We start from the raw sequence: 57,671 nt of genomic DNA on the forward strand, positions 1-57,671 counted from the left end.
GCGCTCGGCGAAATTCTCGTCTGGCATCCGGTGCGCCTTCAGATACGTCGCCGTATGAGCGCCTCATCGTCATGATCATGGAGCCTGTCATGCAGGAAAGCCTGCTCTCGATCCGTCATTGCCTTCAGGTCTATCAGAAGCAGAGCAGCACCGATCTTCCCGTTCTGGAAGACGTCAGCTTCGATCTTCATACAGGTGAAATCGTGGGGCTGGTCGGACGCTCCGGATCGGGCAAGAGCACGCTTCTGCGGATTGCCTCCGGCCTCGTGAAACCGAGCGCCGGGGAGGTTCTCTGGAAGGGACGTGCCCTGACCGGCCCGACGCCGGATATTGCGATGGTCTTCCAGTCCTTCGCCCTGTTCCCCTGGCTGACGGTCGCCCAGAACATCATGCTGGGCCTCGAGGCGAAGCGGTTGGCCAGGATCGAATGCGAGAAACGCGCCGATGAGATGATCGATCTGATCGGGCTGAGCGGCTATGAGAATGCCCTGCCGAAAGAACTCTCCGATTCGATGCAGCAGCGCGTCGGCCTTGCGCGCGCGCTCGTCATGCAGCCCGATCTCCTGCTGATGGACGAGCCGTTCTCGTCACTGGACGTGCTGACTGCCGAAAACCTGCGAACCGATCTGATCGAATTATGGTACGAAAACCGCCTCCCGACCCGGGCGATGATGATGGTCACCCATAATGTCGAGGAGGCCGTTCTGATGTGCGACAGGATCCTGCTCTTCTCCTCGAATCCCGGACGGGTTTCCCACGAGCTGACCGTCCCCTTCCCGCATCCGCGCAACCGCGACGATGCCGAATTCCGACGTTTCGTCGATCATATCTACACCCTCATGACACGACGCGCGCCGCTCGTCTCCGAAGCGAGTCTCGATGGTCCTGCGAGTGCGCCGCCGCCGAATCCGATGGCGCTCGTCCTGCCCCCGATCCCGATCAATGTCCTTGTCGGATTGCTCGAGACCATCGCCGCGGCGCCCTTGCTGGGACGCGCGGATCTGCCTCTTCTGACGGAGCGGCTACAGATGGCGCTCGACGATCTGTTTCCGCTCGGAGAGTCGTTGCAGCTTCTGGGACTCGCCGAACTGGAAGACGGCGATATCCTCATGACGGAAACCGGCACGCGGTTCGTTCTCGCGGATCAGGACGAGCGGCGCGAGATCATGCGAACGGCGCTTCTGCATCATATCCCGCTCATCCGGTCCATCCGCGCCGTGCTTGACGAGCGCTCGGGACACAGGACGGGCGCGGGCCGGTTCAGGCATGAACTCGAGGAGTCGATGTCACCCGATTATGCCGAACAGACACTCATGACCGCGATCAACTGGGCGCGCTATACAGAGCTGTTCGACTTCGACGAGGAAGCCGACCAGTTCATGCTCGACCGGGAAAACGCCGGATACTGAGCCCCGGGGGGATCAGGCTTTCAGCCTGTCCCGGTACATCTTGCGCGCCTTGGCGACCTTCGGCGCGACGACCGCGCTGCAATAGGCCGTTTCGGGGTTGCGGGCGAAGTAGTCGTGATGCTTCTCCTCCGCCTCCCAGAAAGGCGCTGGACCGGCTATCTCCGTGACCAGCGGGTCGGGCCAGATACCGGATCGTTCGATCTCCTGCGTCACCGCCTGCGCCGATTTCCCCTGTCCCTCGTCCAGCGCGAAAATCACCGAACGATACTGGGTACCGATATCGTTTCCCTGACGGTTTCGCTGCGTCGGGTCATGCGTGGTGTAGAAGATCCTGAGCAGATCCTCATAGCTGATCTGACCGGGATCGAAGACGATCTCGACGACTTCGGCATGGCCTGTCGCACCCGTGCATACCTGTTCGTAGCTCGGGTTTTCCCACCGTCCGCCTGCATAGCCGGGCCTGACGGACAGGACACCGCGAAGCCCCGAGAAAATGGCCTCGGTGCACCAGAAACAGCCGCCTCCCAGAAGGGCTTTGTCGAACTGCGCTTCACTCATACTGGCCTCACTCATATTGGCCTCATTGGGTCACGACAGGAAGATAGATGCTGCTCGCCTGGGCGCCGCCACGGTGAACCGACTGCGTGGCGATCCGGTAATCGGCGGGCTTCGCATCGAAGATGTTCGAGACATAGGTTTGAGGGTTGCGATCGTAAAGGGGGAACCACGAGGACTGGATCTGCACCATGATCCGGTGCCCGGGCAGGAAGACGTGGTTCACGGCAGGCAGGACGAAACGGTATTCCTCGACCTTGTTTGCCGGAATGGCCTCGGGGCGCTCGAAGCTGTGGCGGTATCGTCCCCGGAAGATATCCATCGAAATCGGGAGTTCGTAGCCGCCCATTTCCGGACGATCGGCCGTGATCCCGGGATAGACGTCGATGATCTTGACGACCCAGTCGGCATCCGTGCCCGAAGTGGCGGCAAAGAGGCTCGCGGAAGGAACCCCGGAAACCCGCACGGGATGATCGAGAGGCGCTGTCTCATAGGTCAGCACATCCGGACGGGCCTCGGCAAAACGCTGATCGCTGACGAGCCAGGGCTTCCAGCGCTTGCTGTCGTCGAAATTATAGGGTCGCGTCACGAAGGGCACGGGATGCGCAGGGTCGGACACGAAGCTGTCGACACCGGGTTTGGCCCGCGCGAATGCCAGTCCGCGATCGTCCTGCAGATACAGACGCTCGCCCGTCCCGAGACAGGTCTCCTGACAATCGGCAAGCCATCCCCTCAGCCTGTCCCAGTGGTTCTCACCCGTATTGTAGATGATCGCGTCCTCGAGATTGACCTTCGGGCTTCCCGGCTTGAGATACTGGTCGAAGAAGGGACGCATGATCGTCTTGCGATACCAGAGCGCCGTATCCCCGTCGAAATGGAGCGGCCCGAGGGTCGAGCCGTCGTAATTGACCCCGCTGTGACGCCAGGGTCCCATGACGAGGATATTGGGCACCTTCGGATGATCCTTCCGCAGGGCCATCCAGCTGTGGATGGCACCCCACATATCCTCCTGGTCCCATAATCCCTGCTCCCAGATCGTCGGGACGGAGAGGGGATGTTTCGCAAGCAGCCGGTCCAGCGCCTGATCCTGCCAGAACGCATCATAGGCCGGATGGGCCTTCAGACGTTGCCACCATGGAAACTGGTCGAGCCCCGCTGCGGTGGCGAACGCACCGGCCGAGCCGGCTTCGAGAAAATTGGTGTAATCGTCCGCGTTATGACGGGGGATCGCGTCTCCCTCGCCACGGGCGCTCATCTCCATCGTGAAATAGTCGAAGCTCCCCTGACGGAAGGCGCCGTAGTGGAACCAGTCATCTCCCATCCAGCCATCGACCATCGGGCTTTCCGGTGCGGCCACCTTGAGAGCGGGATGCGGGTGGAGAAGCGCCATGACGACGGTCCACCCCTCATAGGACGATCCGGTCATGCCGACGCGCCCGTTGCTCTCCCTGACGTTCTTGACCAGCCAGTCGATCGTGTCGAAGGCGTCGGTCGTATCGTCCGTCTTGCTTGTGTTGAGCGGGCCGATCGGCGGTCGTGTCATCACGTAGTCGCCCTCGGATCCGAACTTGCCGCGGACATCCTGGAAGACCCTGATATAGCCCGCATCGACGAATACGCCGTCGCCCTGGGGAAGAAGATTCCTCATGCGATACGCATCGGGCACGCGGTTCGCGCGCTCGGATGCGTGATACGGCGTACGAGTGAGAAGGATCGGCGCCTCATGCGGTTTCGCGCTCCGCGGAATGACGATGACCGTATGGAGCCTGACTCCGTCACGCATGGGGATCATCACCTCGTGCTTGACGTAGTCCCGCCCCGCCTCCGCCTTCCTGACCTCCGCCGGGATGTCCGAACCGCCCTGCACCATGTCGGGCGTGACCGACTGGGCATGGGCGACGGACAGACCGAACAGACAGGACGACATCATGAGGACGGATTTGATACGTGGGGACAAATGCACGCGCGGCGATCCTTTATGTTGCGACGATGACGGGTCTTGCGAAATCGCCCGGATGATCCGCCAGTCTTCCCCTTGCGGCAAGCGGGCGGCCACGTTATTTCAGTCCCGGCAATAAAAATACCCGCGCTGCCGTTTTTCCATTGCATATCGTGCGCGCTACCGCCTTCACCCAGCCTCGGTGCCCATGGCCCTGCCAAGCCCAGAACGACCGGATCCGATCTATGCCCGCCTATCGCTCCCGCACCACGACCCATGGCCGCAACATGGCCGGCGCACGCGCGCTCTGGCGCGCGACCGGCATGACGGACAGGGATTTCGGCAAACCCATCATCGCGGTTGCCAATTCCTTCACCCAGTTCGTGCCGGGCCATGTGCATCTCAAGGATATGGGGGCGCTGGTCGGAGGGGCGATCGCCGAGGCAGGCGGGATCGCGCGCGAGTTCAACACGATCGCGGTGGATGACGGAATCGCCATGGGGCATGGAGGAATGCTCTACAGCCTTCCCTCCCGTGAGCTGATCGCGGACTCGATCGAGTATATGGTGAACGCGCATTGTGCCGACGCGCTCGTCTGCATCAGCAATTGCGACAAGATCACCCCAGGGATGCTGATGGCGGCGCTCCGCCTCAATATTCCTGTCGTTTTCGTCTCGGGTGGGCCGATGGAGGCCGGGAAACTCGATGGACCGGGCATCAACCGCAAGCTCGATCTCGTCGATTCCATGGTCGCTGCGGCAAATCCGAAAGTGACGGATTCCGAGTCCGAGGCGATCGAACGCTCCGCCTGTCCGACCTGCGGATCCTGCTCGGGCATGTTCACGGCCAACTCGATGAACTGTCTGACCGAGGCCCTCGGTCTCTCGCTCCCGGGCAACGGAAGCCTTCTCGCGACCCATGCCGATCGCCGCGCCCTGTTCCTCGAGGCCGGGCGCCTCGTGGTGTCGCTCGCCCGACGCTGGTACGAGAACGACGACGTCTCGGCCCTGCCCCGCAGCATCGCCACCAAGGCCGCCTTCGAAAATGCGATGACGCTCGATATCGCCATGGGCGGATCGACCAATACGGTACTCCATCTTCTGGCAGCCGCGCGCGAGGCAGGGGTCGATTTCCACATGGCCGATATCGACCGGCTTTCGCGCAAGGTGCCCAATCTGTGCAAGGTCGCTCCTGCCAAGGCGGATGTGCACATGGAGGACGTCCATCGTGCCGGCGGAATTCCCGCCATCCTGGCCGAGCTCGCCCGATGCGACCTCATCGATCTGGATGTCCCGACCGTCCACGCTCCGACGATGGGAGCGGGACTGGCGAAATGGGACATTCTCGAAGGGGATGAGGAAGCGAGAACCCGGTTCCTCGCAGCGCCGGGCGGCGTCCGCACGACCGAGGCCTTTTCCCAGTCCAGCCGCTATCTCAGTCTCGACACCGATCGCGAGACCGGCGTTCTGCGCAGGAGAAGCCACGCTTTCTCGCAGGATGGAGGGCTTGCCGTCCTTTACGGCAATCTGGCCGAGGCGGGTGCGATCGTGAAAACGGCGGGGGTGGTCGACGCGCTTCTGACCTTCACGGGCCGCGCGCGCGTCTTCGAAAGCCAGGAAGATGCCGTCGCCGGAATTCTCGGCAACAAGATCACGGATGGCGATGTCGTGGTGATCCGGTACGAAGGGCCGAAGGGCGGGCCGGGTATGCAGGAAATGCTGTATCCGACCAGCTATCTCAAATCGAAGAATCTCGCCGAGACCTGCGCACTGATCACCGATGGTCGCTTCTCGGGGGGGAGTTCCGGCCTCTCGATCGGGCATATCTCCCCCGAGGCTGCCGAGGGTGGTCTCATCGGTCTCATCGAGGATGGCGACCGGATCGAGATCGACATACCGAACCGCGTGCTGCGCGCGCTCGTCGATGATGCCACCCTGGCGGAGCGGCGCGCCCGCATGGAGGCGCGCGGCGAACGGGCTTGGCTCCCGGACCGCGAACGCGTCGTTTCGCCCGCCTTGCGGGCTTACGGCCTTCTCACCACGAGTGCGGCCAATGGCGCAGTACGCGATCTTTCGCAGATCGCGCGCAAGGCCTGATCGACACGCAGTCCTGACCCGGGCCGGACATGGCTTCGGGCGCCATGTCCGGATGTGCGCGGGTTTGTCCCGCGATGTTCATGATCATGCGTTTGGTCCTGCCCCGTACTCTCCGGGCCGGTCTCCGATCGCCCCCCTTCCCGGCAGGTTTCGGCCCGGGTGCAGGGGGCAGCCCGGACCGAAAGGGGCCAAAGCGATGTGCCCTGGGGTATCGGCATTCCTCGTCTCGAATGACATATAGACCCGCCTGACCGACCGGGCGAAGAGACCGGCTTGCGACGCCGATCCCGTGCGATCCCCCGTCGCAGCGACGCGAAGACCCCGGAACCGGAGCAGGCCCGGAAAAAGACGGGGAGCGCGTCCCTCTCCTGCCGTTTCTGTATCGGTGTTTACGCCCCCCAAAATGCCGTATTTGTGACGTGTGCCGTGAGAGCGCGCGCATCTCCGTCAAAGACTCATCATATTCACAAAATGTTCGTTAGATGAAACATCGTGATAGCAAATATTCTTATTTCTATAATGACATGTTTCATCCGATAGCGCGTATCCGGATGCCACCTTTACCTGAATAGACGGTGGTACGATGTGTCATTCATTTCCCCTTCGGAGAAGTCTTGCCACGAGTTGCATTTTCGGCGCGCTCGTTGCCACTGACAGCTTCCGCGCCGCGCGGGCATCCGGAAAAACAGCCGGGAAAAGCGGAGACCGCATCGAGACCATTATCGTGACCTCGGAGCGCAAGACGCAGAACGTGCAGAAAATCGCGGGCTCGGTGAGTGTCATAAGCCGGAAGGTGCTGGAGAACCGCAATGTCAACACGGTCTTCGATCTTCAATACATGACGCCTTCCCTGCAGATACAGCCTTCCTACGGGGGCGGCCAGTTTACCTATACGATCCGCGGTGTCGGTTTCAGTGGCTATTCGTCCAATAACAGCCCGACCGTCGGTCTCTATATCGACGAAGTGGCAAATCCCGTGCCCTTCGGCACGAACGGTCTCATGTTCGACATGGCCCGGGTCGAGGTTCTCAGAGGGCCGCAGGGAACGCTTTACGGGCGCAATACGACAGGCGGCGCGATCAACTATATCACCAACCGGCCCGGCACATCCCGGGAGGCGGGGTTTTCCGTTCAGGATGGACGGTTCGGCGCTGCAACGGTCGATGGCTATCTCTCCGGCCCCGTATCGCGCAGCCTTTCGATGCGCCTGTCGGGTCAGACCCAGCAGGGAGGCGCGTGGCAGTACGAGCCGGTCCGTCGCAAGCGGCTTGGCGATCTCGATCGCGGCGGCGCGCGGCTCCTCGTCGATTTTCATCCCGATGAAACGACGAGCGTGCTGCTCAACCTTCACGGCAGCCGCGATCGGTCCGAAGCCAATGGCGTTCGTCCCTGGTCGCCCATCACGGCGCTCAGCAGCACGAACCCGATACCGGCGCCGACCGACCGCTACCGGACCTTCTGGGGGACTTCGTCCTCATTCGCGCGGCAGATCGGAATCGCGCCGGACAGCAAGCCCTTCAGTCATATCGATACGGGGGGCATCAATCTCAGAGCGCGAAAAACCCTCGGCGGCGTATCCATCGTCAATCTTGCGAGCTTCGATTCGATGCAGCGGGACGAATACGGCAATTACGACGGCTCCTCCCGCGCCATCGCCGATGTCTCTTTCAGAACCCGGGCGAATGTCGTCTCGGAGGAGCTTCGTTTTTCATCGTCGCGCAAGGATCGCCTGGAGTGGATAGGCGGCTTCTATTACGCCCATCAATGGCTCAATGACCGGTATCAATCGGGATTCTACGACCTGAACCGGACGAATGGCGACGTGCGCTATACGCAATACGTGAACACCTATAGCGGTTTCGGCCAGGCGACCTATCACCTCACACCCCGTATCGCCCTCATCGGCGGTATACGGCTCGAACATGAGAGACGATCGCTCGACAGGCTCTACGCCCATTACATCGTGAACGATCGCATCACCAATCCGGGGAACCGGGTCGATCACCGGGCCCTGTCCTATACCCTGCCCTCGGCGAGATTCAGTGCGGAATATACCCCCTTCCATCAGGACATGCTGTATTTCACCTTCAGCCGGGGCGTGAAATCCGGAGGGTTCACGGTCTATAATACGAATAACGCCGCCGACATGTCCCGGCCTTTCCGCCCGGAAAAGCTCTATGCCTTCGAAATCGGCAACAAGCTGGTCGTACCGCGCTACGATATGAGACTGAACGTCGATTTCTTCTATTACGACTATTTCGACCGTCAGGTTCAGTCCCAGACGGTAAGCCCCCTGAGCGGCGCGATCGGCATCTATGTCAATGCGCCGCGTTCTCACCAATATGGCGGGGAATACGAGTTCGAGTGGTCTCCGGTCGAGAGACTGCATATCCGTCAGTCGGGCGCTTACGTCACCGGCGCCTATGACGAGTTCACGACCGTAACCCGCGCCATCAAGGTCAACGGCCTGTGGCAGGGTGTCGTGACCGACGCTGCAGGGCAGCAGATTGCGGTGCCCCGGTTCACGGCGAACGGCTCGGCCGATTATTCCTGGCCTCTCGGACGCTACGCGCTCATGACGGGGATGGATTTCAGCCTGCGTACCACGCTGAATTTCCTGAACCCGCTCAATCGACTGGCTGGCTACACGCTTTGGGGCGGGTATGTCGCATTCGCGCCGCGCAAGGGGCACTGGAAGATCGAGGCCATCGGGCGGAATATCACCGACAAGCGTTACGATGTCACGCGCGGTCGATTCATCAGCGGTGACAATATAGCACTCGCCGGGATGCCCGCGACCTGGCTTTTGCGTTTCAGAGCCGATCTCTAGAGGCAGTCCCGATGCTGATCCCCTTCCCCCCCGACGGACCGGATCCGCGGTCCATTGCAGGACGCGCGCCATGATCACCCCCGCCAGACGATCGTTTCTCGTTCTCGGTGCCGCAGGCGGTCTTGCCGCCCTCGCCCGACCGGCGCTGGTGCGCGCGTCCAGCCTCGCCCATCCCGGGATCGACACATGCTTCCCCTTCGGCGTCGCGAGCGGCGATCCGGACGGGAACAGCGTCGTTATCTGGACGCGCCTCGGCACGTTGCCGCTTCGTTACCGCGTCTCTCCTGCCCTGCCCGCGACCGTGGACGTGCATTGGGAAGTCTCCCGCGATCCGCTCATGCGTTCGCCCATCCGTACCGGCCTCGTAACCGCCCGGCGCAGCGAGGGATATTGCGTGAGAGCGGTGGTGGCGCTGCCGCCGACAGGCGCGCCATACTGGTACCGTTTCAGTGCGGCGGGATGCGCCTCCGCCATCGGTCGGACGATTCTGCTCCCGGCTCCCGAGATCCGGACATCGCGCCTGCGTATCGCCGTGGCTTCCTGTGCGCATTACGAGTTCGGTCACTATGCAGCCTATGACCGCATTGCGGAGGACTCGCCCGATCTGATCGCATTCCTCGGCGATTACATCTACGAGCACAATGCCCCGCCCCGACGTGCAGGCGAAACGGTCCGGTCCTATGGCGGTCCGCTGGCCCATACGCTTGAGGATTACCGCTGGCGCTACGCGATCCAGAAAACGGACCCGGCCCTGCAACGCGCGCATGAAGCAGCGCCCTGGATCAGCATCTGGGACGATCATGAGGTTCTGGACGATTACTCCGGCATCTTTTCCTCTGCCCGGACCGAAACACGCACTGCCTTCCTGAGGCGACGGCAGGCCGCCTACCGGGCCTGGTATGAAAACATGCCGGTCAGGCCCGGGACACGGCTCTCCAACGGTCGGTACCGGATCTATCGCCGAATGTATTTCGGGGATCTCGCATCGATCGACTGTCTGGACGGCAGACAGTACCGCGCGCAACAGCCCTGCCCCGAAGGGCCGGATGCGGGCGAGGGACATATGGAACCGGATTCGTGCAGCGCCCTGTTCGATCCCGGGCGACAGTTTCTCGGAGCGAACCAGGAGCGATGGCTCGCACGGAACCTCGCCCGCAAGGGACAGATCTGGTCGATCATCGCGCAGGATCTGATGGTGGCATCGCTGCGCGCGCCGGATCGCGCGACAGGGCATTATCGCTACTGGACCGATAGCTGGGACGGCTTCCAGGCGGCGCGCAACAGGCTGACCGATCTTCTGCACGACCTGAAAACACCGAACCCGGTGATCTTCAGCGGCGACTATCATGCCCATTTCGCAAGCGAGATCAGGCAGCGCCCGCATGATCCTGCGAGCCCGGTCGTAGCGACGGAGTTTCTCGGCACGTCCATTACCTCTCCCGGTCCATCCTATGCAGCGATCCGCTCCGTCCTTCCGATCAACCCCGACATCCATTTCTACGACAGCCGCAAGCGTGGCTATATCCTTGCCGAGTTCACGCGAGACCGTGCCGATATCCGGATGAAGGGTCTGGACGACGTACGCGATCCGGACAGCGCGGCGCGCGACATGGCGCGTTTCATCGTCGAGCGCGACGCCCCGCGCCTCCTCCCCGGGTAGCGCGACGGAACGATCGCGGAAAATGTGACGGATTAATTCGAGTTGGTGACTTTCTATTTCATGACGCTCCTGTTAGGAAGCTGATGAGAATGATTATCACTAAAAGAAACTCGAGGCGGATCTGTGACTGCAAGAATGAGCTTTGCCTGGCATCCCGGGCTGGGGGGAATCGTGGGATGGTGTTTCCTCGCACTGGCCTCTCCGGTTCAGGCCGGGACGATGACGAAGGGAGCCGGCGCTTCTCCCGCGCAGGACGCCCCCGCCGCCCGGGGGCATGAGCCCGGGAAACGCAAACGCATCACGACACGGAACAGCCCCCGGAACAGCACCGGGGACCGCGTCGGAGACCGCACCGGGAACCACGAAGAATCGCGCGATCGGAGACATGAAACGATCGATGTGCGCGCGCGTGCCTGGGAGAAGGGAAGTTATACCCTTTCCGAGACGCGCAGCTCGACGGGGCTGCCGCTCAGCCTGCGCGAAACGCCGCAGACGGTCACGGTGATCTCGCGCCAGCTGATGGACGACCAGCAGGTCAACACACTCGATGACGTGCTGGGGCTGACACCCGGAGTGACGTCCTTTGCCAATGACAATGCCGGTCGCACCACCTACCGGGCACGCGGCTTCGACATCACCAATTACAAGATCGACGGGATGCTCATCAATGCGACGACCAGTTTCGGCGGCATAGGCAGCTCGATCAATACCGATCTGTACGAGAACGTACAGATCGTCAGGGGCGCGAACGGATTGCTCGGAGGAACGGGCGACCCATCCGCGACGATCTATCTCCAGCGCAAGGCGCCCATGAAGGATTTCACCGTCAATGGCCTTCTGCGTCTGGGCAACTGGAACGAGCGACGGGTCATGGCCGATGTCAACGCTCCCATCACGCGCTCGGGCTCCGTGCGCAGCCGCTATGTGTTCTCATGGGACGATACCGATACGTTCCGCGTGCGCGAGCACGTCAACAGGCTCGGCGCCCTCGCGAATTACGCCGTCGATTTCTCCCGGCGCGATACCCTGCATTACGGGTTCCAGTACGAACGCACCCGCAATGACGGCGCGTCCTGGGGCTCCAACGTGCCGATCTGGTTTGCGGATGGCACGCCGGCCAAACTCCCGCGCAGCACCAACCCGGTCGCGAACTGGAGCACGACAATGCGCGACCAGTACACCGCCTTCGGCAATTACGATCACAGCTTCGGTGGGGAATGGCATCTCAAGATCGGGTATATGCGCACGGAAGGCAACTCGATCAGCAGTCTGGGGGTCGCGAAGGTCAATAACGCAGCCAGGAAAACAGGCGGCTATGCCGGTTTCTGGAACGAGGATGGATCGGGTGCCTATCTGAACGCGCTCCACGCGGAATATCACGATTCCCGTGACAATGCCGATATCCGGATCGGCGGTCCGTTCCATGCGCTGGGCCACACGCACCAGCTCGTATTCGGCTTCAGCGGCTACAACGACACATTGACGACCTACAGTTTCAGCCATGCCAATGGCAATTGCAGCATCGCCGGGGTCGTGCCCTTCAATGCCTGTCAGTATCGTGCCACGGGGCTCCCGATTGCCGACTGGCGCAGCTGGAACGGCGATTATCCCGGCTTCAGGACCCATCGCACGCGGGCCCGTCAGGTGGATGTCACCCGCAATTACGGGGCCTATGCCTCGGGCCGCTTCGTCCTCGCCAAGGGATTATCGGTCATTCTCGGGGGGCGCGTCAGTACCTATGAGGCCTATAGCGGCAGCTATACCCTGGCAAATGTGTATTCCGGTCAGAGCGGAAACGGCCGTCAGAACGGCGTTCTGACACCTTATGCCGGAGCGGTGTACGATCTGACCCGCAATCTTTCGGTCTATGGCAGCTATACGGATGTCTATACGCCGCAATCCCAGCTGCGCGACGCCAACAACCAGCCGCTTTCTCCCGTCATGGGCAAGAGCTACGAGACGGGACTCAAGGGCGCCTTCTATGGGGGACGCCTCAACACCAGTCTCGCATTCTATCTGAACCGGCAGGACAACGTTGCACAGGCCACGGGTGCCTCGAACCTCCAGACAGGAGAGGCGATCTATCGATCGATGAACGGGGTCAAGACAGAGGGCGTGGATTTCGACGCGTCAGGAGAAATCCTGCCGGGCTGGAACGTCCTTTTCGGATACAGCTATCTCAGCGAAGCGGGACTGAGCTATCGTCAGGACCCGCGTCATCTGGTCAGGCTCACGACGACCTATCATTTCCATGGGCGTCTGAAGAATCTCGTCATCGGTGGCGGAGTATCGAGCCAGACCACGACACAATGGGCGACAAATCCCGGGAGACCGCTCGGAAACGGGAAATACGATTCCTCGAATCTCAACGTCAACGGATATACACTCGTCAATCTGATGGCCCGTTATCGTCTGATGAAATGGCTCGATCTCACGGGCAACATCACCAATCTTACGAACAAGGGCTATGTGCGCCAGGCCGGCTTCTATGACGGCATGATCTACGGGCAGCCGCGCAGCTTCACCTTCACCCTGCGCGGTCATTACTGATTACCTGTCCGGGCTGATGCCTGTCTGGACTTATGCCTGTCTGGACTTATGCCTGTCTGGCCGTGCGCAAAAATGCACGCGGCCAGACAGCGCGCCCGGGATCCTCAGGCTTCTGAAAGCCGCGACAGGGCCGCCTGCAGGCGCTGCATGTCGTGGCTGAAACTACCAAGCCTCTCGCGGTTTTCCTCCACAACCTCCGGCTTCGCGCGGGCCACGAAATCCGCATTGCCGAGTTTGCGTTCGACCTTGTCGATTTCCTTGCCGAGACGCTCGATCTCCTTGCCGAGACGCTGGATTTCCGCAGCGATATCGATCAGCCCCTCGAGCGGCAGAACGAGGGTTGCCTCGTCGATGACCGAAAGCGCTGCATTTCTCGGTGTCTCTCCCGCAAGCGCCGCCACGGAGTCAACGCGCGCCATGCGACCGATCACGCCCGCCCAGCGCCCGGCCCGGTCGAGCGTCTCGGCAGAAGCATCCCGGATCAGCACAGGCACCGTGCGCGCCGGAGGAATGTTCATTTCCGAGCGGATCGCACGGATCTCGCCGATCAGACGAATCAGCCAGTCGATCTCGCGCGACGCTTCGGCAGCATGAGAAAGCGGCGCCTCCTCCGGCCAGCGAGACTGCGCGACGCTGCCCCCGTAACCGAAAGCCTGCCACAATTCCTCTGTCACGAACGGGATGACTGGATGCATGACCTGCAGGATCAGCCCGAGGACATGAGCCGTAACCGCACGTATCTCCTCGCGCTCCGCTGAATCCGCCTCAGCCGAAAGGGCGGATTTCGCAAGCTCGAGATACCAGTCGCAAAAGACATTCCAGACGAACCGGTAACACGTCGCCGCATATTCGTCGAAGCGATAGGCGTCGAGCGCGTCCTTCGCAGCCTTCACTGCGCCGGCGGCCTCGTCGAGTATCCAGCGCCCCAGCACGCTGCGCACGCAGGCGGGATCGAACCCCTCGACCGGTCGCACGGCGTTCATCTCGCAGAACCGCGCGGCATTCCATATCTTGGTGATGAAGGTCCGATAATCCTCAACGCGCTTGCGTCCGAACTTGATGTCGCGACCGGGCCCGGTCAGGGCGCAGATCGCCATGCGGGTCGCGTCGGCACCGAATTCCGCAACCAGCTCGAGCGGATCGAGACCGTTCCCCTTGCTCTTGGACATCTTCTGCCCGCGCTCGTCCCGGACCAGCCCGTGGATGAGAACCGTCCTGAACGGGACATCGTCCATGAAGTGGAGCCCCATCATCATCATGCGGGCGACCCAGAAGAAGATGATGTCGAACCCGGTCACGAGAACGCTCGTGGGGTAGTATCGGGCAAGCTCGCTCGTCTTCTCGGGCCAGCCGAGCGTCGAGAACGGCCAGAGTGCGGAACTGAACCATGTGTCGAGCACATCTTCGTCCCGCGTGAGGGTCACATCGGCACCGAACCGGGCACGCGCCTCCTCAAGTGCCCCGGCCTCGTCATGAGCGACGAAAACACTGCCTTCCGGACCGTACCAGGCCGGAATGCGGTGCCCCCACCAGAGCTGACGGCTGATGCACCAGGGCTGGATGTCCCGCATCCAGGCAAAGAACGTGTTCTCCCACTGGCGCGGTTCGAATCGAATGCGCTCCGATTCGACCGCCTCGATCGCGGGTCCGGCGAGCGTGGCCGCGTCGCAATACCACTGCTCGGTCAGGCGCGGCTCCACGATGGCGCCCCCGCGCTCGGCATGAGGGACCTGGAGCGTATGAGGCTCGATCTTCTCGATGAGGTCGAGACGCTCGAGCTCCGCGACAATCGTCTTGCGTGCCTCGAGGCGATCCATGCCGCTCAGGGATTCGACGAAAGCCTTGCTGGCGAGACCCTCGATATCGCGCATTTCGCCCGAAATCTCGTCCAGACAGATGGCCGCACCGGCATCGAGGATCGAGGGCATCGGAAGATCGTGACGCTTGCCGACCTCGAAATCGTTGAAATCATGAGCCGGTGTGATCTTTACGGCACCGCTTCCCTTCTCGGGATCGGAATAGCTGTCGGCAACGATCGGGATCCGACGTCCCGTAAGCGGGAGGGTGACACTCAGACCCACAAGCCCCGTATAACGCTCATCCTCGGGGTGAACCGCAACGGCGGTGTCTCCGAGCATCGTTTCGGGCCGGGTCGTTCCGACAACGATCGTGCTTCCATCCTCGACGGGATAGCGGAGATACCACATCGAGCCCCTGGTCTCACGGTTCTCCACCTCGAGATCCGAGATTGCCGAGCGGAAGGCCGGATCCCAGTTCACGAGGCGCTTGGCCCGATAGATCAGCCCCTGACGATACAGCGTGACGAAGACCTCGCGCACGGCGCGCGAAAGGCCCTCATCCATCGTGAAACGCTCGCGCTCCCAGTCGGCCGAGGCTCCGAGACGTCTGAGCTGGGTGATGATCTGGCCGCCCGACTGTGCTTTCCAGTCCCATACCCTGTCGAGAAAGGCCTCGCGACCCATCGCCTTGCGGTCGAGCCCTTCGCGGTCCAGCACGCGCTCGACGACCATCTGAGTCGCGATTCCGGCATGATCCGTGCCGGGCTGCCAGAGCACATTGCGCCCCTCGAGGCGTTTCCAGCGGATCAGTATGTCCTGGAGCACGAAATCGAGCGCGTGACCGAAATGCAGGGTGCCCGTGACGTTCGGCGGAGGGAACATGATGGAGAACGGCGCGCCCGGAGCATCGGGATCGGCCCGGAAGAGACCTGCCGCCTCCCACTGTGCATAAAGGCGGGCCTCGCACGAAGCGGGATCGAAGGACTTCTCGAGCATTGTCTTCCTGTCACTCTGGCGGCCCTGCCCCGCAGGACGGGACGGGCACGCTCCATTTCCGTTATCGAACCATGCGTATGGCCAGAGGAAGACCAAGTTTCAAGACCGGAAAACCCGGCCCCTGCCCGTTCAGCGGCCCGGCTGTCCGACTGCGTAGTCGCTGATCCCCCACAGCCGGTCCTTGACCGCCTTGTAATAGGCCTTGTCGTCATAGATCGGCACGTTCAGCTTGAGATCTGCCGCGGTAAGACGCCCCATCGCCGCCGCCACCGCATAGGATGACTGGACGAGACCGCTGAGATTCTGGATCAGGGCGGTCTGGGCCGAAAGCAGGGTCTGTTGCTGCTGGAGCACCTCGAGCGTCGTGCTCGTGCCGACGATGGCCTGACGCTCCACGCCATCGAGAGCCACCACGTTGGCCGCGATCGCCATGCGGTTGCTCGAGATGGAGTCGTGATAGGAGTGGAATTGCTGCCAGTTCGACGCTGCCGCCTGCGTGGCGGTGCGCCGCGCGACATCGACCGCGCGACGGGCGGCAAGATATTGCTGACGTGCCTGACGGATTGCGGCATATTCCGAACCGCCCTGATAGATCGGAACGTCGAAATTGACCGTGCCGTATTTGTTGTCGGTCACCATGCGGCCATAGCCCTGGTTCTTGACATAGGAATAGCCGAGGGTCGCGGAGATCTTCGGCAGGATGGCCGCCATCTGGACCGAGAAATTGTCTTTCTGCGCTGACGCCTGGAACAGGGCGCTGATTACCGACGGATTGTTGCGTGATGCTTCCTCGACGGCGTGCTTGACATCCTTGACCGGCAGAACCAGCGGCTGCGGCGCCACCAGATTGGGCGCTGCCGGCACGCCCACGACCTGAAGATAGGTCGCCTGCGCAGCACGGAGCGTGCCCTCTCCCTGCTGCCGCGACGCTCTTGCCGTTGCAAGCGCCGCTTGCGCCTGAGCGACATCGGTCCGGGTGATCTCGCCTTGCTGGAAACGATCCTGCGTTGCCTTGAGCTGCTCTTCCAGAACATGTTCGTTGTTGATGTTGATCTGCAGGAGCTGCTCGGTCCGGACGACGCCGAGATAGGCGTTGACCACATCGGTGAAGACATCCTGCTCTGTCGCGATCAGCTGAGCACGTTCGGCCATGACCGTATTCACGGCCTGATGCGTCTGCGACGTCGTTCTCCCGCCCGAATAGAGCGGCTGGTTAATGGTGACACCGCCCTGATAGCCGGGAGTCGCATACTGGCGGCTATAGGCAGGCGTGCCGAAAGGGGAGCCGGGCTGCGCACTCTGGGCTCCGTAGGCATTGATGCCCTGATAATAACTCAGTCCGAACTGGCCGCGAATGGTGGGACGCCACCCGGCGAGGGCCGTGGGAACCTGTTCATCCGCCGCGCGCAGACGCGCCCTCTGCTGCTGCAGGCTCGGATTCGTCAGATAAGCCGTTGCGAGCGCTTCCTGAAGGGTATGGGGAATGAACTCGGGCGAGCCTTTCCCGTCATAGCTCTGGGCAAGCACAGTCGAACCATTGAGGAGCATGACGGCTCCGACGCTGAATGAAGTATAGATCTTCAGCTGATCCCGTTTCATGGAAGCCCTTTCGAATGTCGGCTGTGCTGCAGCGTGACGCACTACGTTCGATCTGCCTGTTTAAGGATATCCGTCTCCGTTTCTATGCCATATTCCGGCCGGTGCGGAAATTTCTTCTTATTTCCCTTTTTTCATCCCCCCACCCTCTTGACCGGAAAGCCTTGGAAAGGGATATAGCCGACAGCACCAGCCGGTCCGGTGGCAGAATGGTGATGCAGCGGACTGCAAATCCGCGTACGTGGGTTCGATTCCCGCCCGGACCTCCAGACTTCATGATCTGAGCCTGTCTCTGGCATGTGCGCCTTTCACCAGAACCCGACGGTTTTCTCTACGGATTTCGCGCGATTCCAGAACCCGACAGGCATGTCCTGCGCGCAAGGGAGGCAGGGGGTGTCCCACAGGCTCTGTCTCGCATCCCTGTCTAGGGATGGATGTCAGGTGGCGAATTTCATCAGCCCTATGCCGGTCAGGATGAGCAGGGCCGCGCCGAGCCGCCCCGGGCTGAGTTCCTCACCCAGCCATATGATGCCGACGAGGAACGCGCCGACAGCGCCTATACCCGTCCAGACCGTGTAGGCGGTTCCGAGCGGAAGGGTTTTCATGGACCAGGAGAGCAGGAACCCGCTCAGGATCATTGTGACGATCGAGATGAGCCCCGGCCAGAACCGCGTGAATCCCGCCGATTGTTTCATCGACGTCGCCCAGACGACCTCACAGAGACCAGCGATGAGTAAAACGATCCAGGGCATGGCCCTCTCCTCCCTCAGGACAGACACGGTCAGTCAAGACTGAATGCCGGGCCGTCCCGGTCTTGAAATCCCGATTGGGGCAGGAACGTCGTCATGCTGCGGGCCACCATAGACGCAACGTCCAGGGCCGTAAATTCCAGCTGGAAACTTATCGTCATTCTGTGCTAGAACTCTGGAACAATACAAGAACGACGGTCATGGGGCAGCATCCACTTTCTGGCGCTACGCGACGCCTTGCGGTCGGCCCGGGATCGCGCCCGGTTCCCGTATTCCTGCATGGCGCCCATCGCGTCTTCCCCGACAGGTATTGTCCCTCCTGATCCCGCATGCAGCCCAGGCTGCGATTCCGGAACGAAACGGAGGGCGATCGTCACCCGCCATCGCTGCGGGACTTTCCTTCCGGAGATCACATCATGACATGGCGAACGCGCGCCAATATCCTGCGCCCCGCAGCGGGACGGCAGATCCTGCCTGCTATCCGATTGTCGGCCGGACCGGGCCTTTCCGGTTCTTCCTCATCCCCGCCGGGCGATAGGGGCGCCGAAAGCCTCGATCTCGACAGTCTGCTGGCCCAGGGCGACCACATTTTCGACTTTCCGATGGGCATTACGGCCCCGGGAAGTGGCACATCCATTCATCGGGATACAGACCGTTCGGATACGGGGCGGCGATGAGAGATCGCGACAGGAACGGGAAATCGCATCCCTCCGGGAGAGCCCGAACGAAGCGCAAACCCCACCGGGAGAGGGAAACACGTCATCATGTCTGATCCCTTGCAGCCGCAGCCCTGGTGGGTGGCGGTCGCCGGTACACTCCTTTTCACCGTGCGCTGGCTCATCGGCGTAGGAGCATCGAGTGCGAGAGCCACCATCGAAGCCCAGAAGGAGGATCTCGCCCGTCTCAACGCCCGTGTCGACAAGCTGGAGGAACGCGAGGAGGATTATCTCGCGCTGATCGAGGAATTGCGGAGGCAAAACGCGATGCTGCGCGAGGCGCTTGGGCGTGCGGAACGCGCCATGGTCGAACAGGCCGCAGACTGATGCAGGCGCGCATTTGCCGCGCCTATGCCCTCCCGAAAACGATCGGGAACACGATCGGGAACACGATCGATCCGGAAAGAGAGAAAAAATGAGCGTGTCGTTGAACATCGCCATGGCCCTGTTGCGCCGTGACGACTTCGAAGGGCTGCGCCTTGCGCCCTATCTCTGTCCTGCAGGATTCTGGACCATCGGCTACGGCAACCGCACTCTGGCCGATGGAACACCGGTCACGCGCCTGACGCCGCCGATCACCCGGGACGAAGCGACAGCCCTGCTCGAGATTACGGTCGCCGGGCTCCAGAAAGTGCTGGCCGAAGCGACGGTCGTGCCGCTCCTGCCCTGGCAGAAGGGCGCATTGCTTTCCTGGCAATTCAACGTCGGTAGCGCGGCAATGCGCAAATCGACCCTGATGCGGCTGCTCAACCGCAGGCTTTACGCAGCAGCCGGAATGCAGCTCCTGCGCTGGGACAAGGCCACCGTGGATGGACGGCTCGTCACTCTGACCGGCCTGCAGCGCCGACGCCATGTCGAACATGAGGTCTATCAGGGACATTCCGTCGCCGGTGTTTCCCTGCCGAACCGGTCGGAGCCGTTTTCATCGACGCTTTCCGCCTGACGAACGCTCACCATCAACGCTCTCCCACAATCGAAAGGACAGAGTGCCATGCCTCTTGACTGGCAGAACCTTTTCGCATCCATTGCGCCCCTTATTCCTTCACGGATTGCAGGCGATCTCGCGGTGATCGGATCGCTTCTGGTTTCTCTGTGTGCCATTGCTGCCCGATACTGGCCGCGCCCTGCTCCGGGATCGCGTTGGCTGCTCCTTTACCGCGTCGTGAACAGTATTGCCATGAACAGTCGCAATGCGATTAACGCTGATGACCAGCTCGTGAAGGAACCGTCACGGCGAGAAGATCGCTGAACACGCACGAACCCTGTTTTTCGACAACAGGAATAAAAGTTTGTTATAGGGCGTGAACAAACCGCGTTGTTCGCCCGGTAGGGAAGAGATTCCCGAGGGGAAGAATACCCCAGGGCCGAAAAGACGCCGCAAGAGCAGAGAGGTAGCACATATGAGTCGTCCGCGAAGTCCACATCCCTATTTCGGATGGTTCAAGAAGCGACAGCATCTCAAACCCGACGATATCACGGTCGTCGATGGCGACATGCTCAAGCGTGCCGTGGCCGCCGCAGCACTCGGCAATGCCATGGAATGGTTCGACTTCGGCGTTTACGGCTATATCGCAGTCACTCTGGGCAAGGTCTTCTTCCCGTCCACAGATGCAACCGTGCAGCTCATCTCCACCTTTGCGACCTTTGCGGTTGCCTTTCTCGTGCGACCGATCGGCGGCGCGGTGTTCGGGCCGCTGGGCGACCGGTACGGCCGCCAGAAGGTTCTCGCCGCGACGATGGTCTGCATGGCGCTCGGCACATTTGCTATCGGGTTGATCCCTTCCTATGACCGGATCGGGATATGGGCGCCGATTGCGTTGCTCCTCGCCCGGCTGGTTCAGGGGTTCTCAACCGGGGGCGAGTACGGCGGTGCGGCCACCTTCATCGCCGAGTACTCCACCGATCGCAATCGCGGCCTCATGGGGAGCTGGCTGGAATTCGGAACGCTTGCCGGATATGTGGCCGGCGCCGGGGTCGTCACGGCGCTTCAGGTCGGGATCAGCGAGGAGGCCATGCTGTCCTGGGGCTGGCGCCTGCCCTTCCTGATCGCCGGGCCGCTCGGTCTGCTCGGTCTCTATACCCGGATGAAGCTCGAAGAGACCCCGTCCTTTCAGGCTTATGCCGCCGAGGCCGAAAAACGCGAGCATGACAGGCCGGGCTGGCATCATCTCTTCACCGTACACTGGCGACAGTTGCTGAAATGTGTCGGGCTCGTGCTCGTCTTCAACGTGACGGACTACATGCTGCTCGCCTATGTGCCGAGCTACATGACTGTGTCGCTCGGCTATCCGGAAAATCGCGGGCTCATCCTCGTCATCATCGTGATGCTTCTCATGATGCCGCTGAACGTCCTTGGAGGATATCTGAGCGATCGTCTGGGCCGTCGACCGATGATCATGGGCGCTTGCATCGCACTCGTCGTGCTGTCCATCCCGTGCTTCCACCTCATCCAGTCGGGCAGTCTCGCGGCGATCTTCATCGGTCTCATGTTGCTGGGTCTCGCGCTTGTCTGCTTCACGAGCTCGATGCCTTCGACCCTGCCCGCTCTCTTCTACACGCCGATCCGCTATACGGCGCTCTCGGTCGCGTTCAATCTTTCGGTTTCGGTATTCGGCGGCACGACCCCCCTGCTGATGGCCTGGCTGGTCAAAAAGACCAGTTATCTCGATCTGCCCGCCTGGTATCTCATGGCTGCGGCTCTGGTCGGTTTCATCACGATGTTCACCGTGCGTGAGACAGCCGGCCTCCCGCTTCGTGGGTCGCCGCCTGCCGTTGGCAGCGAGGACGAAGCCGAACGTTTCATCGAGGGCAAGACGCTTCTGACTGTCGATGAGGAACTTCCCCCGATGTCGTGATCGCCTTCATCATCCTTAAAGTTGTGCGGTTTTTTCCAGAACGGGTCGGAGGCTTCTCCGACCCGTTTTTTCTGGCTTTCTTCCTGACGAGGGAACCGGGATGAGAAGAGGCTCACACGGGGGACCGGATGTCTTCCGGGCCATCGCGTGACGGACTTCGCGGGATATGCGGTCTATTTCGGACCGGTTTTCTCGACGCAGGAAACAGAGACGTCCGGGCTGGTGACATCCGCAAACTGCGCGGTGTCTCCCTTGCTCCACCATATATATACCCCACCGGCATATCGTACTCCGCTCCCGGAAATCACGTTGCTGAGGATGAGCTTTTTCCCTGTTACCGGCACGACCGCGAGGCTGTTTTCCCCCGCGTTGAGATAGCTCACCTCCACATCACCTGCCGGTAGCCGCGAACGAAGATCCCGATTGGCCTTTCCCTCGTCCCCATCGCATCGATAGACCACGTCGAGACGGGTCACCTCCGTTCCGGGATCGAGCGGTATGTGCAAAAACGCGGGTTTTCCTGCATGGGCGGGTGAGCACGAGGTCAGGAGGGACACGATCCCCAAAAGAGACCAGCTGGCTCGATGCATGATTTTTCCTCATTGCTTGCGGGCGGAACGGGACCATGACGGTGCCGCTTGCCCGGATCGTGAACGAGGGTGCAGGATCGCGGTTTCCCCGTATTGCGTGGACGAGCCCGGATGCGCTTTCCGCCCACCGACGCCCCAGCCGGGCAGAGCAGACACATATCGGCCCCTGGGACCTGTGCGGTGGGGAAAACCACCAACTCGATTGTGGCATCACGGTTCAGCGTCAGCATTGCAAGCGTCAGTCGTCGAAGCCCCTGGATCGATGTCAAGGCGATGTTGCACCCGGCCCTCTAGGCGGAGATCGTCAGCCCCCGGGGGGGGGGGGATCGAACCCTAGCATGTACCGATCCATCACCTTCAGGATCAGGCGCCATCTGTCATCAGGGGCAAGCCTAGGCTCAGGACCCTTTACGAGACTGAGATGATGTGACTCGACGGTCATCGGAAGGAGAACCCGATGTCTGATCTGCCGATGCTGCCTGTGAGCAAGATGCGCGCGTTACGACCATATTTCCCGAAAACGCGCGGTCTGAAACGCGTAGATGATCGCCGCGTGCTGAGCGGCATCGTCTACGTGATCCGGCATGGCTTGCAATGGAAGGACGCGCCGTCGGGCTACGGTCCGCATAAGACGCTGTATAATCGCTTCATCCGTTGGAGCCGTCTTGGCGTATTTGCCCGGATCTTTTCCGTCCTGACGGGTAATGCTGGCGTTCCGGAGGAGTTGATGATCGACAGCACACATCTGAAGGCGCATCGCACTGCCGCAAGTCTGCTCAAAAAGGGGGTGCTGCGCGTCGGATCGGACGCACAAGAGGCGGCCTGAACTCGAAACTGCACGCCGTCTGCGACGGGCATGGCCGTCCAGTGGCGATGCTGCTCACCGAAGGTCAGATGAGTGACCACAAGGGCGCAGCCCTGCTGCTGCCACGCTTGCCCTCCGCTCGCCACCTGGTCGGCGATCGCGGTTACGACAGCAATTGTTTCCGGCGCAATCTGACCGAAAGAGGCATCGAGCCATGCATCCCGTCCACGAAGAGCCGGAAAGTGCCGATCCCGCACGACAAGTCCCGATATCGCCGGCGGCACAAGGTCGAGAACATGTTCGGCCGCCTCAAGGACTGGCGCCGCATTGCCACGCGCTACGACCGCTGCGCCCACACCTTCTTCTCGGCAATCTGCCTCGCCGCAACAGTCATCTACTGGACGCCGTAATGAGTCCTGAGCCTAGTCCCAATTAACAGATAAAGAGAGAATCTAAACAAGCCGAATACCCTTATAGACAGACCACAAAAGAGCAAGAAAGATTTACTTCGCTTGCACAATTGCAAACTCACAACACTGAGCTGCGCAACACCTTTCTCGAAATAAACTATATGAATATTGGTGATCATTATGATTAGTAGAGTTCATACTATAGTTCTGATAATCTGTATATCTACAATGTATAGGGCGTCACTAGCGAGCGCCAACGATAACCCGGTAACGCAGTCGCAGATCAATGCTCCGAGTGGCGTGGCTGGCCTAGATGCATCATCACGCTTGACTCAACATGTTCGGACGAATGGTTTAGATACGCCAACTGCTCCAAACGAAGACTTATTGTATACTGGCAGAGCGAGATTCAACAGCATGATCGATGGCCGAACGATCATGAGAATTACGGGCACTCATCGCCAAGCCAATCTAACCGATGAAGACAACTGGACAGATCCTGACGGAGTAACAATCGGAGGCTTTGATGAGGGAAGAGGATCGCACGTTGTGATGACGTGTCAAAATGAGGGCGGCATGAATCTTGGGACCTGCCTGAGCCTATGGAACGCTAACTCTGTTTATACCGGAAACCGTCCAGGCATAAGTCCCACGACAGGAGATCAGATTGCTACGTACATAAACACATTCGATAGCGTAGTGTTCGATAACGGGACCAAAAATACTACTCCGAAGATTGTTGTCGGGACAGATATTCAAGATTCTCAAGGGAGTCATCACAATCTCTATTTTTATACCGGAGGTGTTTATCTATATCCATCACTGACACATGACGACCGCGCAAAATTGAAACAACATCAAACAATAACTACAAATATATCTATGAAAAGCTACATAGATAGATTATCGTCCTATAAATTTACGGGAATAAATAGCTTCTCAGGAATGTTAAACAACTGGGAATTTGGCATCAAGTGCCCAGATTACTTCGGTTCATCGCATAAATGTGATCGACTTGATGTAGATAAATGGGTGATACCAAATGCCCCAGAGACTGCTTCGCAATCACTCAATCCACAAAATTATGCGCATAATCGCGAAAATATCGATACGCATTACGACAAAAGTGTGACCTCCCCTGTCATCTATGTCGGCGCGCGGTCGAAAATGTTCAATCTGCTCGATACTTGTTCCATAACCGACAACGATTCCCTCCCTCTCGAGGCGCAATCCTCTGGAGCGCAACACAGTCTGATACGTGAATGCGAAAATAGCGAATACGACAACGAGCTCAATACGACAATCAGCGGGAAATATCACTACAATGGACTCACCATCGGATTGGAGAGCCATTCAATTGGGAAATCATGGTTGGATGGCACAGCACAACATGACGGATTCAACGCGTGGCCAGAACTGAGTTCTTGGGGCGTCTACATAGGCGGCCAGTTTCCAAACCTGCTTCAGCTTGAGCCATTTTCAAGTAATCTGGTCTGGGCAATCAAGGGAAATACCTTAGGCGTCACGAACCCTATCAGTGCCGACCCCGTGCCGGGATCGAAAGCGCTCGCCGCTAGTCTTTATAAAATGGCGGGAAAGACATCCATTCGTGAGGATCACTGGGAGCAATGCGATGCTAAGAGCGGAGCTACTTGCAACGACCATAGCAACATGTCTTGGCATATCGGCATCCGCGTAGCTGCGAGTAGGCCAGAAGATGAAAATATGAGTTTGCCAAATAGCGGGGCCCGAGGCGCAGATATAAGTTTCGGTGGTGACGGATCACTCCGTCTGTGTGCTGGGTCAGGCAATTGCTCTGTGATATTTCCAGGATCTGCGGGTATGGGCATTCCCTATATCAATACCAGAAGCATTGGTGCGCTCACAGACTCCGAAAATCTTGTGTTAACTTCTCCGATAATTGCGAACAAGTCCATCTCAGCTGACTCATTTGAGTCTGATCTAAGAACCCCGAGTTCATCTAGCGCGTCGTGTCGGCCAGGTCAGTTTCAGGACGATCAAAACTATCACTACGTCTGCACATCGCCAAATCATTGGAAGCGAGTTGTGTTAGTCGACTTCTGAAGGGAAGTCCGACCCAGAGCGCGTTTGAGAATATGCTTGGCGGGCTGATCGAGGGACGATTCGAGTTCTGGATGTCAAAAGTAGCCGCATCCGTTTGGACAAGTTTACGGACCTGATAGGCTATCGCCGGTGGTTGTTATGTCGCCATTTTGACGGTACCGTCCTCGGCCACTGAGTCCGGGGTCAATCCCCAAGCCCCAATCGCGTTGGCACGGAATGATATACCCCATCTGGCGTTCAAGCAGCCAATCCTCGGTGCGGGCGTTCTACGTTGTAGTGCGCAATCCATGGAATAGGCCCGGTTCGCAGCTCCGAACCGGGCCTGGAGCGCATGCAAATAGACGCGTTCGTATCTAATCGGCCGCGCCGGTCCATACTGATCAGGGTCTGGCGCGCTTTCTGAACCTCAGCAAACCGTGGCGCGGTTAATCGTAACCCCTAACCCATCTTGAAGATCTCCGGTGCGCCGTAGCGCATCAGAGCCTCCTGCAGCACCTCGGCGCAGCGCTCCGCATCCATGGTCTTTGACAGGCGCAATGCCCTCAACCGCCTACCGCTTCCATTGGGCGATCATCGTCTGATGCGCACCGTGCTTCGACGCCAGTTCCACCAGCTTCTGCTCGCCCCGGATCGCCTCCAGCGCAACCCGCGACATGAACACGCCCGAGTAGCTTTTCCGCGTAACCTTGTCCATAAATCCGTCCCCTCTCAGATCGGTCTATAGCTTACACCCTTGCCTGAGAACCGGGGCACCTTTGTCGAACGTCACGATCAAGAGGAACTACCACACGCATGTAAATAATTTTTGTATCTCCCAAAATGATACTATAAATTATTCTCCCACCTAATATAATAAATAATTACTACTCATATTATAATGTATATTATTTAATTGAAGCCGCGGTATCATATGTATTTCATAGAGAGAAAATGAAATGATCAAATTTTCTATATTCTTATTTCAATTAGCAGTCATCAGTAGTGCGCTTGCGCAGGAAAAAAAAGTCACAGCCGACAGCGAAGCGAGATCATACGTCGCTTCGCTCGACACGGCAGGATCATTGTCGGCCCTCTTGGCACCAGCTATACCAAACCTGCCATCTCCCAACTTAGGATGGCTCGATGATCCCGATGTTCATCTAGCATCTCGCAAGTTCACTGTTGGCGTCTCTTACAAAAACATGGCACCAGAACTGTTATTAGCAGGAGGACACACACTGCTCGATAGCGTCTTTTCGAAATTCACAGCTCTTCCATACGGAGCTGGCGATAACGGTGGCTGCGTATTCTCCATATTGATGTCCTATGCCCCCCTGACCGGAACAAATTGTGGTGCAGGAGCGTATGAATCGGTCGCCAACTATACATTAGCCATTAACAATCCCCCTTGGTATGTTGCGGGTGCTGAATTTAAAGATGAAAATGGCATATCCCACAGTTTGACCTTTTCCGATCATGAGGCATTTTTGCGCCCTGCATTACCAATAACTTATGTGCAATTCATGCACGCTGGCGCACATGTATTGACGAACATCGCGGCGGGAAGCGCTTTTCGAGGTGGTTGGCCTGCTATTGATGGCATTGACGCACATCGTGGGCTTATTAATCCGCTCTACGCACAAAATCTCGCTAGCTGGCATAGCTCGACAGATAATCGAGGAACTTATACCGTTCTCACGATGGAAGGTCAGTGGCAGCCGTTTACTGGTTTATTGAAAAATGGTGCAAGAAATGTCGATATCGGACATTCACCATTTGCTGGATCGAATAATATTGCAACCATGAGAGACAGTGTTGATGTAATCGAAAACTCGTTTTGGCCAATGAAAAAACAACCTTTTATCGAAATAGGAACTTACGTAAAGCACTTCACGCGGAATACGACCTGCTCTGTCCAAGTGGATAATGACGAGACCAATCCGAAAAATCTCTCTCCGTCCCGAGATTGCGACGAGGAGCTCGACAATTGGTATACGGGACCGGATTATGGGGCGACAATGCACGGCCTTACCATAGGGAGCCAATTTAACAACAAAGTAAGTTCCGACAGCTATGGACTCGGTATTAGCGGTCAATGGCCCACAGGCATGAGAATAAATGTCGATAGCTCGAGCATGGATATTGACGGAGACGCTTTCAAAATCGCACCTCGTTTAGGGCCAGACAAGTCAATAGGATCCAGACAAGAGGTATTCGAATTTGACGAAGAGCCCTTCAAGGGCTCTGGCTGGACGTCTCAATTCAAAATGTGGCAGCAAATTGACTCTAACGGTTTCAATGATCCTAACGGATACCAGAATCAGCATGATACATCGTGGTGGATGGGGCCGAGATACGGAGATAGCATCTACTCCATGAGCAAGAGCGCCTCCAACGGAGGGGCAACAGTCTACAATCCAGGATGGGCGAAAGGTGGCGTTGCTCTCTGCGGGAGCAATGCGCCGCAGCTTCCAAATAAAGGCTTCCCAGCAACAGCATGTCTAACTGTTAGTGATTGGGGCGACACATCAACGAGCGGCTCAATCACTGCCCATAACGGGATACACGTGATAGGTAACATCGACGCCAGCGGTGGAGGGACTTTCGGAGGAAACTTGAATATTATCAATGGGAGATCGTTATTACTTGTGCCAGAAGCGAAAAATGCTCCCTTCGTGTTTGCGTATGGCGACGTATCACTCGTTCAAAAGTCCCCCCAATTGCACATCAGCAATTCAAGGGGAGGATGGAGCTATATTCGTGTAGACTCGGTAATCGGTACTTTGGGCACCCCCGCCAATTCTTCTGCACCTTGCGATCCCGGCCAGTCGCAAGACGATAAAAATTTTCACTATGTCTGCACATCGCCAAATCACTGGCGTCGCATCGCTCTTCAGGATTTCTGACCTGTCATCCGATTTGAGCTGTGTGCAATATTTCGGCGGCAGACGGAATTGAACTCCCACCACTTTCCCCTCACACGTCTTTTGAGGAATCGCACGGGGGCGCTCCCCCCCCTTGGCATCGGCTAACATTCGCTTGGCGGCTTAAGAGGGTCCGATCTTGTCCCACGCTGCGACATTTCAGCATTTCTAATCAATCTCACGCACATTTTGACGCTGTGGAAAGCCCGCGACGATGGAGCCTTCTTTCGTTACAGCCCGCTCGCTTTCCCACGCATACTACGCTCGCCTCACGATGAAAGCACGACTGAAGTGCAGGGCATACAGGCAATTTAGTCTTGAGGCATCTACATGGTACACGCAAAGCATATAAAGCAGCTGAGGCATCGACCAGAAAGCGGGACTGAAAACAGGGAGAGATGTGAGTCTACGCAGGTTCGGCACGACTGCCCGGCACCGATGCTGCCAGGAGGGTAGCGGCAAACGATGGGATCACCTGCATGCTGCTGCCCAGCGCGCTGATGCAGGAGAGCTGCGTGTTCTCATCATGTGATCGATGGGCGAACTACCATGCATTCCTGCCTTGGTTACTCGCAAAACATCAGAAATTATCAGCAGGTCTGCTTCGAAAAAAAATGGCGGAGGGGATGGGATTCGAACCCACGGTACGGCTTGACACCGTACAACGGTTTAGCAAACCGCCGCCTTCAGCCACTCGGCCACCCCTCCGCCTAGAGGGACGCAGTTTTCACGGCGTTTGCTGGACTGCTTCTAGGGGGATTTGCGGCGCGCGTCAAACCCCCGGAAGCAGATTTATCTCATTCTGAAAGAAGCTTTTTCAGAAGATCGTTGACGGCAGCCGGATTGGCCTTGCCCTTCATGGCCTTCATGGTCTGACCCACGAAGAAACCGAAGAGCTTGTCCTTCCCGCTTTTGTATTCCGCAAGCTTGTCGGCATGCGTCTGCAGGATCGTGCGGATTTCCGATTCGATTGCACCGGTATCGGTCACCTGACGCAAACCCTTGCGTTCGACGATCGCAGAGGCGGATTCACCGCTCTCGAACATGTCCTCAAGGACTTCCTTCGCGATCTTGCCGTTGATCGTCGAGTCGCTGATCAGCCCGAGGAGCTCTCTCAATCCTTCCGCAGAGACCGGGCTGGTTTCGATCGTGGCCCCCGTCCGGTTCAGGGCGCCGAAGAAATCGCCCAGCATCCAGTTGACCGCGAGCCGTGCATCCGCATCCCGCGCCACCTGCTCGAAGAAATCGGCAATTCCCTGCTCGACCGTCAGCACGCCCGATTCATAGCGGGATATGCCATAGGTCTGTTCGAGCCTGGTCCGCTTCGCCTCCGGCAATTCGGGCAGTGCCGCCCGCAGATCTTCGACCCAGTCGCGTTCGATGACGAGAGGCAACAGATCGGGATCGGGGAAATAGCGGTAATCATGGGCGTCCTCCTTGGAGCGGAGCGAGCGTGTCTCTCCGCGCACATGATCGAACAGCCGCGTTTCCTGATCGACCGTACCGCCTGCCTCCCAGATCTCGATCTGGCGCTGCGCCTCGATCTCGATGGCCTGCATGACGTAACGGATCGAGTTGACGTTCTTGATCTCGCAGCGCGTGCGATAGGCCTCGCCTGCCTTGCGCACGGAAACGTTCACGTCGGCGCGCATCGAGCCTTCTTCCATGTTCCCGTCGCATGTCCCGAGATAGCGCAGGATCTGGCGCAGCTTGCGCAGATAGGCCCCGGCCTCCTCCGGCGAACGGATATCGGGCTCGCTTACGATCTCCATCAGGGCCACGCCCGCACGATTCAGATCGATGAAGGAGCGCAGCGGATCCTGATCGTGCATGGACTTGCCCGCATCCTGCTCCAGATGCAGGCGCGTCACGCCGATATGGCGCGTGGTGCCATCGGCAAGCTCGATCTCGACCTTGCCTTCACCCACGATCGGATGGGCGAACTGGCTGATCTGATACCCTTGCGGGAGATCCGCGTAGAAATAGTTCTTGCGGTCGAACCGGCTCATCAGATGGATCTCGGCATTCAGCCCGAGACCCGTGCGCACTGCCTGCGCCACGCATTCGCGGTTCACGACCGGCAACATGCCCGGAAAACCGGCATCGACCAGGCTCACATGGGTGTTCGGCTCGCCGCCATACTCAGCCGATGCGCCGGAGAAGAGCTTGGCATGGCTGATGACCTGGGCGTGTACCTCAAGGCCGACGACGATTTCCCAGGCACCGGTATTGCCTTCGATACGATAGCTGCTCATGCGACGGCTCCCGCATGCAGGGCAGGTCTGTGCGTGAAACCCGCCGCTTTTTCCATGACACGTCCAGCGGCGAACAATGTCTCCTCCTCGAAATACCGCCCGATAAGCTGAAGGCCGAGCGGCAGGCCGCTGCGATCCAGCCCGGCGGGCAGGGAAAGCGCGGGAACACCCGCCATGCTCGCCGGCACGGTGAAGATATCGTTGAGATAGATCTGCACCGGGTCGGTGGGACGCTCCTCATGGGCGAAGGCAGCGGACGGTGCGGTCGGGGTCAGCAGGACATCGACCGTTTCGAACGCCGAGAGGAAATCGCGCTGGATCAGCGTGCGGACTTTCTGGGCCCGCAGATAATAGGCATCGTAATATCCGGAGGAGAGCACATAGGTTCCCATCAGGATGCGACGTCGCACCTCTTCGCCGAACCCCGCGTGGCGGGTCGCTTCGTAGAGCTCGTCCAGCGTATCCGCCTCGACCCGCGCACCGAACCGGACGCCGTCGTAGCGGGCAAGGTTCGACGAGGCTTCTGCGAGGGCTGCGATATAATAGGTCGGCAAGCCATATTTCGTGTGAGGCAGGGAAACATCGACGATCTCCGCCCCGGCATCGCGCAGCCACGCAATCCCTTCATCCCAGAGGGCAGCGATCTCTTCCGGCAGGGTATCGGTGCGATATTCGCGCGGGATACCGACCCGCAGCCCCTTCGCACCGCGCTCGAGCGCGTCCTCGTAACGGGGAACGGGACGATCGACCGATGTGCTGTCACGGGGATCGAACCCGGCCATCGATTCGAGCAGGATCGCGCAGTCCTCGAGCGTTCGCGCCATCGGCCCGGCCTGATCGAGCGAACTCGCAAACGCGATCGTGCCGTAACGCGAGCAGCGCCCATAGGTCGGCTTCACGCCGGTAATCCCGCAATAGGCGGCGGGCTGACGGATCGATCCGCCCGTATCCGTGCCCGTCGTGCCCAGCGCCAGTCCGGCGGCGACGGCTGCGGCCGACCCGCCCGACGAGCCACCCGGAACGAGTTTCGCATCGGAACCGGCCCGTCTCCAGGGATTGGTGACCGGGCCGAAGGCGGAGGTCATGTTCGTCGAGCCCATGGCGAACTCGTCGAGATTGGTCTTGCCGAGAAAGATCGCGCCATCGGCGAGCAGGTTCGAGGTCACCGTGCTCTCATAGGGCGGCACGAAATCGCGCAGGATATTGCTCGCAGCGGTGGTCTTCGTTCCGCTCGTGCAGAACAGATCCTTCACACCGAGCGGCAGGCCGCACAGGGCCGGGGCGTCGCCCTCCGCCAGCAGGGCATCGGCCGCACGGGCCGCCTTTCGCGCAGGCTCGGGCGTTACGGTGATATAGGCGTTGATCTGCCCGTCATGCTTCTCGATGGCGGACAGGAAATGATCCGTCAGCTCGACGGAGGACAGACTACGGGACCGGAGTGCCTTGCGCGCGGCGGCGAGGGTCAGGTCATGCATTATTCGACAACCTTGGGTACGGTGAAATAGGGTCCGACGCGATCCGGTGCGTTGGAAAGAATCGCCTCGCGCTTGTCTCCGTCGGTCACGACGTCCTCGCGCTGGCGCGGCATGGCGAGGCCGGTGCCGATCATGGGAGGCACATCGGTGACATCGACCTCGTTGAGCTGATCGACCCAGCCGAGAATACCGTTCAGCTCCTCGCGCATGGCTTCGCATTCCCGGTCGCTCAGACCAATCCGAGCCAGTTTCGCTATGCGCCTGACTGTGCGCGTTTCCAACGACATAAAGGATCGACTTTCATGCTTGTGGGCGGGTAATCCCGAAGGACCAGAATTTCGCGAGATCATAACGCCTTCCCATGACTCTGTTCAATCCATACGCCCTGAGGGCCGCCCTGCCGCATGGCTCACGCATACTCGGCATCGATCCCGGTCAGAAGACGATCGGCATCGCCCTGAGCGATGTTACGCTCATGCTGGCCTCTCCCTATCGCTCGGTGAAACGCAGGAAATTCGCGGAAACGCTCGATGAGCTCGCGCGGATCGTCAGGAAGGAAGATGTGGGAGGCCTGGTGAGCGGCCTTCCTCTCTCTCTGGACGGGAGCTTCGGCCCGGCAGCACGCGCCGCCCAGGACTGGATGACAGAACTCTCCGCCCGCCTCGCCCTGCCCGCCTGTTGCTGGGACGAGCGGCTCTCCTCAAGCGCCGTGAACCGGTTTCTCATCAGAGAGGCGGATATGACGCGGCGGCGGCGGGCCGAGGTCGTGGACAAGATGGCCGCGGCCTATACGCTCCAGTCTTGGCTCGATGCCACCGCACATGCCGATCAGGACCCAAGTGAAGACCCCGGGGAGGCGGAGGCTCCCCCCCGGATCTGAAACCCGGGCGAAGGACCGGCCGCAAACCTCGCGACGAACATCAGCCCTGCAGGTCTTCGCTCCTTCTGCGAGCCGCGCTCAGATCCCGAGAACCGCACCCGTTTCCTCACGGATCCGTCGGCAGGCTGCCTCGTCATGGCGCAGATCGATATCGTGGCCCGGCACGATCTCGCGCAGACGCGCCTCCCAGGCGGGCAGCCTGTGCGCGAAGTTCTTCTTCACCACCTGCAACGCGACGGAAGCGGCAATCGAGGCGCCGGGCGAGGCGCCGAGCACCGCGGCGAGACTCCCGTCTCCCGCACTGAGAACCTCGGTTCCGAATTTCAGCGTGCCCCTGCCCTGCTCGGTCTTGATGATCTGGACGCGCTGTCCCGCAACGGCCACGCGCCAGTCCTGGGTCCGTGCGGCAGGATAGAAATCGCGCAGGGCGGAAAACCGCGCGGAGGGCTTCTGCAGCACCTGACCGATCAGATACTTCACCAGATCGCGGTTCTCGAACATGACATCGGTCATGGCTTTCACATTATCGCCGGTGATGGAGCGCGGCAGATCGGTCCATCGACCCGATTTGAGGAAGCGCGTCGTGAATCCGGCATAAGGCCCGAAAAGCAGATAGGGACGACCGCCGATTACCCGCGTATCCAGATGGGGCACGGACATGGGAGGCGAACCGACCGCAGCCTTTCCATAGACCTTGGCGTGATGCCTGCTGCAGAGATCGAGATTGTCGGCATGCAGAAAAAGACCGCTGACCGGAAAGCCGGCATAACCATGCGCTTCCGGAAGATCGGCCGTCTTGAGCAGATCGAGCGCCGCGCCACCGGCTCCGACGAAAACGAAGCCCGCGAGGATCTGGCGCCGCTCTCCGGTCGCGACGTTCTCGAGTGTCAGACGCCACCTTCCTTGCGCGCCGCCACCTTGCCTGCCCCCACCTTGCCCGCCCGGGCCTGGGCCCGAGACAGGACCGTCCTCGCGCGTCAATGCGATCACCTTGTGACCATAGGCGATCTCCACGCCGTCCTCACGCCCCAGGCGATCGAACAAGGCACGGGTCAGGGCACCGAAATCCACGTCGGTACCCTGCTCGACCCGTGTCGCCGCAACGACCTCCCCGCCGGTTCGACGACGCATCATCAGAGGAGCCCATTCCGCGATCTGCGCCGGATCCTCGGAATAGGCCATCGTGTCGAAGCAATGATGGCGACTCATGACCGCGTGACGCGCCCGGAGAAAATCGACATTGTCGGCGCCACGAACGAAGCTCATGTGAGGACAGCGCCGGATGAACGTTTCCGGCTGCCCGATCCAGCCGGTCCGGACGAAATGCGCCCAGAGCTGGCGGGAGAGATCGAACTCCGTATTGACGTCCAGCGCCTTGGCAATGTCGACGCTGCCATCCTTGCGCCGCGTCGTGTAATTCAGCTCGCAATAGGCCGCATGCCCGGTGCCTGCATTGTTCCAGGCATTCGAACTCTCCTGCGCACATCCCGGAAGCGTCTCGACGACGGTCATGGACAGACCGGGATCCAGGGAACGCATGAGTGCCGCAAAATTCGCACTCATCACACCGGCACCGATCAGAACGATATCCGTGCGGTCTAGGCGGGACGGAGACATATACAAACTCTTCCAGTCTTCAGACTCAAGGACACCGGAAAACGAGGGCCGATCCGGTCGGGATATCCGGTGCATCTCCCGGCCGCAGCACAGCGGGAGGCGCTCTCATAGCATCAAATGCCCCTCCCTGTCCGCGCCTCAGGCGGAGTTGATCGGCTGCCGGGCGCCTTTGCCTGCAAGGACCGCGCAAGAGAGACGGGAGAGATCGTCGAGCACGGCCCGCAGACGCAGACGCTCCTGCGACAGGCGCGGCAGCGGAACGCAGCGGAACTCGTCCAGATAGAGGCTGCGGCTGATTTCCATCTGGATGACATGCCTCTGCTCGCGCGGACGACCGTAGCGCGCGGTGATATATCCGCCCGCATAGGGATCGTTCATCCCGACGCTGAAGCCCTGCCGTTCCAGGGCCGTTCTCAGCCCGGCGACCAGCGAGGGATCGCAGCTCTTTCCGTGAAGATCGCCGAGCACGATCTCGGGCATGGAGTGATGCGGCAGGCTGGGCATCGAATGAACATCGAGCAGCAGGCAGGCACCGAATCTCTCCCTACAGCGCCCCATCATCGCGGAAAGCGCCCGGTGATAGGGCAGCCAGTAGCCGGAGATCCGCTCATGGATCTCGCTCACCGGGAGCTGATGACGGTAGATTCCCCGTCCGGCACCGGCGACACGGGCAATCATGCCCAGACCGCTCCTCACCTTGGCCGTGCCGGTCAGACTCCCCTCGGGAAGCCGACCGCGGAACATCGCCGGATCGAGCTCGAGCGCGTCGCGATTGACATCGCAGAAGGACCTCGGGAATTCGGCCCGCAAGAAGGGAAGACCGAGCTGCGGCGCATGATCGACGAGGAGATCGACATAGGCATCCTCGCTGCGCCTGAGCTGCATGAGATCGATCCTGGCCTGGGCGAGAAACCGTTCGGGGTAGAGACGGCCCGAGTGAGGCGAGGCAATGACGAGCGGAGCACGAGGCTCGGGAACGTCGAACAGGGTAAACATGCTGGAAAGACAGGGTTCTGGCTCCAGCCGGGCGGCGTGCGTCATTTTTCTTCCGGTCTGGTGATTTTTTTAGAAAACCTATCTTGTCAGCCCCGTCAACGCCCGCTAAAAGGCCGCTCACGGACCGGATGGGCGCATAGCTCAGCGGTAGAGCACTACCTTGACATGGTAGGGGTCACAGGTTCAATCCCTGTTGCGCCCACCATCCGGTCCGTCGAATACCCCCCCCCTGGAAAAGAATATCGCTCCCGCGAGCATGGCTCCGGCATCGTCCTTCCATCGGGTCGTCTTCGCCCCGGCAAGCTGCGCCCCTGTGTTTTTCCGGGAACGTGCTTCCCTTTCCGACGATACGCAGATGATGACCGCATGGCGCTCCGGCAGGAAGACGCGAGAGAGATTCGCGAGAGAATTCCGGGCACGAAAGTACCAGCAGGAAAACCGGCGGCAAAACGGATGGAAGGGACAGGGAACCGGCGCACGATTTCCTGAATAGGGTGCATGGCGGAATGCGCTATAGTCATGCGGTATCATCTTTCGACCGTCTCTGGCGCCTAAAGGGTCGCCAGTGCCCGGTCCCGCCTCGCCCTGCCGGCCTCCGGAGCCGAAGACACGCCCGGAACCGCCTTCATGGGGCGATCGGATCTCACCCCGGATGATGGAGACCCGGTTCAATGACTGCCGATCACGCACCGCTCACGACCCTCATCGACAAGGCCAGCCGCCTCGGTCCGGTCCCCTATGCGGCGATCTGGCCATGCAGCGCCCATGCTCTGGGCGGGGCCATCGAGGCAGCGAAACACGACATCCTGAAGCCGATCCTCGTCGGAGACCGTCAGACGCTCGAGAAGACCGCTGCGGAGTCAGGGCTTTCGCTCGACGGATGCCGGATCGTGGATGCCGCAGATCCTGCCTCCGCCGTTCGCAAGGGAATCGAGCTGATCCATGCAGGCGAAGCCCAGGGCCTGACCAAGGGCAGCCTGCATACGGATACCTTCATGCAGGGTGTGATCGCGCGCGACAGCGGATTGCGCACCTCGCGTCGTATGAGTCATGTCTTCGCGCTGGCCGTCCCGGGCTATCCCGACCTCGTCCTCGCCAGCGATGCGGCCATCAATATCGGTCCCGACCTCATGACCAAGCGCGATATCGTCCAGAACGCGATCGATCTGCATCACGGTCTCGGGCTCGGTACACCGCGCGTCGCCCTTCTCTCCGCCGTCGAGACGATCAACACCAGGATCCAGGGGACTCTCGACGCAGCCAGCCTCTGCAAGATGGCAGATCGTGGTGAAATCACGGGAGGCGTTCTCGATGGACCTCTCGCAATGGATGTGGCGATCAATGAAGGGGCTGCGAGGACGAAAGGCCTCGTCTCCGATGTTGCCGGGCGCGCGCAAATCCTGATCGCTCCGGATCTGGAAGCGGGCAACATACTGGTCAAGACCCTGAGCTTCATGGCCGGCGCCGCCTCGGCGGGGATCGTGCTTGGCGCGAAGGTGCCCGTGCTGCTCACAAGCCGCGCGGACGACGCCCAGGCGCGCCTCGCCTCGGCGGCGATCGGCGCGCTCTATGCGCGCCACCTCCAGTCGGGAAACCGAGCCTGAACCGGGGCGCCTCGCCTCGCGGGCGACCTTCCGGGCAACCTCCGGATGCCTCCGGGCGCCTTCGGGGCGCCTCCGGGGCGAATGCATGCAAAAAAAGGCGCCCGCCTTCCGGTTGCGGGACTCTGCGCCCGAGCGCTCTGCTGCCCTCTTCCCCGAGGGAGGCGTGACGCCTCCTGCAGCGCTTACAGCCGCCCGGCCAGCCAGTCCTCCTGCGCGAGGGAGAAACCATGCCAGGCGGCGGCCCCCATCTCCATACTGTTATGCGGGACGTATTTCGTGACCATCAACCGGGTTTCTTCGGGGGCCAGCTTGGCCAGAACGTCCCGGAGATCGGAGATGATCAAATTCGATCCGATGATCCAGACATTGTCGATCTCGTGGAAGACATCGCCGAAGCCGGAGAGCTTCTCCTCCAGCGCCTCGTAGGAACGTCCTTCCTCCTTCTGATAGGCCACGATGTAAATTGTCATCTTCATGCACTCACTCAAAGAATTTATATAACCAACTGATTATAAACGATTATACGACCGAGCCCCGCCGTATCTGACCCTTTTGTTACCGGAACCTGAAATAATTGCCATATACCGGCCTTTTTTCGCGTATCTCTCTCGCGCGAGGAGACCAATGCATGACCATATTCGAGACTCACTGGCGAAGTTTCCGTCGCTGGACGCACCGTCAGGCCCTCACGGCGTTACGCCTCCTGCAGGCATAGTCGTGCCGGGTCCCATATAGGATCCCGGCGGGGGACGATCTATCGGCGGCGAGACGATCTCGTTGCCGGGCCAGGCATCCTCTCCGGGCCTTGGCGGGACCATGGCGAAGCGGCTCCGCGGGAGCGCCTCGGGGCACTCCTCGCGTATCCGCAGAATGATCCGCTCGCGGATGTCGCAGCGCAGATCCCAGCTCTGAAGCGCGTTACGGGCGCTTGCGATGATCCTGATCTTCAGCGTGTGCGCATCGCAATCGGCGATCTGGCAGTCGAAGACCTTCCCGTCCCATAGAGGACATGTCTTGATGATGTCGTTCAGGAAGCCGCGTATCCGGTCGATCGGCGCCTCGTAATCGACGTAGAGGAAAACGACACCGATGATCGCCGCTGAGTTATGGGTCCAGTTTTCGAAGCGATTTTCCAGAAAATAGGAAATCGGCACGATATGGCGTCTCCAGTCCCAGACGCGCAGAACCACATAGGTCGAGGTGATCTCCTCGACCCAGGCCCAGTCTCCGTTGATGATGATCAGATCCTCCATGCGGATCGGCTGGGTGATGGCGATCTGAACGCCGGCAAGAAGATTGGTGAGCAGCCCACGCGCGGAGAGACCGACGATGAGCGAGGCGGCACCGGCCGATGCGAAGAGAGAGACGCCGTACTGACGCACGGAATCGAACGTCATCAGGGCGCTTGCGACGGTCACGATACCGACGAGGATCTCCGTAAGACGCCTGAGGACCCTGATCTGGGTCTGATGGGTCCGGATCATGATATCGTCGCTGTGATCGCGCGATGTGATCCGTTGCAGATAGGCTTCGGTCATGATCCGGAACGCGACGATGGCAGCATAACCGATCATCAGGATCCCGATGAACAGAAGCAGTTTCTGGAGGATCTGGGTGGTTTCCCAGGTAAAACCGGAAGCCGCCGGAAGAGCGGTGAGAAGCACGGCCAGGACGACCATGACCCTGACCGGCCGACGCATGGCGAGAATGATCTTGCGCAACACGGCATCCTTGCGGTTTCCGAAGATCCGCAGGATGACGGTCGAGACGAGCTTGCTGGCATAGAAGGCCATGAGCGCCAGAAGCACGAGCATGAGCACCGAGACGAGCTGGGCCGGGAGCCAGTCGAAATAGGCGCGCAATGCGAAAAGGGAACTGAGAAACTGCTGCTTCAAATCCGGAATCCAGGGTTTTGGATGGGTGGCGCGTTCCGGCCGGCGAGAGCGGGCCGATCTGGGAATGCCGATAGCGCACCATGACACAGACTGCGACAGCCGCAAAAATGAACGCGCGAAAAAACCTCTCGACCGAGTGTTGACACCTGCCCCGAACCCTTCTAATTCCACGCCCACCGGTCGCGATGGCGGCGTAGCTCAGCGGTAGAGCAGGGGAATCATAATCCCTTGGTCGGCGGTTCAAATCCGTCCGCCGCTACCATCCGACCGGCTTTCCCGAATGGACATCGTTGTCGGCGGAGGATAGTAATTCCTCCATGAAGGCTCCTCTTGCCGCGGTCACGATGGTGTATAACGAGCCGGAATTCCTGCCGGTCTGGCTCGGATATTACGCGCAGATGGTCGGTCGGGATCATTGTTTCGTCATCGATCACGGCACGGATGACGGATCGACCGATACCCTTGCCTGCAACCGCCTGAGAATACCGCGCTCCCCCCAGGATGACGCACGGCGCGCGCGCGCGATAGGGCGCATCTGTGCCGGGCTCCTCGAGTGGTACGAGCATGTCCTTTATTGCGATGTCGACGAGATCGTGGTCGCGGATCCTGTCGTGTTTCCCTCCGTCACGTCACTCGCCAGAGCCCGCAGGGCCAGAGCCGTCACCGCAACGGGATTCGATATCATCCACCGGCCCGATTGCGAGCCACCTCTGGATTTCACGGCGCCGATCGCCCGTCAGCGCGTGGCATTGCGTTTCTCGGCTGCGATGTGCAAGCCCTGCCTCATCGGCGCGCCGGTTCGCTGGTCCCCCGGCTTCCATAGTGTCGAGGCCCTGCCCCCCAGGCCCGACCCTGCGCTCATGCTGTTTCATCTGAGATATGTCGATCGGGATAAGGGACTGGTGCGTCTTGCACGCACCCGAAATCAACCATGGGTCAGCCCGGATGCCGGATCGCATCAGCGTATGGAGAATTCCGCCTGGTCGGCCATGCTTCAGAGCATGGCGGGACTGGCATTCGAACCTGCAAGCCTGCTCGAAGACGATCCGGCAGTCTCGCTCTGGCGCCAGCGTATCGAAGATGAGGGGCGCTCCCGCGCCGAGGACCCCTACCCTCTCGATCTCGGCCTCTCGGGTGACCGGCTATGGCGCCTGCCCGAGCGTTTTCGTCCGGTTTTCTGAACGGCTGGCGCGTCGCAGTCCTACTCGGCCGTTTCGGACGCGTTTTCCTCGCTCTCCTGATCCGGAGAAGCGGGCTCATCTCCCTGACGACGCTCTTCCTGATCCTGATGCTGCGACCGAACGCGCTGCTGGTGCCGCTCCTGACGTTCCATCTGGCTTTGCTGCGCCGCCTGGGTCATCGCATTCAGGATCCGGAAATAATGCTCGGCGTGCTGGAAATAGGCCTCGGCCAGGATACGGTCTCCGGTTCCCGTCGCATCGCGTCCGAGCTGGAGATATTTCTCGAAAAGCTGTTGTGCGGTCCCGCGAACCCGCATGTCGGGGCCATTGCTGTCGAAGACATGGTTACGATTCAGAGGCGTCTGCCCGTTGGAATGACGCGAGCCGCCACCGCTCGGTCGATGATGACGGCTTCTCATACGTTTCATGTTCATGGATCCGCGTAGCACTTTCGTATTCGCAATTCCGCCCCGCACTGCCTCGGGATGATGGGAATTGCAGGGCATGAGTAACCCTGAGTTTCTTTCTGGCAGGCCGGAATCCGGGGCCGGTCTGTCTGTCCGCACGACATGATCGCTTCGACCATGTCGACAAGGCGGTTGAACAGCCCGTCGGTTGATGCACGCATCAGTGACCGCGATGACCCGGTTGCCCGAGAGTAGCAACTCCGATACCGTCTGCCAACGCTTTTCCTCAGATCTTTCGCTCGAAGGCCAGCGCTCTCACGATCCCGCCCAGATCGCGGCGCATCGCGACGCAGACGAACCCCGCGCCCGCCGCCAGCAGGACGAGATCGTCCTCCTGCCCTATTCCGATCTCGAAGACGAGCAGCCCTCCGGCGGCAAGGAAACGCCCCGCCCCGGACAGGATCTCCCGATACGCATCCAGCCCGTCCTCACCAGCGACAAGGGCACGATGGGGCTCGTGATCCCTCACCTCCGGCATGAGGTCGTCCATATCGGCGATCCGGATGTAAGGCGGGTTGCTCAGCACGATGTCGAACCTGCCCTCGAGCGGGGCAAACCAGTTGCCCGCAACGAAGCTGGCGCGGTCATCCAGTTCGTTGAGCCGCGCGTTTTCCCGTGCGAGGGCTGCGGCCTCCGGCGAGAGATCGAGTCCCACTCCGGTCGCGTTCCGGTACTCGCTCAGGGCCGCGAGAAGCAGACATCCCGTGCCGGTGCCCAGATCCAGAAAAGCGAACGGCGCCGAGCGTACCGGGCGCAGCGCCAGAAGGGTATCGATCACCGTCTCGCTGTCACCGCGCGGGATCAGGGTTGCTGCAGAGACGCGAAGCGTCAGGGTCCAGAATTCCGCCTCCCCCTCTATGAGCGCGAGCGGCACGCGCGCGCATCGACGGGCCAGACCGTCCTGCATCCGCGACAGTTCCGGCCCTGTCAGCTCGTCGCGGGTCAGCAGAGACGCCGCATCGCATCCCGTCGCCCAGCGAAGAAGGCGCCGCGCCTCCATGCGTGGCCCCTCGAGCCCCGCCTCTGCGAGACGACGGGTCGCTTCCTGCAGAACTTCCCGCACGCCATACGGATTCCCGCTCACCTTTTCCTCCTTCGAGGGGCTAGTATGAAGATATGAGACAACCGATTCTTCTCCTCCTCGCCCTGATCGCCAGCATACCGCGTATCGCCAGTGCGGGCAGTTTCACCGTAACGGATGACCGGGCGCCCAACGAGGTATCGGAGGTCTCCCGCCTGTATCTCGACGGCAATCTCGCCGCGATATTCAGACTGGACGACAAGACCCCGAGCCTCACCCGAACGATCACGACACCTTCCGGTCGGGTCAATCACAGCTACGCGCTGTGCGGCCAGATCACGATCGTCAATGCGGAAGGTCGCTCGGAAACCCATCGCGTCAGCAGCGAGGGGACGCTCTTCAATCCCGACGGCCATCATCTCGTCGCCCTCGGAGATGACAACTTCACGCAGTTTTTCCTGCGCGATCCGCTCGATCCATCGGTTGCAAAGCGTCTCCCCGGACATTCAGGCATCTGCGCTTCGCCCATAAGCTGAGCCGGGCTGTCTCCGGGGCGAAGCCTGCGAAAAAAGACCCGGAACGAACGCCCGGGCGTGGCGGCCGCGCCTGTCGGGCCGGGGTTTTCTCAGCAGAGCCCTTCCGCAGCGAGAAGCGCAGTCTGCTCCTCCTGGGTCAGCGCATCGACGATCTCGTCGAATTCGCCGAGCATGACGCGATCGATCTTGTGCAAAGTGAGATTGATCCGGTGATCGGTCACCCGACCCTGCGGGAAATTATAGGTCCTGATCCGCTCGGAGCGGTCTCCGGTTCCCACCTGCGATTTGCGGTCTGCGGCACGATGGGCATGCGCCTGGGCACGCTCGCGCTCATAGAGCCGGGCACGCAGGATCTTCATCGCCTTGGCCTTGTTCTTGTGCTGGCTTTTCTCTTCCTGCATCGCCACAACGATTCCGCTGGGCATGTGCGTGATACGCACGGCGCTTTCGGTCTTGTTGACGTGCTGCCCGCCCGCCCCCGAGGCACGATAGACATCGATACGCAGATCGCCCTCATCGATGGCCACGTCCACTTCCTCGGCCTCCGGCAGGACGGCGACCGTCACAGTTGACGTATGAATGCGCCCCTGGCTTTCGGTCGCAGGCACACGCTGGACGCGATGCACGCCCGATTCGTATTTGAGCCGGGCGAAGACGGAACGCCCCGTAATGGTCGCAACCCCTTCTCGCAGGCCGGCGAGATCGCTCTCGTCATATTCCATGACCTCGAATCGCCAGCCATGGAGATCGGCGAAGCGTCGATAGGCGCCGAACAGCTCGGCGGCGAACAGCGCAGCCTCGTCTCCTCCGGCTGCGGGACGGATTTCGAGAATGGCACTGCGCTCGTCGGCCTCGTCGCGCGGCAGCAATGCCAGTCTGACCTGCTGCTGGAGGGTTCCGAGCGTTTCCTCGACCGCGCGCAACTCACCTTCGGCAAGCTCCTGCATCTCGGGATCCTGCAGAAGCGCGCGGATGTCCTCGCGTTCGCGCTCGGCAGCCCGGAAAGCCTGGATGGACGAAACGATCGGCTCGAGCTCCGCAAACTCCCGCGAAGCCCTGACGAATCCGTCTCCCACGAGCTCGCCACTCGACATGAGCGCCTGCAACTCCTCGGAGCGCGCGACGATGCGCTCCAGCCTGTCATCGAGAGCCACGATCAGAGCGCTTTCAGCAGATGACCCGCGACAGCGTCTATCGGCATTTCGCTCTGGGTACGGGTCGTCAGATCGCGTACGGTCACCATGTTGCGCGAAAGCTCGTCCTCGCCGATCAGCACCATATGGGACGCACCGGATTTCACCACCCGTTCCATACGTTTCTTGAGGCTGCTGCGGGTCTCGAGGGATGCGGCCAGCCCGGCATGACGAAGGGCCTGGACAGTGGCGATCGCGGCGGGAAGGCCCGGCTCGCCCGTCGGCAGCACTGCGACCGGCGCCACCTTCTCCGGAGCGTTTTCGAGCAGCAGGGCCAGACGCTCGATTCCGCCCGCCCATCCGATGGCGGGTGTCGATGGCCCACCCATCTGCGCGACCAGCCCCTCATAACGTCCACCCGCCAGAACGGTGCTCTGGGCACCGAGACGATCCGTGACGAACTCGAAAGCCGTATGGCTGTAATAATCCAGCCCGCGGACGATATGGGGATTTTCGACGAAAGCGACGTCGAAACGCTCGAGATGACGACGCAGCGAGTCCCAGAATTCCGCCGAAGCGGCATTCAGATAGGACGAGAATTGCGGCGCATCGGCAAGAAGGGCACGATCCTGCGGTGCCTTGCTGTCGAGAATGCGAAGCGGATTGGCATCGAGACGCAGGCGGCTTTCTTCCGACAAAGCCGCTTCATGCGCTCGGAAATAGGCGATCAGCGCCTCGCGCCAGGCCTGACGGCTCTCGACATCGCCAAGCGTGTTCAGCTCCAGGGTCACGCATCCGCCAAGGCCAAGGGCCACGAGAATATCGCGGGCCATCGCGATGGTTTCGGCATCCATGAGCGGATCGGTCGCACCGAGCAGCTCGGCTCCGATCTGGTGGAACTGCCGGAAACGCCCCTTCTGCGGCCGCTCGTAGCGGAACATCGGCCCCTGATAGAAAACGCGCTGCGGCAGGGCCTGGGTCAGACCGTTGGTCACGAAGGCACGGCAGATCGCCGCCGTGCCTTCTGGCCGCAGGGTCAGACTGTCTCCGCCCCGGTCCTCGAAGGTGTACATCTCCTTGGTCACGACATCGGAGGTATCGCCCAGCGTGCGCGAGAACACCCGCGTATCCTCGAAGATCGGTGTCGCCCATTCCTCGTAGCCGTAGCGCCGTGCGATCTCGCGCGCCGTATCGACAACATGGGCGTGGCGGCGTGCCGTCTCGCCGATCAGATCATGCGTTCCCCGGACCGGTTGCAGCTGGCTCATCCGTTCAGACGCCTGCCGCCGCCAGAGCCGTCTCTGCTTCCTGTGCCTTGGCCGCCTCGATCTTCTCCACCTGCTTTTCCACCAGCTCGACGATGTGCTCGATCATGTCCTGACCTTCATTGAGCCGATGATCCTGCTTTCCAGCCGAATAGACCATATGACGTCCCGCACCACCGCCCGTGACGCCGAGATCCGTCATGAGCGCCTCTCCGGGGCCGTTGACCACGCAACCGATGATCGAAAGCGTCAGCGGGGTCTTGATGTGCTGAAGGCGATCCTCGAGCGTCTGGACCGTCTCGACCACATTGAAGCCCTGACGCGCGCAGGACGGGCAGGAGATGATCTTGACCCCGCGATGGCGAAGACCGAGGGATTTGAGGATATCCCAGCCCACGAGCACTTCTTCTTCCGGGGGGGCCGAAAGCGACACGCGCATGGTGTCGCCCACCCCCGCCCAGAGGAGATTGCCGAGACCGATCGACGACTTCACCGTTCCGGCCCGCTTGGACCCGGCTTCGGTGATCCCGATGTGGAGAGGGTGATCGCAGACTTCGGCGAGCTGCTGATAGGCGGCCACCGCCATGAAGACATCCGATGCCTTCACGCTGATCTTGAATTCGTGGAAATCGTGATCCTGCAGGATTTTCGCGTGTTCCAGGGCGCTTTCCACGAGCGCATCGGGATTGGGCTCCCCGTATTTCTCGAGCAGATGCTTTTCCAGCGAGCCGGCATTGACGCCGATACGGATGGAACAGCCGTGATCGCGCGCCGCATTGACCACTTCCCGAACGCGCTCGGCGCTGCCGATATTGCCGGGATTGATCCGCAGACAGGCCGCTCCGGCCTTCGCCGCCTCGATGGCGCGCTTGTAATGGAAATGGATGTCGGCCACGAGCGGTACGTTCACCTCGCGAACGATCTCCGCCAGCGCCGCCGTGCTCTCCTCGTCAGGGCAGGACACACGCACGATATCGACCCCCGCGATTTCCGCGAGACGGATCTGCTCGATCGTGGCCTTCGCGTCGGAGGTCAGCGTATTGGTCATGGTCTGCACCGAGATCGGCGCATCGCCGCCGACCGCCACCTTGCCAACATGGATCTGACGGGACTTGCGACGTTCGATGTACTGGTAGGGGCGATATCCGCTCATAATCTCGTCTCCAAAACGGACGACATGGCGTTGCGCCATATGTCCGGGCGTGGCCTGGGGCGCATCCCGTCCGGCCACGCTGTCATGTATCATGCTGGCCCGGTCGCACCCTGCCCTCGGGCAGGATACGGCCGGGATGCTCTCTCTAGCGCGGTTGCGCCGTTCGTTCCAGTTGACGGGCGTTCAGGCGGTCTGTTTCCGACTCTCCCGACGACGTCCCTGCTTTCGGGGCAGGCACCGGTCTTTTCAAGGGGGGCTGCGGCACTGCAACCGCGGACTGTGTCTCCGAAGTCGCGTCATCCCGGGCAACATTCCCGCCCGGACCGGCCCCGCCCTGCTCGGCTGAATCGCCCGCAGGCCGCACGGCCTCCTGACCGAGGCGCCCTTCGCGAACCGCCTCCGGCGTGACCACGAGATTACGCCTCACCGCGCCATTGCGGCCGAGCGCTCCGGTCGTCACGTCTCCTGCGCTCAGGGTCAGGCCTCCGGCATTGCCGAGGGTCATGCGATAGGGTGCATCCGCGGCCTCTCCCGTCCAGCTCTCTCCGGCCTTCAGCACGCGGCTGAAAACCGTTGCGCCCGTTTTGTCGCGAATCTGCACCCAGGCATCGGCCTGGGCATGAAGGCGCACGGCATCGGGTGAGACCGCAGCAGCGGCGCTGTCCAGCGCGGTATTGTCCGATCCCGAACCACCCGGGCCCATGCCGTCTGGCTTCGTGCCGGGTGCGCTCGACGGGTCCTGCTTCATGCTCTCCTGCACGGGCGCGGTGCCTGCCCCCGGCTGGCCTGCCTGCCCCGCTCCTGCATCCGTCCCGGCACCGGTCCCGGGCGCGTTCCCGAGTGGGTTGTCTCCGGGTGAACTATTTCCGGCTGGATTGTCTCCGGCAGCCCCCTCTGCAGGAGACGCTCCACCGGTGCCGGACCCAGCCTGCGACGCGGCGGAGGAACCGGTCAGGGACGGCGCGTCCGGCAGACCGTCATCCCCCGGAGATGATCCGGACCCGACAGGCGCCTGAGCGTTGGGAGCGTTGGGCGCGGCCCGGGATGGCGTCTCGGGCGAGGGCGCACCGCCCCTGTCGGGCATGACAGCCGCGATCTGGGGCGAAGGAGTCCCGTGCTGCGTGACACCGGGCATGATCTCGGCCACTGGCGGCATGCGTCGGGTCGGAGCAGGATCGGCTCCGAAGAAATGATAATAGCCGATATAGGTGCCCACCAGCACCGCAAGCCCTGCACCGACCCAGAGTCCGACGGGTACGCCGCGCTCCGAAACCGGCTCGGGAAAGCTGAGTTCGGGCTTGCGATCGAAGACACCCCGGGTCTCGTGCCGGAAACGGGCAACCGCCTCATCCGGATCCAGACCGAGCGCCTGCGCGTAGGTGCGCAGGAAGCCCAGCGCGTAGGCACTTCCCGGAAACACCGACGGATTGCCGTCCTCGAGCGCCTGGAGATAGGATTCGCGGATGCGAAGCCACTCGGCAACGGCCTTCAGGGACCAGCCTTGCGCCTCGCGCCGGGCACGCAGCTGCGCGCCCAGTCCTGAGGCAGGATCGCCTTCGTTCCCCTGCCATCCCGGCATTCGGTCTGAACTCTTCTGTGGCATGATTACCCGGCCGTGATCTCGCGGTCCGCAGGATGCCCGGTCCGGGCCTCTCTTGCAACCAGCGCATCGACGGCCTGCTCGACCAGATCATGCAGGATTTCCGCGACGGGCCGGACGGCCTTGACCATGCCGACGGACTGCCCGGCCATGACCGAACCTTCCTCGACATCGCCTTCGATAACGGCGCGGCGCAATGCCCCCGCCCAGAAATGCTCGATCTCGAGCTGGGCATCCTCCCGGCTGACCTCGCCATTCTGGAAACGCTGCAGCGTCTCGGCCTGATGCGCCATGAACCGCCGCGTACCCCTGTTGCTCAGACCGCGCACGGGAATGACCGGAAAACGCTCATCGAGCTGGGACGAGGTAACGGCGTCACGCGCATTGGCACGAACGAACGCCTTCTTGAAGGCCTCATGAGCGATACTCTCGGTGCTTGCCGCGAAAAGCGTGCCGAGCTGGGCCCCGGCCGCCCCCTGCTCGAGATAGCCGAGCACGGCATCGCCGCGTGCGAGCCCGCCAGCGACAAAGACCGGCACGTCATGAATATGAGGCAGGATCTCCTGAGCCAGGACATTGAGCGATACGGGTCCGACATGCCCGCCCGCTTCGGATCCCTCGATCACGAGAGCCTCGATACCCAGCTTGACGAGGCGTTTTCCCAGAGCGAGCGCGGGCGCAAAGCCGATCGCTCTCGCGCCACCGTCGCGCACGCGCTTGATCGTGGCACCGCTCGGCACGCCACCGGCCAGTACGACATGGCCGACCTTGTGGGCGACGCATACATCCACCAGCCGGTCCAGCTCGGGATGCATCGTGATGAGATTGACGCCGAAATTCCTGTCCGTCAGCCCCTGGGTCGCGACGATCTCCTCCTCGAGACGCTCGGGCGTCATGGCGCCGCAGGCGATCACACCGAACCCGCCCGCATTGGAGATGGCCGATACGAGATGGCGCTCGCTCACCCAGGACATCGCTCCGGCCAGAATGGCCGTCTCGGTACCGAGAAAACGACAGCCCGGCGCCCAGAGACGGTCGAGGGTTGCCCGTGCAGCGAGACGCGGATCCTGCCCTGTCATGATCATTCCCCGTCCAGGCCGTAAGCTGTGTGAAGAGCGCGCATGGCGAGCTCCATATAAGCGGCATCGATCAGCACGGAGATCTTGATCTCGCTCGTCGAGATCACCTGAACATTGATCCCGCGTTCGGCGAGGGTTTCGAACATCGTGCTTGCCATGCCGGAATGAGAACGCATGCCGATCCCCACGACACTGATCTTCACGACGTCGTTGGCCGTATGGATCTCGCCGTACTGGATATCGCCGCGCGCGGCCTCCAGGGCGGCGAGCGCACGCGCCTGGTCGTTCTTGGGAACCGTGAAGGTCATGTTGGTCGAACCGTCGGAGCCGACGCTCTGGACGATCATGTCGACATTGACGCGCGCCTTCGTGAGCGGGCTGAAGATCGCAGCGGCGATGCCGGGACGATCCGGAATACGGCTTACAGAGATCTTTGCCTCGTCCAGGGAGTAGGCGATCCCCGTAACCAGTTCCTTTTCCATCGTTTCGTCCTCGTCAACAACCAGCGATCCCGAAAGCTCCGTCTCGGGTTCAAAACTCGATAGCACGCGCACGCGTACCTTTTCCTTCATCGCGAGACCGACGCTGCGGGTCTGGAGCACCTTCGCACCGACCGAAGCCAGCTCGAGCATCTCCTCGAAGGTGATCCGGTCCAGCTTGCGGGCCTTTTTCACGATGCGCGGATCGGTCGTGTATATCCCGTCCACATCGGTATAGATATCGCAACGATCGGCGCGGATCGCCGCAGCGATCGCCACGGCCGACGTATCCGATCCGCCACGGCCCAGCGTGCTGATCCGGTCCTCGGGCGCAACGCCCTGGAAACCGGCGATGACCGGTACCTCGCCCTGCTCCATGCAGGCGATCAGGGCAGCGCCTTCCACATCGCCTATACGGGCCTTTCCATGGGCATCATCGGTGTGAAACGGGATCTGCCATCCCTGCCAGGATCGGGCCGGAATACCCAGAGCCTGCAGCGCGATCGCGGTCAGACCGCTCGTGACCTGTTCGCCGCTCGCCACGACCGCATCGTATTCCCGGGCATCGGCCATGGGATCGAGCGCCTGAACGAAACCGACCATCTGGTTCGTGACGCCAGCCATGGCAGAAACGACCACCGCAACCTGATGACCTTTCTCGCGTTCCTTGCGCACCCGCTCCGCCACGGCGCGAATGCGGTCGAGATCCGCGACTGAGGTTCCGCCGAATTTCATGACGATCCGGCATGGGCACTGGTCTGATGACGTCATTTGTGTGCACCTGGCTCCGTACGTAACAGGAAGCGGTCTATCACAGAGTGCCGAAATCGGATTTTCCAGCCTGCGATGTTGCGCAAGGAAAGGCCGGTCACATACTAAGTCCGGGCCGCGCCGTCCAGATACCCCGGCGCCTCCCGCCTGATTCCTCTTCTCCCGGAGTTTCCATGCCAGATCGCGACGCCTCCTCCGTTTCCGACCGCGAAATCGCCCATTTCGATCAGCTTGCGGCCACCTGGTGGGATCCGAAGGGCTCCATGCGCCCACTGCACGAGATGAATCCGATGCGTACGGAATGGGTCGATCGGCATCTCCAGCGTCTCCAGTCGCTGCGCGGAGGACGGATCGAGCTGCTCGATGTCGGGTGCGGTGCCGGGCTCGCAAGCGAGGCCTTTGCCCGGATGGGTCACGACGTTCTGGGCCTCGACGCCTCCGGCGAGGGCATCAGGGCGGCAGAGGCGCATCTTGCAGCGCATCCCCTGCCCGAGGGCTCGGGCCATCTCGCCTATCTGCATGGCAATGCGGAGTCCCTCGCACGGGAGGGGCGCAGCTTCGATGCCATCTCGGCGCTCGAGGTCATCGAACATGTCAACGATCCCCAGGCTTTCCTGGCCCTGCTGCACAGCCTGACGAAACCCGGCGGCCTCGTCGCGATCTCGACCCTCAATCGCACGCTGCGTTCACTGGCGGTCGCCAAGATCGGCGCCGAATATATTGCGCGCCTCCTGCCGGTAGGAACGCATGACTGGCAGAAATTCATCCGGCCGGACGAACTCCACCGCATGGCGCGCAATGCCGGTCTGAGAATGATCGACGTTGCAGGCATGAGCTACCGCCCGATGCACTGGCGGATCACGCGCGACACCAGCATCAACTATATCGCCATGTTCGTGCGCGACTGAAGCCAAAGGCGCCGGACCGACAGGATCGGATCCGGTCCTGGCTTCGTCATCCGGGCCAGGTCAGACCTCGGTATCCATGAAGGCGAAAGTCGTCGGGCTGCCTACAGGGGTGAAGTTCTCTGTAAAACCGAGCTGACCGCTCGCCTTGTCGACCTTGAACGATGTGACGGCGTCGCTCCTCTGATTGGCACAGAACAGGAAGTTGCCGGACGGGTCGAACATCATCGCACGGCCGTAATCGGCATGCATCCATGTCTCGTCCTGCAGGGTCAGCGTACCATCGTCGCCCGCCTTGAAGACCGCCAGGGAATCGCCGAGACGATTGGATGCATAGACATAGCGATCATCTGCCGAGATGAGGATCTCGGCAGCGAGCGTACTGCCCCGGAAATGGGACGTCACCGTGCTGACCGACTGCAGATTGTTGATCGCGCCCGTCTGGGGATCGAAGGCAGAGACGACGATCTTGGAGTCCTGCTCGCACAGATTGTAGATGAGCGTGCCTGCGCGATTGAACTGGAAATGACGCGGCGCGCTGCCGGGCGTCATGTCGTAATAGGGCGTCTTTGCCGGGACGAGCTTGCCGTTGGCGAGATCGAGCGTCCAGACATAGACCCGGTCGAGCCCTGCATCGTCGGCGATGACATATTTCCCGCTCGGGTCGCTCTGGATCATGTGCGGATGTGCACCGGAGTGATCCGAGACGGCGAAATTTCCCTGCGGGTTATCGGCAGCGCGCTCGGGCTGGCGCGGTCCGGTATTGTGCACGACATCGGTGGCGGGGCCGAGGGATCCATCGGGCCGGATGGGAAGAACCGCGACCGATCCGCCCATGTAATTGGCGACCAGCACGAACTTGCCCGAATGGTGAATGCTGAGATGGGCAGGAACCGCGCCGCCCGAGCTGATCGTGTTCAGCTTCTTGAGCGACCCGGTCTTGCGATCGACGGCAAATGCCGTGACGGAGCCGTCACCATCCTTGTTGAAATCGTCGATTTCACTCAGCGCGTAGAGAAACCGCTTGTCTTTCGAGAGCGTGATGAATGACGGGCTCGCGATATCCGTGAAAGTCGTGACCGGCGTGAGAACGCCCGTATCGCGATCCATCTCGAATACGGCGATTCCTTCCCCGTTCCCCGCGCCACCCGGAGGCGCATGCTTCGTATATCCTCCTACGAAACAGATCGTCCGGGACACCGGCTTGGGCGGAGGCGGCGGAACCGCCGGTGACTTCTCCGCGCCATCCTGCGCATGTGCATGCCCGGCTCCAAGCAGGCCAAGAGTGCCCAGCGCGAAACTGCGACGGGAAAGCTTTGTCTTCATGATACGATCTCGACCTCCTCGGAGCGACCCTGCCCTGTCAGGGCAAACTGCGGCGGGATACCCCGCGTCAGGGCAGCTTGCATTCCGGACCGATCGTACCGCGGTAACGGGTCCAGGTCTGCGTCTTGCCCAGCAGGGGAATACCCAGAATAAAACCGCGCAGCTTCAGCACATCGGGCGATTCGGCCCAGATACGCGCATCGTAGGTGCGTCCTGTCTCCGGATCGAGGATATGCCCCCGCCACACGTTCTCATCCTTGATGTGACGGAAATCCGTGAGCATGACCAGCCCACATTGTGAACGACCCCACACATCTTTGGGAACGGGGCCATCGTATTGCATCCCGATCAGCTGCCCGCAAAGCGTATCGCCGCACTGACCGATGCGAAAGACACCATCGTGATCCTGAGCGAGCCACAATCCTTCCTCAGGCACGGATGTCCTCCCCGCGGCGGATGCCGGGAGGGCCGCGAAAAGACATATCGCGACCAGACAGCACACCATATGCCCAAGCGCGGACAGAACACCGGAATGACCCCTGCACCGACCTGCGGGCTTCTCCAAAGGCGGACCCAAAGATGAACCCGGGGATGAACCCGGGGCTGGACCCCGGCGCTCGCCGGAACCGCGACCTCCCGGAGGCTCACGCATCCGAGTGATCGACCCACGGCACCGCAGTGAACGCAACGCCTTCATCTTCCAGCCTTTCCCGTTCGGAGTCGTTCATGGTGCCATAGATGCCACGTTCTGGCTGGCCCCCTCCCCGTTCCGCCTCATCATGCCGTCTCAGCGCCTCTTCGGCAAACCTGTCTCCCATATCGTCACATGAGGTCTCGATATGGCGTCGCAAGGTTCTCAGGGCCATCCTGACCTGATCCCCGGGCGATATCCGGGGCGATATCTGCGCTGGGTCTGCCGCGATACGTGCGACCGCGGGTGCCATCAGGCTTTTGGCCGTCTCGGGCGTACCGCATTGCGGGCAGAGCACCTGACCGTTCCGGGCCTGGGTCTCGAACGTCTCCGCCCCCGCAAACCAGGCCTCGAACTCATGCCCATGCACGCAATGCAGACGGTAGCAGATCATGCGCGGCCGAGCAGCCTGTCGAGCGCGCCCGAAGCGTCGAGCTGCATCAGCTCCGTACACCCGCCAAGACTACGGTCCCCGACGAAGATCTGCGGTACGGTACGGCTCCCGCCGGAACGACGGATCGCCTCCGCCCGCTCGGGCGTGCCATGCGGCGCATCGATTTCGCGAAAAGCCACATTTTTCGACGCCAGTATCTGCAGCGCCCTCACGCAGAAGGGACAACCCGGCTGGGTATAGATCTCGATATCGGCCACCGTTTCCTCACTCATGAACGCTGCTTTCGAACGATTCGGCCAGTCTGACCGTCCGCGCCGCGACAAGCAGATCCACACGACGCGCACCCGCCCGCAGCAGCAGATCTGCGCAGATGGAGGCGGTTGCCCCGGTGGTCAAGATGTCATCGATCAGGAGAATGGCACGCCCGGTAACGACGGCCCTGTGACGCGGGGTTACATGAAATGCGCCCTGCAGGGTCTTCTGACGCTGGTCGGGCGTCAGGGTCGCCAGCGTCCCGGTCGCGCGATGACGCGAGAGCAGATCGGGAATCACGTGCAACGACGCGTTGGCCTCGCCTTTCTCTGACATGCGTCTGGCTCTCGCTATCTCCCGGCAAAGCAGGGCCGACTGATTGTATCGTCTGCGCCAGAACCGTGTCCGATGCAGAGGGACAGGCACGAGCATATCGGCACGCCCGATCAGATCGGGCGCGCAATGCATCATGCCGCCCGCGAAGAAACGCGCGATATCCGGTCGATCGCCATATTTCATGCGGAGCAGGAGCTCTCGCGCGGTCTCCTCGTAGAGAAAAGCGGCGGCAGCCTGCTTCCATGGAAAGGTCTGCCCCGCACAGACTCCGCACCGCCCCTCCGAATCCGCAAATCCCGGCGCCGGAAGCGGCAGGGCGCAGATGCGACAGGCGGATATGAGTGCGTGAAGCCCCCTGAAGCAGTCGACACAGACCAGACCGTCCCGCGACGTCTCGCCACCGCAGGACAGACAGACAGGCGGAAAAAACAGATCGAGGGCGTGACGCGCTGTGCGTCTGGCTACGGAGAGGGAACCTCCGCGCATCTCACGCCTCGACAGTGAGCAGGACGCGCTCGGTATTGACGAGGACCTTGCCCCGGTTTTCGAAATTGACCGTCACACGCGCTCCATCCACGCTCTGTATCTGGCCAATGCCCCAATCCGGGCAGGAGGGATGCGAGACATATTGCCCGGGCTCGTACAAGGCAAAACCGGCAGGTTTCCGCATCGTTTTCTCCTATGCTCCTTCAAACGGATCCTGCGCAGGAAGCGCCAGACCGCAGGCCCTCAACAGATCCGTCAGATAGGCGTAAAGCCGCCGTCCAGCGGCAACGCTCACCGCCTCCACGCGCAAACTCAGGGCAGGCTGTGTGTTGGAAGCCCTCAGGAGCCACCATCCCTCCTCCTCCTGCACGCGCAGACCATCGATGCGCGTGATCCCGGCCGTCCCGGATCCGAGCATGGACTCGACCTCGCGCACCACGCCATGCTTCCGGCTCTCGGGGCAGTCGAGACGGATCTCCTCCGTCGAGGCCCATACGGGGAAGCGCGCAAGGCACTGCGATAGCGGGCACGACTGACGGGAAAGGAGATCGAGCACCCTCACCGCCGCGTATAATCCGTCATCGAAGCCAGGCCAGCGATCAGCGAAGAAAAAATGGCCCGACATCTCGCTTGCGAACGATGCCCGCTCTCGTGCGATCGCCTGTTTCACCTCGGAATGCCCGCTCGGACACATAAGGACCGGGCCGCCTTCCCGAAGGAAATCGAAAAAGACCCGCGACGTCTTGACGTCTCCGAGAATGACGCAACCCGGTTTCTCCGCACGCACGCCCGTGGCGAGAAACAGCCCCAGACGGTCGGCCGGAACGATCGCGCCGTTTTCATCGACCACCCCGAGGCGATCCGCATCTCCATCGAAGGCGAGACCGATATCGGCGCCGACACGGCGCACCTCATCCTGCAACTGCCTCATATTGGCCGGGATGGAAGGATCGGGATGATGGGAAGGAAAGGATCCGTCAATGGTCCCGTTGATCACGCTATGCGTGCCGGGCAATCGTGCGATCAGCTTCGACAAAGCGGGCCCCGCAGAGGAGTGACTGTTGTCCCAGACAATCCTCAAGGCCCGACCACCCGGCCGATACCCTCCGCTCAGAGCTTCGACATAGGCATCCCACGTCGCGAGCCGCCTTTCCCCGCCCGGGCAGTTCTCCGGCATCACACCGGAAGAGAGCTGCGATGCGAGGCGGCCAAGCGCAGCGCCGCTGAAAGGGCGCCCGGATACCAGAATCTTGAAACCGTTATAATCTGGCGGATTATGACTTCCGGTGACCATGACGGCAACGGGAAAGGCATGGGCGTGACAGGCGTGATAGAGTTCGGGGGTCGCGCAACATCCCATACGGGAAACATCGAACCCCGAAAGGAGAAGCCCGCGCACGAGTGCTGCATCGAGTGCCGGAGAGGTGTGGCGACCGTCATGGCCTGTAACGGCCCGCTTTTCTCCATGCAGATCGCTCAGAGCCCCGAGCCCCAGCCCGAGTGCGTACGCATCGGCGGTCGTCAGCGTCTTTCCGACGATTCCCCGGATGTCATAGGCCCGGAGAATCGTCGGATCGAAATCATGGCGAAAAGGCTTCGCCTCCGAAGTCATGGCAAGAAGACTTCGCCATCATGCATCGGCATATTTCTTGATGAAGCCACGCATCGCTTCGCGCAGATCCGGACGCTCCAGAGCAAAGGCGATCTGCGCTTCGAGATAGCCGGCCTTGTCTCCGCAATCGTAGCGAATACCTTCGTAACGCAGGCCATGGAAAGGCGCGCCGCCGATCATCTTCGCCATGGCATCGGTCAGTTGGACCTCGCCACCCGCGCCGCGCTCGAGCTTCGACAGATGGGTCATGATCTCCGGCAGCAGCACATAGCGCCCGATGATCGAGAGATTGGACGGAGCATCGGCCGGATCCGGCTTCTCGACCAGTCCCTTTACTTCGACGAGCTTGCCGTCATCGTGCCCGACATCGAGTATTCCGTAGCGGTTGGTGTGCTCTTTCGGCACTTCCGATACGGCCACCACGTTTCCGCCCGTCTCGTTATACACATCCACCAGCTGCTTCACGCAGCCCTGCTCACCCTGAACGATATCGTCGGGCAGAAGAATGGCGAACGGGTCGTCACCGATGAACGAGCGCGCGCACCAGATGGCATGTCCGAGCCCGAGCGGCTCCTGCTGCCGCACCGCGGTTAGCGAGCCAGCCTCGATCGAGCTCGGCTGGAGCGCCTCGAGCAGCGCGGTCTTCCCGCGTTCGCGCAAGGTGGTCTCGAGCTCGAATGCCATATCGAAATAATCGATCAGACTGTCCTTGCCTCGACCCGTAATCAGACAGAACTGCTCGATTCCCGCCTTGCGCGCCTCGTCGATCGCATATTGGATCAGGGGACGATCAACGACCGGCAGCATCTCTTTAGGCATTGCCTTGGTCGCAGGAAGGAATCGTGTCCCCATTCCGGCAACTGGAAGTACTGCTTTCTTTAGCGGCTTGATCACGTTGTCCAACCTTCAGATCATGAGAATATTTGACCGATGAACAATATCCCGCGAGATTAACTGCTCATCAAGGAATATGTCATCTACGTTCCTGACGCGATAGGCAAGATACCTTACCCGAGACTTCGGCAAAGTGATGGCAGTCACAGCAAAAAACACGCGGCAGAGGACATTGCGAGCAAGCGCCTGCCATTAAGAAAAGTTCATTTTTCGGGATTTTTTGTTTCGAACTGGCACCCCCGAAGGGGTGCTCTCAGTTCAGATGGTGCGGTCGAGAAGACTCGAACTTCCACGGGGTTGCCCCCACAAGCACCTCAAGCTTGCGCGTCTACCATTCCGCCACGACCGCATCGTGACAAGCGGCCCGCTCTGGGCGATACCGCTCGTGTGAAGGGGGCTATAGCCGATGACTGATGGGCAGGCAATCGCCGAAAAGGCGATTTTTGAGAAAATTTCATGGAAACGGGAAAAGACCCCGGTTCCTTACGATCGGGCGCTCGCGGTCATGCAGCAGCGTATCGAGGCCATCCGTGCCGGGGAGACCGCTGAACATCTCTGGTTTCTGGAGCATCCGCGCCTTTATACGGCGGGTACATCCGCAAGGGCGGAGGATCTGGTGAATCCGGAGGGCCTGCCGACATTCAAGGCCGGACGGGGCGGGCAATGGACCTATCACGGACCCGGCCAGAGAATCGTCTATGTGATGCTGGATCTCCAGAAGCCGCACGGCCCGACGAAGCCCCGCGATCTCAGGAGCTTCGTTCAGGGGCTCGAGCGCTGGATCATCTCGGCCCTTTCCCGTCTGGGAATCGCCGGACGCACCGA

The 57,671-nt window shown here is 60.9% G+C and carries 48 protein-coding genes, 5 tRNA genes and 1 pseudogene (2 of these 54 running past the window's edge); 22 read left to right on the forward strand and 32 right to left on the reverse strand.

From position 1 onward, the window contains the following. Both SSA02_RS06060 and SSA02_RS06065 read left to right on the forward strand, forming a co-directional pair. Window positions 1–75: the 3' portion of an ABC transporter permease subunit gene (locus tag SSA02_RS06060; RefSeq protein WP_147093126.1), read on the forward strand. Its footprint begins 1,626 nt before the window's first position; only the last 75 of its 1,701 coding nucleotides appear in the window; its start codon lies beyond the left edge, outside the window; its stop codon occupies window positions 73–75. Further along, complete coding sequence (locus SSA02_RS06065) at window positions 72–1,409, forward strand: ABC transporter ATP-binding protein (RefSeq protein WP_246103664.1); 1,338 nt, start codon at window positions 72–74, stop codon at window positions 1,407–1,409. The genes SSA02_RS06060 and SSA02_RS06065 overlap by 4 nt, the downstream gene beginning before the upstream one ends. Before the next feature lie 12 nt (window positions 1,410–1,421). Here the strand turns inward: SSA02_RS06065 and msrA are convergent, their stop codons facing one another. Together msrA and SSA02_RS06075 are read right to left on the reverse strand one after the other, a co-directional pair. Next, window positions 1,422–1,982: a peptide-methionine (S)-S-oxide reductase MsrA gene (gene msrA / locus SSA02_RS06070; RefSeq protein ID WP_246103665.1), complete on the reverse strand. Its 561-nt coding sequence runs from the start codon at window positions 1,980–1,982 to the stop codon at window positions 1,422–1,424. A gap of 7 nt (window positions 1,983–1,989) precedes the next feature. Continuing rightward, window positions 1,990–3,894, reverse strand: a complete 1,905-nt coding sequence (locus SSA02_RS06075; protein ID WP_147093394.1) for a CocE/NonD family hydrolase — start codon at window positions 3,892–3,894, stop codon at window positions 1,990–1,992. 254 nt (window positions 3,895–4,148) lie between these two features. Between SSA02_RS06075 and ilvD the strand changes: the two genes are divergently transcribed. The 4 genes from ilvD (at window position 4,149) to SSA02_RS06095 (ending at window position 13,039) form a co-directional block, all read left to right on the forward strand. Further along, entirely contained in the window at window positions 4,149–5,999 is a 1,851-nt protein-coding gene (gene ilvD, locus SSA02_RS06080; protein WP_147093128.1) for a dihydroxy-acid dehydratase, read from the forward strand. 583 nt (window positions 6,000–6,582) lie between these two features. Then, the gene (locus tag SSA02_RS06085) at window positions 6,583–8,829 is read left to right on the forward strand and encodes a TonB-dependent receptor (protein WP_147093130.1); all 2,247 of its coding nucleotides are present in this window, start codon (window positions 6,583–6,585) and stop codon (window positions 8,827–8,829) included. A 70-nt stretch (window positions 8,830–8,899) separates the two neighbouring features. Further along, complete coding sequence (locus SSA02_RS06090; RefSeq protein ID WP_147093132.1) at window positions 8,900–10,489, forward strand: alkaline phosphatase D family protein; 1,590 nt, start codon at window positions 8,900–8,902, stop codon at window positions 10,487–10,489. A gap of 135 nt (window positions 10,490–10,624) precedes the next feature. Next, window positions 10,625–13,039: a TonB-dependent siderophore receptor gene (locus tag SSA02_RS06095; protein ID WP_246103666.1), complete on the forward strand. Its 2,415-nt coding sequence runs from the start codon at window positions 10,625–10,627 to the stop codon at window positions 13,037–13,039. A gap of 104 nt (window positions 13,040–13,143) precedes the next feature. Here the strand turns inward: SSA02_RS06095 and SSA02_RS06100 are convergent, their stop codons facing one another. Both SSA02_RS06100 and SSA02_RS06105 read right to left on the reverse strand, forming a co-directional pair. Then, a complete protein-coding gene (locus SSA02_RS06100; RefSeq protein WP_147093134.1) occupies window positions 13,144–15,834 on the reverse strand; it encodes a valine--tRNA ligase in 2,691 nt (896 codons plus the stop codon). 129 nt (window positions 15,835–15,963) lie between these two features. Beyond that, the gene (locus tag SSA02_RS06105; protein WP_147093136.1) at window positions 15,964–17,433 is read right to left on the reverse strand and encodes a TolC family outer membrane protein; all 1,470 of its coding nucleotides are present in this window, start codon (window positions 17,431–17,433) and stop codon (window positions 15,964–15,966) included. Between the two features lie 192 nt (window positions 17,434–17,625). On the opposite strand from SSA02_RS06105, the gene SSA02_RS06110 reads away from it, so the two are divergent. Beyond that, window positions 17,626–17,699: transfer RNA gene (locus SSA02_RS06110), tRNA-Cys, on the forward strand. 168 nt (window positions 17,700–17,867) lie between these two features. On the opposite strand, the gene SSA02_RS06115 is transcribed toward SSA02_RS06110, so the two are convergent. Continuing rightward, entirely contained in the window at window positions 17,868–18,182 is a 315-nt protein-coding gene (locus SSA02_RS06115; RefSeq protein WP_147093138.1) for a DMT family transporter, read from the reverse strand. 413 nt (window positions 18,183–18,595) lie between these two features. On the opposite strand from SSA02_RS06115, the gene SSA02_RS06120 reads away from it, so the two are divergent. The 4 genes from SSA02_RS06120 (at window position 18,596) to proP (ending at window position 21,750) form a co-directional block, all read left to right on the forward strand. Then, on the forward strand, window positions 18,596–18,856 hold the full coding sequence (locus tag SSA02_RS06120) for a hypothetical protein (RefSeq protein WP_147093140.1): 261 nt from the start codon (window positions 18,596–18,598) through the stop codon (window positions 18,854–18,856). Between the two features lie 87 nt (window positions 18,857–18,943). After that, a complete protein-coding gene (locus SSA02_RS06125; RefSeq protein WP_147093142.1) occupies window positions 18,944–19,222 on the forward strand; it encodes a hypothetical protein in 279 nt (92 codons plus the stop codon). Window positions 19,223–19,310: 88 nt separating this feature from the next. Beyond that, a complete protein-coding gene (locus SSA02_RS06130; protein WP_147093144.1) occupies window positions 19,311–19,838 on the forward strand; it encodes a lysozyme in 528 nt (175 codons plus the stop codon). A gap of 457 nt (window positions 19,839–20,295) precedes the next feature. After that, on the forward strand, window positions 20,296–21,750 hold the full coding sequence (gene proP, locus SSA02_RS06135) for a glycine betaine/L-proline transporter ProP (protein ID WP_147093146.1): 1,455 nt from the start codon (window positions 20,296–20,298) through the stop codon (window positions 21,748–21,750). A gap of 173 nt (window positions 21,751–21,923) precedes the next feature. On the opposite strand, the gene SSA02_RS06140 is transcribed toward proP, so the two are convergent. Continuing rightward, entirely contained in the window at window positions 21,924–22,340 is a 417-nt protein-coding gene (locus SSA02_RS06140; protein ID WP_147093148.1) for an MliC family protein, read from the reverse strand. 457 nt (window positions 22,341–22,797) lie between these two features. Here SSA02_RS06140 and SSA02_RS06145 point away from each other — a divergent pair. Together SSA02_RS06145 and SSA02_RS06150 are read left to right on the forward strand one after the other, a co-directional pair. Continuing rightward, window positions 22,798–23,555, forward strand: a protein-coding gene (locus tag SSA02_RS06145; RefSeq protein WP_246103667.1) for an IS5 family transposase whose coding sequence is annotated in 2 segments (ribosomal slippage) — window positions 22,798–23,131 and window positions 23,131–23,555 — 759 coding nt in all. Because the reading frame shifts where the segments join, the coding sequence is not laid out codon by codon here. A 417-nt stretch (window positions 23,556–23,972) separates the two neighbouring features. Beyond that, the gene (locus tag SSA02_RS06150; protein ID WP_147093150.1) at window positions 23,973–25,640 is read left to right on the forward strand and encodes a hypothetical protein; all 1,668 of its coding nucleotides are present in this window, start codon (window positions 23,973–23,975) and stop codon (window positions 25,638–25,640) included. Window positions 25,641–26,193: 553 nt separating this feature from the next. On the opposite strand, the pseudogene SSA02_RS13040 reads toward SSA02_RS06150, so the two are convergent. Beyond that, window positions 26,194–26,334 (reverse strand): annotated as a pseudogene (locus tag SSA02_RS13040) (IS3 family transposase); the annotation flags it as partial. Window positions 26,335–26,575: 241 nt separating this feature from the next. On the opposite strand from SSA02_RS13040, the gene SSA02_RS06160 reads away from it, so the two are divergent. Next, the gene (locus tag SSA02_RS06160) at window positions 26,576–28,525 is read left to right on the forward strand and encodes a hypothetical protein (protein ID WP_147093151.1); all 1,950 of its coding nucleotides are present in this window, start codon (window positions 26,576–26,578) and stop codon (window positions 28,523–28,525) included. A gap of 633 nt (window positions 28,526–29,158) precedes the next feature. On the opposite strand, the gene SSA02_RS06165 is transcribed toward SSA02_RS06160, so the two are convergent. From SSA02_RS06165 to gatC, 4 genes are all read right to left on the reverse strand, one after another. Beyond that, a tRNA-Ser gene (locus tag SSA02_RS06165) sits at window positions 29,159–29,251 on the reverse strand. 89 nt (window positions 29,252–29,340) lie between these two features. Next, window positions 29,341–30,798 carry an Asp-tRNA(Asn)/Glu-tRNA(Gln) amidotransferase subunit GatB gene (gatB, locus tag SSA02_RS06170; RefSeq protein WP_147093153.1) on the reverse strand — a complete coding sequence of 486 codons (1,458 nt, stop codon included), beginning with the start codon at window positions 30,796–30,798 and terminating at the stop codon, window positions 29,341–29,343. Continuing rightward, complete coding sequence (gene gatA, locus SSA02_RS06175) at window positions 30,795–32,273, reverse strand: Asp-tRNA(Asn)/Glu-tRNA(Gln) amidotransferase subunit GatA (protein WP_147093155.1); 1,479 nt, start codon at window positions 32,271–32,273, stop codon at window positions 30,795–30,797. The genes gatB and gatA overlap by 4 nt, the downstream gene beginning before the upstream one ends. After that, on the reverse strand, window positions 32,273–32,560 hold the full coding sequence (gatC, locus tag SSA02_RS06180; RefSeq protein ID WP_147093157.1) for an Asp-tRNA(Asn)/Glu-tRNA(Gln) amidotransferase subunit GatC: 288 nt from the start codon (window positions 32,558–32,560) through the stop codon (window positions 32,273–32,275). The genes gatA and gatC overlap by 1 nt, the downstream gene beginning before the upstream one ends. A 74-nt stretch (window positions 32,561–32,634) precedes the next feature. Here gatC and ruvX point away from each other — a divergent pair, with 74 nt between their 5' ends. After that, window positions 32,635–33,153: a Holliday junction resolvase RuvX gene (gene ruvX / locus SSA02_RS06185; protein WP_147093159.1), complete on the forward strand. Its 519-nt coding sequence runs from the start codon at window positions 32,635–32,637 to the stop codon at window positions 33,151–33,153. Window positions 33,154–33,231: 78 nt separating this feature from the next. Here ruvX and SSA02_RS06190 read toward each other — a convergent pair whose 3' ends face one another. Both SSA02_RS06190 and SSA02_RS06195 read right to left on the reverse strand, forming a co-directional pair. After that, a complete protein-coding gene (locus SSA02_RS06190; protein ID WP_147093161.1) occupies window positions 33,232–34,770 on the reverse strand; it encodes a malate:quinone oxidoreductase in 1,539 nt (512 codons plus the stop codon). Window positions 34,771–34,908: 138 nt separating this feature from the next. After that, window positions 34,909–35,811: an N-formylglutamate amidohydrolase gene (locus tag SSA02_RS06195; RefSeq protein ID WP_147093164.1), complete on the reverse strand. Its 903-nt coding sequence runs from the start codon at window positions 35,809–35,811 to the stop codon at window positions 34,909–34,911. Window positions 35,812–35,896: 85 nt separating this feature from the next. Between SSA02_RS06195 and SSA02_RS06200 the strand changes: the two genes are divergently transcribed. Both SSA02_RS06200 and SSA02_RS06205 read left to right on the forward strand, forming a co-directional pair. Further along, window positions 35,897–35,971, forward strand: a tRNA-Val gene (locus tag SSA02_RS06200). Between the two features lie 466 nt (window positions 35,972–36,437). Further along, a complete protein-coding gene (locus tag SSA02_RS06205; RefSeq protein WP_147093166.1) occupies window positions 36,438–37,370 on the forward strand; it encodes a bifunctional enoyl-CoA hydratase/phosphate acetyltransferase in 933 nt (310 codons plus the stop codon). A gap of 182 nt (window positions 37,371–37,552) precedes the next feature. Here SSA02_RS06205 and SSA02_RS06210 read toward each other — a convergent pair whose 3' ends face one another. Next, the gene (locus tag SSA02_RS06210; RefSeq protein ID WP_147093168.1) at window positions 37,553–37,846 is read right to left on the reverse strand and encodes a hypothetical protein; all 294 of its coding nucleotides are present in this window, start codon (window positions 37,844–37,846) and stop codon (window positions 37,553–37,555) included. Window positions 37,847–38,056: 210 nt separating this feature from the next. After that, complete coding sequence (locus tag SSA02_RS06215) at window positions 38,057–39,265, reverse strand: mechanosensitive ion channel family protein (protein WP_147093170.1); 1,209 nt, start codon at window positions 39,263–39,265, stop codon at window positions 38,057–38,059. Between the two features lie 187 nt (window positions 39,266–39,452). Between SSA02_RS06215 and SSA02_RS06220 the strand changes: the two genes are divergently transcribed. Further along, window positions 39,453–39,527 (forward strand) — tRNA-Met (locus tag SSA02_RS06220). Between the two features lie 55 nt (window positions 39,528–39,582). Then, a complete protein-coding gene (locus tag SSA02_RS06225; protein WP_147093172.1) occupies window positions 39,583–40,446 on the forward strand; it encodes a glycosyltransferase family 2 protein in 864 nt (287 codons plus the stop codon). A gap of 20 nt (window positions 40,447–40,466) precedes the next feature. Here the strand turns inward: SSA02_RS06225 and SSA02_RS06230 are convergent, their stop codons facing one another. Continuing rightward, window positions 40,467–40,880 (reverse strand): DUF4167 domain-containing protein, encoded by a 414-nt coding sequence (locus SSA02_RS06230; RefSeq protein WP_147093174.1) that lies wholly within the window; start codon window positions 40,878–40,880, stop codon window positions 40,467–40,469. Between the two features lie 259 nt (window positions 40,881–41,139). Next, window positions 41,140–41,997 (reverse strand): peptide chain release factor N(5)-glutamine methyltransferase, encoded by an 858-nt coding sequence (prmC, locus tag SSA02_RS06235; RefSeq protein WP_186807696.1) that lies wholly within the window; start codon window positions 41,995–41,997, stop codon window positions 41,140–41,142. Between the two features lie 32 nt (window positions 41,998–42,029). Here prmC and SSA02_RS06240 point away from each other — a divergent pair, with 32 nt between their 5' ends. Further along, a complete protein-coding gene (locus SSA02_RS06240; RefSeq protein WP_147093176.1) occupies window positions 42,030–42,470 on the forward strand; it encodes a hypothetical protein in 441 nt (146 codons plus the stop codon). Between the two features lie 89 nt (window positions 42,471–42,559). Here SSA02_RS06240 and prfA read toward each other — a convergent pair whose 3' ends face one another. The 6 genes from prfA to SSA02_RS06270 all read right to left on the reverse strand — a co-directional run bounded on the left by prfA (window position 42,560) and on the right by SSA02_RS06270 (window position 49,950). After that, the gene (prfA, locus tag SSA02_RS06245) at window positions 42,560–43,624 is read right to left on the reverse strand and encodes a peptide chain release factor 1 (RefSeq protein ID WP_147093178.1); all 1,065 of its coding nucleotides are present in this window, start codon (window positions 43,622–43,624) and stop codon (window positions 42,560–42,562) included. Window positions 43,625–43,626: 2 nt separating this feature from the next. Continuing rightward, on the reverse strand, window positions 43,627–44,871 hold the full coding sequence (hisS, locus tag SSA02_RS06250) for a histidine--tRNA ligase (RefSeq protein WP_147093180.1): 1,245 nt from the start codon (window positions 44,869–44,871) through the stop codon (window positions 43,627–43,629). A gap of 4 nt (window positions 44,872–44,875) precedes the next feature. Continuing rightward, window positions 44,876–46,021 (reverse strand): flavodoxin-dependent (E)-4-hydroxy-3-methylbut-2-enyl-diphosphate synthase, encoded by a 1,146-nt coding sequence (ispG, locus tag SSA02_RS06255; RefSeq protein ID WP_147093397.1) that lies wholly within the window; start codon window positions 46,019–46,021, stop codon window positions 44,876–44,878. Window positions 46,022–46,166: 145 nt separating this feature from the next. Further along, complete coding sequence (locus tag SSA02_RS06260) at window positions 46,167–47,600, reverse strand: helix-turn-helix domain-containing protein (RefSeq protein ID WP_186807697.1); 1,434 nt, start codon at window positions 47,598–47,600, stop codon at window positions 46,167–46,169. 26 nt (window positions 47,601–47,626) lie between these two features. Continuing rightward, entirely contained in the window at window positions 47,627–48,700 is a 1,074-nt protein-coding gene (locus SSA02_RS06265) for an NAD(P)H-dependent flavin oxidoreductase (RefSeq protein ID WP_147093184.1), read from the reverse strand. A gap of 2 nt (window positions 48,701–48,702) precedes the next feature. Then, window positions 48,703–49,950, reverse strand: coding sequence for an aspartate kinase (locus SSA02_RS06270; RefSeq protein WP_147093186.1), 1,248 nt, complete (start codon window positions 49,948–49,950; stop codon window positions 48,703–48,705). Between the two features lie 173 nt (window positions 49,951–50,123). Between SSA02_RS06270 and ubiG the strand changes: the two genes are divergently transcribed. After that, the gene (ubiG, locus tag SSA02_RS06275; RefSeq protein ID WP_147093188.1) at window positions 50,124–50,858 is read left to right on the forward strand and encodes a bifunctional 2-polyprenyl-6-hydroxyphenol methylase/3-demethylubiquinol 3-O-methyltransferase UbiG; all 735 of its coding nucleotides are present in this window, start codon (window positions 50,124–50,126) and stop codon (window positions 50,856–50,858) included. 60 nt (window positions 50,859–50,918) lie between these two features. Here the strand turns inward: ubiG and SSA02_RS06280 are convergent, their stop codons facing one another. From SSA02_RS06280 to SSA02_RS06320, 9 genes are all read right to left on the reverse strand, one after another. After that, entirely contained in the window at window positions 50,919–52,181 is a 1,263-nt protein-coding gene (locus tag SSA02_RS06280; protein ID WP_147093190.1) for a lactonase family protein, read from the reverse strand. A 67-nt stretch (window positions 52,182–52,248) separates the two neighbouring features. Continuing rightward, window positions 52,249–52,686 carry a DUF2147 domain-containing protein gene (locus SSA02_RS06285; protein ID WP_147093192.1) on the reverse strand — a complete coding sequence of 146 codons (438 nt, stop codon included), beginning with the start codon at window positions 52,684–52,686 and terminating at the stop codon, window positions 52,249–52,251. Window positions 52,687–52,825: 139 nt separating this feature from the next. After that, window positions 52,826–53,266: a DUF1178 family protein gene (locus SSA02_RS06290; protein ID WP_147093194.1), complete on the reverse strand. Its 441-nt coding sequence runs from the start codon at window positions 53,264–53,266 to the stop codon at window positions 52,826–52,828. Continuing rightward, window positions 53,263–53,523, reverse strand: a complete 261-nt coding sequence (gene grxC / locus SSA02_RS06295) for a glutaredoxin 3 (RefSeq protein WP_147093398.1) — start codon at window positions 53,521–53,523, stop codon at window positions 53,263–53,265. The genes SSA02_RS06290 and grxC overlap by 4 nt, the downstream gene beginning before the upstream one ends. A 7-nt stretch (window positions 53,524–53,530) precedes the next feature. Further along, the gene (locus tag SSA02_RS06300) at window positions 53,531–54,340 is read right to left on the reverse strand and encodes a ComF family protein (RefSeq protein ID WP_147093195.1); all 810 of its coding nucleotides are present in this window, start codon (window positions 54,338–54,340) and stop codon (window positions 53,531–53,533) included. 1 nt (window position 54,341) lies between these two features. Further along, window positions 54,342–54,524, reverse strand: a complete 183-nt coding sequence (locus SSA02_RS06305; protein WP_147093196.1) for a DUF3553 domain-containing protein — start codon at window positions 54,522–54,524, stop codon at window positions 54,342–54,344. A gap of 9 nt (window positions 54,525–54,533) precedes the next feature. Continuing rightward, on the reverse strand, window positions 54,534–55,952 hold the full coding sequence (locus SSA02_RS06310) for a phosphomannomutase/phosphoglucomutase (RefSeq protein WP_147093197.1): 1,419 nt from the start codon (window positions 55,950–55,952) through the stop codon (window positions 54,534–54,536). An 18-nt stretch (window positions 55,953–55,970) separates the two neighbouring features. After that, entirely contained in the window at window positions 55,971–56,846 is an 876-nt protein-coding gene (gene galU / locus SSA02_RS06315) for a UTP--glucose-1-phosphate uridylyltransferase GalU (protein WP_147093198.1), read from the reverse strand. Between the two features lie 263 nt (window positions 56,847–57,109). Continuing rightward, a tRNA-Leu gene (locus tag SSA02_RS06320) sits at window positions 57,110–57,195 on the reverse strand. A gap of 57 nt (window positions 57,196–57,252) precedes the next feature. Between SSA02_RS06320 and lipB the strand changes: the two genes are divergently transcribed. Further along, on the forward strand, window positions 57,253–57,671 hold the 5' portion of the coding sequence (gene lipB / locus SSA02_RS06325; RefSeq protein ID WP_147093199.1) for a lipoyl(octanoyl) transferase LipB. 322 nt of this gene lie beyond the right edge of the window; 419 of the gene's 741 nt are visible here — the first part of the coding sequence; it begins with the start codon at window positions 57,253–57,255; the stop codon falls past the right edge of the window.

It is taken from the genome of Swaminathania salitolerans (genome assembly GCF_007988945.1).
GTDB lineage: Bacteria > Pseudomonadota > Alphaproteobacteria > Acetobacterales > Acetobacteraceae > Swaminathania > Swaminathania salitolerans.

Excerpts from the sequence above, each read along its gene's own strand:
- SSA02_RS06065 (WP_246103664.1), top strand. The coding sequence starts at position 72 with ATGATCATGGAGCCTGTCATGCAGGAAAGCCTGCTCTCGATCCGTCAT.
- msrA (WP_246103665.1), bottom strand. The coding sequence starts at position 1,982 with ATGAGTGAGGCCAGTATGAGTGAAGCGCAGTTCGACAAAGCCCTTCTG.
- SSA02_RS06075 (WP_147093394.1), bottom strand. The coding sequence starts at position 3,894 with ATGATGTCGTCCTGTCTGTTCGGTCTGTCCGTCGCCCATGCCCAGTCG.
- ilvD (WP_147093128.1), top strand. The coding sequence starts at position 4,149 with ATGCCCGCCTATCGCTCCCGCACCACGACCCATGGCCGCAACATGGCC.
- SSA02_RS06085 (WP_147093130.1), top strand. The coding sequence starts at position 6,583 with ATGTGTCATTCATTTCCCCTTCGGAGAAGTCTTGCCACGAGTTGCATT.
- SSA02_RS06090 (WP_147093132.1), top strand. The coding sequence starts at position 8,900 with ATGATCACCCCCGCCAGACGATCGTTTCTCGTTCTCGGTGCCGCAGGC.
- SSA02_RS06095 (WP_246103666.1), top strand. The coding sequence starts at position 10,625 with ATGAGCTTTGCCTGGCATCCCGGGCTGGGGGGAATCGTGGGATGGTGT.
- SSA02_RS06100 (WP_147093134.1), bottom strand. The coding sequence starts at position 15,834 with ATGCTCGAGAAGTCCTTCGATCCCGCTTCGTGCGAGGCCCGCCTTTAT.
- SSA02_RS06105 (WP_147093136.1), bottom strand. The coding sequence starts at position 17,433 with ATGAAACGGGATCAGCTGAAGATCTATACTTCATTCAGCGTCGGAGCC.
- SSA02_RS06115 (WP_147093138.1), bottom strand. The coding sequence starts at position 18,182 with ATGCCCTGGATCGTTTTACTCATCGCTGGTCTCTGTGAGGTCGTCTGG.
- SSA02_RS06120 (WP_147093140.1), top strand. The coding sequence starts at position 18,596 with ATGACATGGCGAACGCGCGCCAATATCCTGCGCCCCGCAGCGGGACGG.
- SSA02_RS06125 (WP_147093142.1), top strand. The coding sequence starts at position 18,944 with ATGTCTGATCCCTTGCAGCCGCAGCCCTGGTGGGTGGCGGTCGCCGGT.
- SSA02_RS06130 (WP_147093144.1), top strand. The coding sequence starts at position 19,311 with ATGAGCGTGTCGTTGAACATCGCCATGGCCCTGTTGCGCCGTGACGAC.
- proP (WP_147093146.1), top strand. The coding sequence starts at position 20,296 with ATGAGTCGTCCGCGAAGTCCACATCCCTATTTCGGATGGTTCAAGAAG.
- SSA02_RS06140 (WP_147093148.1), bottom strand. The coding sequence starts at position 22,340 with ATGCATCGAGCCAGCTGGTCTCTTTTGGGGATCGTGTCCCTCCTGACC.
- SSA02_RS06150 (WP_147093150.1), top strand. The coding sequence starts at position 23,973 with ATGATCGATGGCCGAACGATCATGAGAATTACGGGCACTCATCGCCAA.
- SSA02_RS06160 (WP_147093151.1), top strand. The coding sequence starts at position 26,576 with ATGATCAAATTTTCTATATTCTTATTTCAATTAGCAGTCATCAGTAGT.
- gatB (WP_147093153.1), bottom strand. The coding sequence starts at position 30,798 with ATGAGCAGCTATCGTATCGAAGGCAATACCGGTGCCTGGGAAATCGTC.
- gatA (WP_147093155.1), bottom strand. The coding sequence starts at position 32,273 with ATGCATGACCTGACCCTCGCCGCCGCGCGCAAGGCACTCCGGTCCCGT.
- gatC (WP_147093157.1), bottom strand. The coding sequence starts at position 32,560 with ATGTCGTTGGAAACGCGCACAGTCAGGCGCATAGCGAAACTGGCTCGG.
- ruvX (WP_147093159.1), top strand. The coding sequence starts at position 32,635 with ATGACTCTGTTCAATCCATACGCCCTGAGGGCCGCCCTGCCGCATGGC.
- SSA02_RS06190 (WP_147093161.1), bottom strand. The coding sequence starts at position 34,770 with ATGTCTCCGTCCCGCCTAGACCGCACGGATATCGTTCTGATCGGTGCC.
- SSA02_RS06195 (WP_147093164.1), bottom strand. The coding sequence starts at position 35,811 with ATGACGCACGCCGCCCGGCTGGAGCCAGAACCCTGTCTTTCCAGCATG.
- SSA02_RS06205 (WP_147093166.1), top strand. The coding sequence starts at position 36,438 with ATGACTGCCGATCACGCACCGCTCACGACCCTCATCGACAAGGCCAGC.
- SSA02_RS06210 (WP_147093168.1), bottom strand. The coding sequence starts at position 37,846 with ATGAAGATGACAATTTACATCGTGGCCTATCAGAAGGAGGAAGGACGT.
- SSA02_RS06225 (WP_147093172.1), top strand. The coding sequence starts at position 39,583 with ATGAAGGCTCCTCTTGCCGCGGTCACGATGGTGTATAACGAGCCGGAA.
- SSA02_RS06230 (WP_147093174.1), bottom strand. The coding sequence starts at position 40,880 with ATGAACATGAAACGTATGAGAAGCCGTCATCATCGACCGAGCGGTGGC.
- SSA02_RS06240 (WP_147093176.1), top strand. The coding sequence starts at position 42,030 with ATGAGACAACCGATTCTTCTCCTCCTCGCCCTGATCGCCAGCATACCG.
- hisS (WP_147093180.1), bottom strand. The coding sequence starts at position 44,871 with ATGAGCCAGCTGCAACCGGTCCGGGGAACGCATGATCTGATCGGCGAG.
- ispG (WP_147093397.1), bottom strand. The coding sequence starts at position 46,021 with ATGAGCGGATATCGCCCCTACCAGTACATCGAACGTCGCAAGTCCCGT.
- SSA02_RS06260 (WP_186807697.1), bottom strand. The coding sequence starts at position 47,600 with ATGCCGGGATGGCAGGGGAACGAAGGCGATCCTGCCTCAGGACTGGGC.
- SSA02_RS06265 (WP_147093184.1), bottom strand. The coding sequence starts at position 48,700 with ATGACAGGGCAGGATCCGCGTCTCGCTGCACGGGCAACCCTCGACCGT.
- SSA02_RS06270 (WP_147093186.1), bottom strand. The coding sequence starts at position 49,950 with ATGACGTCATCAGACCAGTGCCCATGCCGGATCGTCATGAAATTCGGC.
- ubiG (WP_147093188.1), top strand. The coding sequence starts at position 50,124 with ATGCCAGATCGCGACGCCTCCTCCGTTTCCGACCGCGAAATCGCCCAT.
- SSA02_RS06280 (WP_147093190.1), bottom strand. The coding sequence starts at position 52,181 with ATGAAGACAAAGCTTTCCCGTCGCAGTTTCGCGCTGGGCACTCTTGGC.
- SSA02_RS06285 (WP_147093192.1), bottom strand. The coding sequence starts at position 52,686 with ATGGTGTGCTGTCTGGTCGCGATATGTCTTTTCGCGGCCCTCCCGGCA.
- SSA02_RS06290 (WP_147093194.1), bottom strand. The coding sequence starts at position 53,266 with ATGATCTGCTACCGTCTGCATTGCGTGCATGGGCATGAGTTCGAGGCC.
- SSA02_RS06300 (WP_147093195.1), bottom strand. The coding sequence starts at position 54,340 with ATGCGCGGAGGTTCCCTCTCCGTAGCCAGACGCACAGCGCGTCACGCC.
- SSA02_RS06305 (WP_147093196.1), bottom strand. The coding sequence starts at position 54,524 with ATGCGGAAACCTGCCGGTTTTGCCTTGTACGAGCCCGGGCAATATGTC.
- SSA02_RS06310 (WP_147093197.1), bottom strand. The coding sequence starts at position 55,952 with ATGACTTCGGAGGCGAAGCCTTTTCGCCATGATTTCGATCCGACGATT.